The following is a 49,761-nucleotide window of genomic DNA, read 5'->3' on the forward strand; positions in this document are numbered from 1 at the left end:
CCACGCGCAGGACCTGTCGCGCCGCCTCGACCCGGCCGAGGCCTGGGCGCAGTTCCGGCAGCTCGCCGTCGAACGCTGTGGTGCGGGCATGGCGCCGTACGCCGCCCTGCCGCAGGACGCCCGCGCGCTCATCAAGGCCGCGGGCCTGGACCGGGAGACCGCCGAAAGTGCCTTCGTCGGCGACCTGATCACCTCACCGAGCATCGTCCGGGCCCCCGCGTCCTTCTGGACCGCCTACCGCCCGACCCTGGTGACGCTCGCCGCCGCACGACCGGAGATCCGCACCCGTCTCCTGGAGATCATGCCGACCGGCCTCGGCAACGACCGGAAGGCCGACGAGGCCTGGCTGTCGCTGCTCGCCGAGACGGGCGCGGACACCCTGCTCACCGATGCGGAGAGCAGGGACGGTGTCGACCCCGCGGACTGGCTCAGCCGCTGGGCCCTGCACCGCAAGCACGGCTCGTCCAGCTCGGAGCGCTGCGCGCGCACCCTCGCCCTCGTCGAGCGCATGGCCCCCCGGCTGCGCGCCGACGGCCGAACCGTCGACCTCTTCCAGGGACGCTGGCACGCGGGAGCCGACCTCGACCTGCTCGACGCCTGCGTCGCCTGGGACATCCCCGTCACCGAACCGGCGGCGGGCGCCAACGTCCACCCCCGCTGGAGCGCTGGATCGGCGACGACGCCCCGGGCCGCCGCGACCTGACGGCCCTCGCCGGCCGCCCCCGCTTGCGCCGACTGCTGTACGACGCGCTGAACGGCATGAACGGCCATCGCTCGAAGGACTCCGTACTCCCCGCGATCGCCGCCCACCCGGTGCTCGGCGCCGTACTCCACGACTGGCTGCGCGATCGCGCCGCGGAACTCACCGGCGCGGCGGGACTGCCCGGTTCGCGAGCTGCGCTCCAGCGCCTGTCGTCCTTCCGCGCGATCGCCGGCCAGGTCAACCCGCAGGCCGTCGCCGAGATCGCCGCGTACGATACGGCGCCGATCCTCGGCGCCACCCTGCGCGCCGGCGTCCTGGACGAACTGGGCTGGCCCGCCCTGGAGGAGACCTACCGGCGGCTCGACACCGACCGGGCCGACCAGAACCACTGGATGGTGGTCGCCGAGGCCTGGCCCGCCCTGGTCCTCGCCAACCGCCACACGGCCGTCGTGGTAGGCCCGGAAGGGGTGCTGCTCGAACACGAGCTGCGCCTGCCCGCCGACCTGGACCGCTGGCGGCGCCCCCGCTTCCGGTACACCGACGGCGAACTGCTGGTCATCTGGGCGCAGGACGGCAAGCAGCGCGCGTACTGGTCGAACCGCCCCGGCGACCCCTTCACCCTCGGCGGCGAGCAGCTGCCGCAGTGGTGGAACGGGCAGGACGTCGGCTCGCCGTCCCTGCCGCTTCCCGGCGGCGGCCGCGCCACCGGCGGCCGCACCCTGCACGCGGGCGACACCACCCTGCCGTCCAGCCGCCCCGTGCTGGGCGACGGCACCGGACACTGGCGCCAGGGCAAGCAGGGCCGCGACCACTGCTGGGTCGAGTACGACCCGGCGGGCGGCACCCACGGCCGTGCCTCGCTGCCCGCCTTCCTGCAGTCGGGGATCCGCGAAGGCGCCCGCCTCGTGACCGAGGAATGCGAGGTCCTGCCGCTGCTCCCGGGCCTGGAGGCCACGCCGCTGGGCACCGACGGCATCGTCCTGGGCCGCTGGGTGCGCACCGAGGGACAGGACCCCGACCGCCGCGTCACCTCCGGAACCCCCGACGGGCGGACCGTCACCCTGGCCGTACCGTCCGGCCGCCGGGTCCACCCCGTACCGCTGGGCGCCCTGCGGCTGCCGGGCGGAGCCGCGCCCCTCGCCGCACTCGTCGGCGGCAACGTCGAGTTCTATCCGGCGGGCGCCGTCACCACCGACGCGCTGGGATCGGTACCCCTCGGTGAACAGGGCGGTGAGTACGCCGCCGGCACCCGGTACGTCCCGCCGCCCGCGTTCTGGCACGCCCTGCGCCCGCGCGACGAAAGGGGCTCGGCCGCCCTGCGCACGGTCACCGACGCGCAGATCGCGACCCTCCTCGACACCGTGGGCACGGCACTGGCCGCCCGGAAGGCCGCGGTCGCCGCCGACAAGTCGTACGCCGGCCCCACCGCCGACGAGCTCATCGAGGCCGCCGTCGCCACGGAGCTCCCCGCGCTGACCGACGCCCGGCTGCTCACCGGCGTGAGCGCACTGGTCCGGACGGCCGCCCACCACCGCGCCGCCACCGCCGCGTACGCCACACCCCCGCAGGACAGCCCGCACGGCGGGAAGCGGTACGGCGACGGGATGTACGCCGACCACCGGCCCCTCCACGGAGACGACACCACCCTGACCGCCGCCGTGGACGGGATCGCCGCACGGGGCGGATACCGCTACTGGAGGCAGGAGGTGAAGTGGAGCGGACTCCAACAGATCCTCTCCGTCAACCAGGTCCTGTCCGGCAAGCCCGCCGACGGCGAGCCGCTGCCCGACCCCACCACGTTGCCGGCCCTCGGCGACGGCTGGACGAGCGAGAGCCGCACGGTCCCCGGCATCGGCCTGGGCTGGCTGCCGTTCCTGGACGCCCTGGGCCCCCTCGCCTACCGCGCAGCCGCCCCCACCACCACCGACGAACACCGGGAGGCGCTGCTGCTCCTCCTGGAAGCGGTCGCCACCGGCCCGCTCGCCAACCCCGTCGGCGCCCTGCGACAGGTCCTGCTGTGCGAGGAGGACAGTGAGGAGGACAGCGAGGGCCAGACAGGCAAGAAGCAGCGGCTCGGCCAGGTCCTGCGCCGCGGCGACCGTACGGTGGTGATCCTCGGCCGGGAGCACACCCGCCGCGACGACCGCGTCCACTGGCTGGCCCTCGACCACGACCCGGAAGGGGCGTTCGGCCAGATCGCCGGCTTCACCCACCACGAGGACCAGCGGTACACCCCCGCCCTCCCGCACGAGCGCCTGCTCCCGCTGATCCGCCTCGTCCGCGAGCGCGGCGCCGCGCCGTGGCGGCCCGAGGCGCCCCTCGCACTCGACGCCGCCACCGGCATCGGGCCCGCACAGGCGACCCTGCTGGTCGCGGCGGGCACCGGTGAACCGCACGCGGCCGCACTGGCCCTGGCGGGCCTCAAGGCCCGGCAGGCCGAACGGGCCGACGCCAGGCTGAGCGCGCTCGGCGTCACCAACCGGCTGGCGCTGCTGGACGCGCTGCTGCCCGCCGACCCCGCCGACCTGTGGGAGACCGGCCCCGACATCGCGGCGGCCGCCAAGACCTGGGCGGAGCGCCTGGGATCGCTGGTCCGGCTGCCGGAGGACCTGGGAGACGTCCTGGCCGGTGTCTCCATCGCGTCGGCCGAAGCCGTCCTCAACCCCGGCACCACCGAGTGGCTCAGCCGTACCACCCCGATGCGGCTCGACAAGGACGGCAACCTCGTCGCGGAGGACCCGGCCGCCGTCCCCGGGCGCGGCCACCTCACGAGCGCCGTGGCCGCGCTCAGCGGGCTCGCCTACGGACTGCCGTACGGCCATCCGCTGCGCGCCCACCTGCCGGCCGGACTCGCCGCGCTGCGCCGGCGCCTGGCCGACCCCGGCCTCATCCTCGACCTGGACGTGGAGTGGACGGAGAAGGGCACCGCGACCGCGGTCCCGCTACGCACCGCGTACGGCCTGCCCGCGACCGGAGGAGCGGGAGCCGACGGCCTCACCCGCCTCGGGGACGCCGTCGTACTGCGCCCCTGGTACGGCGACACGGAGATGGCATTGGTGCGTACGGCCGGACTCACCGGCGCGGACGACCCCGTCTTCGGGCTGCTCGAAGGGCTGGTCGGCCCGGGCCGCTGCCACTCCCTGGCCGCCGTACGGGCCCTGCTCGGCGACGACCTCGAACAGGCCGTCCTGGCCGGGGCGGCTCCCGGCGGCTTCACCGGCTACGCCCAGGACCCCACCCGCTCGGTACCGGAGCTCGTCGCCGAGGTGGCCGCGACCCACGGGCTGGGCGACGACGCGGCCGCGCTCTACCTCCAGCTCCTCGCCCTGCCCGACCCGACCGACCGCGACCGCGCCCGGTGGACCGGCTGGACCCCGGGCCGGTCGAAGAAGGCCAGGACCGAACTGGCCGCCACCGGCCTGGTCCTGGAGGCCAAGCGGTCCCGCGCGGGCCGGACCCTGTTCCTGCCCTGCGGCTGGCACGACTTCAAGGCCCCCGCCCTGCCGGTGGAGACCTGGAAGGAACCCCTCTACCCGCTCCGCGGCCACACCCGGGCCGTGCCGCACCTGCCGGTACCCGCCCTGTTCGCCCGCGCATGGGGCCGGGTCAAGGACGGCGACGCCCCCGCCTTCGAAGAACTCACCACCCGTGCCACCCGGAAGGGCCGCCGCCGATGACCACCGACACCACCTTCTCCGCACCCCCGTCCGAGCCCCCGCCCGCCCGGCAGGTCAGCCCGCCCGAGGACCGCCACGCCACCGAACTGGCCTTCCTCGCCGCCTACGACAACGGCCCCCGCCCGCCCGCCTGGCTGCTGAGCCCGCGCGCCGTCGTCACCTTCGTGATGGGCAGCGGAGGCGAGGCCCTGCGGCTGCCCGAGGGCGCCGCGGCGCCCGACGGCGTCCCGCGCAAACTGGTCGTCGAGCAGAAGTTCGTCGGCGACCGCGCCCTGGTGGAACGCTGCGTCGTCACCCTCGCCGGAGAACGCGGGCTGCTGCTCGTCGGCGAGCCCGGTACCGCCAAGTCGATGCTCTCCGAGCTGCTGTCCGCCGCCGTGTGCGGCACCAGCGGCCTGGTGGTGCAGGGCACCGCCGGCACCACCGAGGACCAGCTCAAGTACGGCTGGAACTACGCGCTGCTCCTGGCCCAGGGCCCCACCCGGCAGGCCATGGTGCCCTCCCCGGTCCTCACCGCCATGACCCGTGGCGCGGTGGCCCGCGTCGAGGAGATCACCCGCTGCCTGCCCGAGGTCCAGGACGCCCTGGTCTCGCTGCTGTCCGAACGGCGCATCTCCGTCCCGGAGCTCGCAGGCAGCGCCGACGCCCTCGCCCACGCCGCCCCCGGCTTCACCCTCATCGCGACCGCCAACCTCCGCGACAGGGGCGTCTCCGAGATGTCCGCGGCCCTCAAGCGCCGCTTCAACTTCGAGACCGTCGGCCCCATCGGCGACCTGGACGCCGAGACCGCCCTGGTACGCCGCCAGGCCCACGCGGCCGTCACCCGGGCCGGTGCCCCCTTCCAGGTGGACGACGCGATCCTCGAAGCACTCGTGACCGCCTTCCGCGACCTGCGGGACGGGCGGTCGGCCGAAGGCTGGGACGTCGAACGCCCCTCCACGGTGATGAGCACCGCGGAGGCGGTGTCCGTGGCCGGTTCGCTGGCCCTGGCCGCCGCGTACTTCCCCGGCGACCGGGACGTGCTGTCCCTGCTCCCCGGCCACCTGCTGGGCGTGGTCCGCAAGGACGACCCGGCCGACGCCGCGCGGCTGCTGGGCTACTGGGACGGCGCGGTGCGCCGCCGCGCCGAGCAGGGTTCGGCGACCTGGCGCACCCTGTGGGACCTGCGACCGGCCCTGGAGAGCTGACGCCATGACCGTTCCGACCCCGGCCCCCGCCACTGCGGCGGGAACCGCCACCGCGCTACCCGACTCCGCCGCGCTACCCGACTCCACCGTCCTACCCGACTCCACTGCCCTACCGGCCTCCACCGCCCCGGCCATGACTCCGGACGAGGCGGTGGAGGCCCTGACCGACCCCACCGCCCCGTACCTCATCGGCGTGCGCCACCACGCGCCGTCGCTCGCCGCCGTCATGCCGGACCTACTGGACGCGGCGAAGCCCGAGGTACTGCTCGTAGAACTCCCCGCGGATCTGCAGGAGTGGCTGCCCTGGCTCGCCCACGCCGACACCCGGGCCCCCGTCGCCCTGGCCGCCGTCCCCGCCGGCTCCGGCTGGGACGGCGCCGGGGACGGGCGCGGGCCCGCCTTCTACCCGTTCGCCGATTTCTCTCCCGAACTCGTCGCCCTGCGCTGGGCCGCCCGCCACAACGTCCCCGTGATCGCCTGCGACCTGCCGCTCTCCGACCCGGCCCGGCACGAGCCCCGACGCCCGGCCGGGGAGGGCCACGAAAGACCCGGGCTGCGCGAGGCGCTCACCGCCCGCCTCACCGGCCGTCCCGGCGAGGACCTGTGGGACCGCCTGGTGGAAACCGCCGCCCCCGGCTCCCCGCCCGAGGCCCTGCGCCGCGCCGCCCTGCTCACGGGCTGGGCCCTGCGGCACGACGCCGAACGGGCCGGAGCGGTAGCCGAGTCGGACCTGACCCGCGAGCGCTGGATGCGCGCCCGGATCGACGAGGCCACGGCCGCCGGCCGCCGGGCCGCCGTGGTCGTGGGCGCCTTCCACACCCCGGCGCTGCTGGACCCCGGGCCCGGCCCGCTGCCGCCCGAGGACGCGCCCCCCAGCGGTCCGGCCTGGACCGTCTCCCTCATCCCGTACACCTACCCGCTGCTCGACGAGCGGTCCGGCTACCCGGCGGGCATCCGCGATCCCGAATGGCAGCACCTCGTCCTGGAGGCGGCGGGCCGTCCGGCCGCCATCGACGAGGCACTGCTCACCACGGCCGTGCGGATCTGCGGCGAACTGCGCGCGCAGGACCACCCCTCGGGGCCCGCGGACGCCCGCGAGATCGTCCGGCTGGCGGGCGACCTCGCCCGGCTGCGCGGCCTGCCCGCGCCCGGCCGCGGCGAACTCATCGAGGCCGTGCAGACCGTACTGGCCCAGGGCGAACCGCTCGGCCGGGGGCGCGCCGTCGCCCGGTCGCTGGAACGGGTCCTGGTCGGCACCCGCTCCGGCCGGCCCGCGCCCGCCGCCCCGCGCAGCGGCCTGGCACCGGCCGTGGAGGAGGAGGTCGCGGCCCTGGGCCTGCCCGGTCCCGCCGACACCGGTCCCGCCGCCCGCGACCTGCGGCTCGACCCCTTGCGCTCGGAACTCGACCGCCGCCGCGAACTCCTGCTGCGCCGCCTGACGGTCTGCGGCGTCCCCTACGCCACGTCGACGCCCGTCACGGGCGCGGGCGCCGGCGAGGCCGTGACCACCCGGTGGGAGGTGCGCTGGACCCCGGCCACCGCCGCCGTGCTCACCGCTGCCGCAATCCGCGGCGTCACCCCCGCCCAGGCAGCCGAAGGCCTGCTGCGCGAACGGCGCCGCGCCGAACAGGAAGACGGCGGGCCCACCGCCGCCCAGAGCATCGGCGGCCTCGCGGAAGCCGCCGCCTGCGGACTGCCCACACTGACCGACGAACGGCTCACGGAACTGGGCGATGTCGTCCCGGCCACCGGAACGCTGCCCCAACTGCTGGCCTCCCTCGGCCTGCTGGACCGCATCCGGGCCGGCCACGTCGCCGGACTCGGCCCGGACCCGGACCGCGCCGCGCGGTCGGCGGCGGCCGGCGAACTGCTCACCTCGGCCGCCGTCCGCCAGGTCGACGGCCTCACCGGCTCCGACGACCCCGAAGACGCTCGCGCACTGCTCGAACTCGCACACCGCGCGGACGTCTTCGGCGGGATCCGGCTCACCGACGCCCTCACCCGGCTGGCCGCCGACGGCTCGCCGCTGATGTCCGCCGCGGCCGGAGCCGTCCGCGTCCTGCTCGGCCACGAGGACGCCCACGCCTTCGGCACCCGTACCGCGTCCTGGGTGGACGCGGCCACCGACACCGCCACCCGGAGCGCGCTGACCGCCCGACTCACCGGCCTGCTCACCGCGGCCGGCCCGCTCCTGGAGACCATGGCCCCTGTCCTCGACCCGGTGCTGGACCGCGTCACCGACCTCGCGGACAACGCCTTCCTGGACCGCCTGCCCGCACTGCGCGGCGGCTTCGACACCCTCAGCCCCGCCTCCCGCGACCGGCTGCTCGCGGCGGTGGAAGACCGGCTCGGCGACGCGGTCGGCCTGGTCACCGACACGGACGGCATCGACCCGGCCGCACTGGCGCAGTGGACCCGCGCCGACCTGGCCGCCCGCGAGACCCTGGCCCGGCTGGGCCTGCTGCCCCCCGCCGACCGGCCACCGGCCCCGGACGCCGCCGCGACCGGTGGCACCGCGACCGGTGGCACCGCCGGCCGCGCGGCCGCGCAGCGGGGCGGCCTGCCGCCCGCAGCCTTCCCGGCGGTGCCCGCCGTAGCCGGGGGAGCGGCCGGGAAGGCCGCACCCGCGGGGGAGCGCTTCCTGGCCCCCGCCGACCGCTGGCGACTGGTCCTCGGCCGCCGCACCGACCAACTGCCCACATCGGCAGCACCATTGGCCACCGCGCTGGACGAGCTGTACGGCAACGGCCGCGGCGAAGGCTCCCGCGGCGATCTCGGCGCGGGCAACCGCGGCGGCCGCCAGGCCCCCTACCCCGGCGTCCGCGAATGGTCCGAAGAACTGTCCGCCCTGTTCGGCCCCGGCATCCGTGAGGAAGTCCTCGCCGCAGCCGCCGCCTCCGGCCGCCGCGATGTCCTGAGCGAACTCGACCCCGCCGCCGTCCGCCCCTCAGTCGACCTGCTGCGCACGGTCCTCCAGCACGCGGGCGGTCTCCCCGAGGCCCGGCTCGGCGCACTGCGCCCCCTGGTCCGCCGGCTCGTCGACGAACTCACCCGGCAGCTGGCCACCCGGCTGCGCCCCGCCCTGACCGGTATGGCGCTGCCCCGCCCGAGCCGCCGCCCCGGCGGACAGCTCGACCTGGCCCGCACCCTGCGCGCCAACCTCGCCACCGCACGCAGGACCCCCGACGGCAGCATCCAGGTCATCCCCGAGCACCCGGTGTTCCGCTCCCGAGCCCGGCGCGCCGCGGACTGGCGGCTGATCCTGGTCACCGACGTCTCTGGTTCCATGGAGGCCTCCACCATCTGGTCGGCCCTCACCGCCGCCGTCATGGCCGGGGTACCCACCGTCTCCACCCACTTCCTCGCCTTCTCCACCGAGGTCATCGACCTCACCGACCACGTGCACGACCCGCTGTCCCTGCTGCTGGAGGTCCGGGTCGGCGGCGGCACCCACATCGCCGCCGGGCTGCGCCACGCCCGCACTCTGGTGACCGTGCCGTCCCGCACCCTGGTCGTCGTGATCAGCGACTTCGAGGAGGGCTATCCGGTCGGTGGGCTCCTCTCCGAGGTGCGCACCCTCGTCGGAGCCGGGTGCCACGTACTCGGCTGCGCGAGCCTGGACGACGCCGGCCGCCCCCGGTACTCGACCGGCGTCGCCGGGCAGCTCGTCGCTGCAGGAATGCCGGTAGCAGCCCTCAGCCCGCTCGAACTCGCCCGCTGGGTAGGGGAGAAGATCGCATGAGCCAGGACAGCCGACACCTGCCCGCCGTCGCGCCCGCCGTGACCGCCGAGATCGTCGGCGCGCTCTCGCCCAGGCTGCGCAAACGGCTCGACGCCGCCATCACCAAGATCGCCGACCGGCCCGTCACCCGCGACGGCGACACCGTACGGATCGCGGTCGACGACGAGACCGGCCTGGAACTCCACGCCCCCGCCGGGGTGGTGAGCACGGCGGACGCCATCCGCTGCGGCTGCCTGCTCGCCCCGGACTGCCTGCACCGGGCGGCGATCGCGTCCGCCGCGCCGGTGGCCGACCCGGTGGCCGATCCGGTGGCCGATCCGTCCGCTGATCCGTCCCCCGACCCGTCCTCCGACCCGGATGCCGGGCAACCGTCCCCCGCCGAGGACGCCGGACCCCCGCAGCCGCCGGAGGCCGAGGAGAGCACGGCCACCCCCGAACAGCGTGCCGCGGCAGGCCACCTCTGGGCAGCGGGCGCCGCCCTCCTCGACACAGGCATCGAGGGCGCCGGAGCCGTCCTGCAGTCCGAACTGCTGCGGGCGGCCCACACCGCCAAGCTCGGCGGCCTGCCCCGCCCGGCCGCGGCCGCCGTCTCCGTCGTCACCGCGCTGCGCTCCGCCCGCTCCGCCGACCCCGCGCACCGCCTCGCCGACCTCACGGCAGCCGTCCGCGAACTGCTCGGCGCCGTCCACCGGCTGCCCGACGCCACCGGCCCCGAACTGGCCGCCCTGCGCGGCACCGCCCGGCAGACCTACGTACCGAACGGATCCCTGCGCCTGTACGGCCTGTTCACCGAACCCCTGATCACCGCCGGCGGCTACGCGGGCGCCATCACCTGGACCGCCGCCGCCGACGGCCGCCTCTACACCGTCTCGGACATCGCCCCGGGCGGCCCCGGCCGTGCCACGGCGGCAGCCGGGCGCACCGTACGCCTGGGCGATACCGCGCTCACCCACCGCCAGTTGTCCCACGCCGGGCTCGCCCTGTCGGGGGCCACCGTCTCGCCCACCGGCCGTCTCGGCGCGGGCGCCGGGAGCAAGGCGGTCCAGGCGGCGGGCGCGGCCTGGACGGACGAACCCATCGCCGCCCTGTGGGCCCCGCCGGCCGCCGGACAGGCCGCGCGCGCCCTGCACTCCGAGGCTCCCGGCGGCGACCTGCTCTTCCTCGACGTGACGATCCTGGGCCCCGCCCGCGAGACCGGCGGCGACTGTCTCCTCGCCGTGTGCGAGGACCTGACGCTCCGCCTCACCGCGGCCCACGACCATCCCGCGCTGGCGTACCGCGACAACCTCCGGATGCTGGCCGCCCTGCCCGGCACGCGCCTGCGCGTCATCGGCCGCCTCGTCCCGGACGCCCGGCCCACCCTCCAACTCCTGGCGTCCGCCCATCCATCGGATCCCGCCCGGCGCGTCGACCTGGGCCTGGACCGGCTGCAACGGGCCGACCTCCCCGCCTCCCCGCCACCGCCCGTCGCGCAGGCCCCCACCGGCCCGGGGACGGACCCGGCCCCCCTCCACCTGCTGCGCCGCCGCCTCGAACAGGCCGTCGCCGCCGGACGCCCCTTCCTGTCCGTCCCCGGATCACTGTCGGCCGACACCGGACAACTGCGCCGCTCGGCCCTCCCCACCGCCGCCGACCTCCTGGCCGAACTGCAACGCACCGCCACCCGGCGTGCCCGCGACCCCTTCGGCCGCCTACTCCCCGCCGACCCGACCGACTTCGCCCGCGCCTGGCTGGGCGCGGCCCTGTACGCCGAGGCGGCCGAGACCTCACTGTGTGCGGCGGCCTGGCAGCCGGACCGGTCTGCTCGCACCTGACGAGTATCCGCGCCCGCATCTTCCCCGGTCCGATGCGGGCCGGGGAGGGGGCTGGGGTACTTGCTATAATCCACCAATCGGCCTTCGGCGCCCCGAGTTGGGTGCGCGCGAAGGCTTTTTTCATGCCTTCTGACACATCTGCCTACGGCACTCCTCCCACCACCTACCGACACCTGCTGCGCAACCGTGAATTCTTCGGCCTGTACGCCGGCTTCACGCTGACGGTCGCCGCCAGCACCTTGTCGGGCTTCGCGCTCGGCACACTGGTCAACCAGCAGACCAAGTCCCCGTTCCTGACCGCTGTGAGCATGTACGGCGCCACCTTCGCGACGGTATTCGGTGCGCTGACGCTGATGTCGGTCGCGGACGGAAGCCGTCCCCGCCGGACCCTCGTCGCCCTCCAGTGCGTCTCGCTCGCAGGTGTCGCCGCACAGGTGGTTCCAGGGCTGCCGCTCGCCGCCCGGTTCGGTCTGCTCCTTGTCCTGGGGTTCTTCCAGTCCCTGGGAACGGGCGCACGGATGGGGCTGCTCGCCGAGGTGGTGCCGGCCTCCACCTATGCACTCGCACGTTCGCTGATGAACATCACCTCGGGAGGCATGGCCATGCTCGGCTACGCCATCGGCGCCGTACTGCAGCGGTACCTGAGCCCGCAGGAGGTCTTCGCCGTCGCGACAGCCCTGACCGGCGGCGGATTGATCCTTGTGGCGGTGACGGTCCGGGAACGTTCGATCCGGCTGACCCGTCGTCCTGGACTGCGCCAGACCTGGACGACGAACATCGAGCTCTTCTCCCACTCCGGCCAGCGCGCCCTGCTGCTGAACCTGTGGGTCCCCAACGGTCTAATCGTCGGCTGCGAGGCCCTGTTCATCTCCTACGCCCCCCAACACGCCGGCGTCTTCCTGGCCGCCGGATCGGCAGGCATGCTCTTCGGTGACCTTGCGGTCGGACGGCTGATCACCGCCGAGCAGCGGCGCCGCTACGCATTCACCCTGCGACTGCTGCTCGCCGCCCCCTACCTGCTGTTTGCCGCCCACCCGCCCGTGCTGCTGGCGACAGCCGCCGTGTTCATCGCCAGTGTCGGCTTCTCTGCCACGCTGCCGCTTCAGGAACAACTCCTGGAGTTGACCCCTGATCCGGTCCGTGGCCAGGTCCAGGGCGTCGAGTCCGCCGGCCGGATGACGTGGCAAGGCATCGGAGCCGCGATCGCCGGCGGCATTGCCCAGCACTTCACTTCTGGCACGGCCATCACCTTCGTGGCCGCCGTCTCCATCGCCATCACCGCCTTCTCCCGGCCCTACGTGGTCCGCGCCCGAGCCGTCCGCGTCCAGGCGGCCCATACATAGAGTTCCCACCACGGTGCGAGCGGCGGGCGCGGCCAGAGGCGCCCGCCGCGTCTTGCTACGCGTCGACAGCATCCGGGGTACGAATGGGCCGCCGGGCAGGTCGGGGGAGCTGGCGGGTGTTGCACGTTGCGGCAGGTCGGGGCGGTGGCCATAGCTGACCACGGCTCCGCCAGTCGCTGCGGACCGCGTAACGGATCTTGAGATCCATGAGCAACTCATGGCAGGCTCGTGTCACATGATCGATGACTTCGCGAAAGACAACCTTCACAAGAGACTGCGGCGGGACCGTGAGGCGCTGCTCTGGAAGCTCGACGGCCTGTCCGAATACGATGCGCGCCGGCCTCTGACAGCGACCGGGACCAACCTCCTCGGCCTGGTGAAACACGTGGCCACGGTCGAGGCCAGGTACTTCGGTGAGGTCTTCCACCGCCCTTCGCCGGAACCGCTGTGCCGGTGGCAGGACTCCGATGGAAGCGATCAATGGGCGGCCGAGAACGAGACGCGCGATCAGATCGTCGGGTTCTATCGGCGCACGTGGGAACACTCGGACGCCACGATCAACGAGCTTGCCCTCGATGCCCCCGGCCACGTGCCCTGGTGGCCGGAGCCCCATACGGACACGAACCTGTTCGCCATCATGGTCCATGTCCTCGGAGAGACCATCCGGCATGCCGGGCACGCCGACATCCTGCGCGAGGGCGTCGACGGCCGGACCGGGTTGCGCGCCGAGAGCGAGCAGCCGATCGACGAGGAAACCCGTTCAGCCCACTTCGCGAAGATCCAGCGGACCGCCAGGACGGCCGCACCGACCGAGGCCTAGAAGGCCGTCCCACGACGTCACGTCACGTGACGTTCGAGCGGCACGCCATCGCCACGGGGCGGTACGTCCCCGCTGCCTCCCCTTGACGACACGTTCGCTTCCGTACCAGGCAGAGGCGTCGTCAACGCTGTGCGGTTCGGCCATTGTCTGATCATTCCATGTGCTTGTGGTGCACTAGGAGCCTGAATCGACTGACCAACCCCAGACCAACCTCGAGGATATCGCCGCAGTGGCCTGGGACATGCGTCGCCTGTTGTTCATGGACGGCGACCGCCAAGGCCCCACCCACATGCTGAGCGGCTGCTGAGGGCGATCAGTCAAAGAGGCCGATGACGGCTGCTCGGGGAACTGTCGGAGTTCGAGCGGGTTCGCCGCCTGCTGGCTGTCGGCAGCCGGGCGTCGATAGGCGGGGCGGAGCGGTACGTGGCCTTTCGGGTCAGCGGCGTCCGCGCAGGCGGTTCAGCAGCCGTCCGGCCTGTGCGCGCTTGCGGGGGTCGGCAGCGGCCCGCCGGGCGGAGGCAGTCACCTGCTGCCCTTGCGGGCTGCGCGCGAACTGCTTGATACGGGCCAACAACGTGGACATGGCGCCTCCTTGGGGTGGTGTCACCTCGTGTACCCCGAGGGGGCAGCCATACGCACCTCAGGCGAGACCTGTCGGTGAGACCGCGGGCGAGGGCGGCGGTGCAGCGCACAGCAGCATCTCGGAGAGAGACTGATCGGATGGTTGATTCACGCCCGATGAGGACAGGGGCGGGTGGACGACGGAGCGGCGCCCCCGGTACGTCAACGACCTCGGCTCGGATGCGAACCTGGTCGGTGGCACGGACCGTTCGAACCGGCAGAGGTCCGATCAGGATTCGGAATCGGTCTGGACAGCCCCGTTCACGCGAGAGCCAGGACCCAAAGCGGCCACATGTTCCCCTCAGCTACCTCCGATGTGGGCATGCCGTCGTCTGGGATCGCTCCGGAAAGCCGTCGCGAGGTAAGAGGAGCGACCGGCCTGGCGCCTGCACGAGCGGATCGGATCCATCAGAGCACTGTCGTGGTGGTGGGCGTCTGCGCCCCTCCTTCTGTTCGCCCCGGCTATCGCGTATGCGTTGGGGTTGCCGGACGTACGGCGGGAGATCGGCTGGGTGTGCGGCCTGTTGGCGCTGCTCACTGCCGTGCTCGCGCCGACAGCGGGCTTGCTGGTGGCTCAGGTCGGGGACCGGCGAGAGGCGCGCGGACGATTCGTGATCATGGCCGCGGTGTCCAGTGTGCCGATTCTCTTCTTCTTGTTCTTCGGAGTGCTGTTCCCTGAGTGCCCGGATGGGTACCACTGCTGAGGACTGCTCTTTCACTGCCGGCCACAGCTGAGACGACCTTGCCGTGTCTGGTGTGATCACGGCGTCAAAGTGGTCCTGGAGATCCCTGTTCACCGGTCTGAGCCCGCCAGCCCGCGCTGCTTCTGGAAGCTCGTGACCGCGAGTCCGTGTGCGGGTGGTATGGGGCGGGTCAGGCGGTGTCGCGGTCGATCCGGTACGGCGGCGGCGTGGTGCTCAGTGGATGAAGAGGCTCTTGCGGGCGAGCTGTTCGGCTTCCATGGCCCTGATGGCATCACGGCAGGCGTTGGTGAACTTCCAGAAGTCCGTATTGGTGGTGGTGGCGCGGTTGGCCGCGCCGGAGAAGTTCCCGAAGAGGCTTTGGCGGAGTTCGGTGGTGATCTCCAGCTGGCCGCCGCCTTCACCCGTCAGGGTGCGGTTGCAGATGTTGTCGGGCAGGTCGCCGTTGAGGTCCTCCGGGTTACCGCCCAGCACCTGGAAGCCTGCGCCGCTCAGCTTCGTGGAGAGATGCTGACGGAAGCGGGCGTTGAGGCCGCCGACCACGACCGCCTTGGGCTGACCCGTGGCTGCGCCGGCCTGAGCCGCGGTGCAGCCGTGCAGGCTCAGCACGTTGGCACTGCCGGCGGCCATGGACCGTGCGATCGGGTCGTCGCAGTGCGAGGCGGTGACGTGCAGGTCCCCGTTGTTGGAACCGCGCACGCCTTCGAACATCCAGTAGTCGTGTACCAGGGCATTCTGAGCGAGGGGTGCGAGTCCGTCGGGGTGGTAGCCGGCTATGGCCAGGCAGAGCTCGGAGGTACCCATCTCGATGCCACCGCCGTGGATGGCCAGCACACTGGTCAGGCGGGGAGGAGGAGTCGTGGCCTTGTCGTTGTCGAAGACATCGTGCCGCTTGAACCGGCGCGCGAAGTCCTGACCCTCGATCGCCGTTGCGTAGAGGTCGGAGTTCGAGCTGTAGAGGTCGCCGCCGGCAGCGGCGGCCGGAGTCGTGGCGAGCCCTGTCAGGATCGGACCACCCGCTACTGCGGCCACCAGAGAGGCGAGGACGGTCCTGCGGCTGGCGCGAATCTGGGACATGCTTTGTTCCTTCGGTGTTGTGTGGGCTGGGTGGCCAATGGGCGGCGCCCGGCGAGGAGTTTCTCGGTTGGGCGGTGCCGATGGTGCTGTGCGGCCCTCCCGGTGAACACCATCCTGGCCGCCTGCGGGCACCCCCGGAAGGGCTGCCGACTGGCACCAAGGTGCAGGCACTTTGATGCCACCCCGTGGTACCGATCCTGCGAATTCCCGTCTCCGGCGGAGGCAGCTGTCGCGGCCTTCCCGAAGGTTCTGAGGCCCGCTCGTCCGGAGCCGATGACCGCCTGGGCGGTGCCGCCGGAGTCGGCTGGCCGAAGGGACCAGCTCTAGCTCGGCGGCGTGTTGCACCGGCGCGGAAGGCGCGCGTCGCCGGTCGAAGGGCCACTGTCCGTGGGGGTACGACCCTTCAGAGTGGCTGGCTGTAGGGCATCGCGAGGTGGCCTTCCAGAGTTACCTGGAGCCGGGGTCGATCTCGGGCATCGCTTCTCGTGAGCACCGACACCACCGACGAGACGATCCGCTATACCCGCCAATGTTGTCCTGGTAACCGGCGCCTGCCTCGGGCCACCCAGCCCGTACAAGGCCGTGCGCGTGACCAGGCCGCCCCGCCCTGGACGTTCGGGGGTGGGGGCGGGTTCGCGCGTGGGCGGTCGTCGACTGCCTGGCCGGGCTCAGCCCGAGGTCTTCCATTCGCCGTGGAGGAGGCCGAGTACCACCTGGTCCGCGAAGGTTCCGTATTCCCACGCGGAAAGCCGGAGTCTTCCCTCCACGACGAATCCAGCCCTTTCCGCCACCTTGATCATCCCGGCGTTGTCCCCGGAAGTCTCGATCTGCAGCCGGTGAAGACCCCGCACCGCGAAGCCGTATTCGCACAGTGTCCCGAGAACGTCGAGTCCGTACCCTCGGGAGCGGAATGCGGGGAGCAGCGAGATGCCGATGTGCGCCCTCCGGTTGTAGGTGTCGATCCCCCAGAGCAGTGCCTCACCTGCTAGTTCCTGGGTGGCCAGATCGACGACCGAAAAGTACGCGATGTCGTCCGACCCCTGTCCGACGGCGTACGGAGAGTCCTTCGACCCGGGGGAAATTGGACGCCAGGGTACGGAGTCGGCACTCGCCTGGGTCTTCACGTCGTCGTACAGCTCGGACTGCAGAACCGGGATGTCCTCTTCGTGCCGGGCCCGTAGCCCGGTTTTATTTCCTCGTATCACTTGAACATTGGTATCCGATGGCGGCGGGCGGGACAACCCTTCCGTATGATCTTCGCCAATTTCCCTTTCATGCCATGAGGCGGTCCCCCAGAACGCTGCGGGAGTAGAGGATGGCATGCCCTTGCCGCGCCCGGTCCAGGAGTCCGGCGCGGTGCAGGATGCCCAGGTGCTGGCTCACCGCGCCCTGGCTGAGGCCGAGGCGGCGGGCGAGTTCCGTCGTGCTCAGGGGTTCGCCGAGCGCTTCCAGGAGTTGCGCCCGGGTCTTGCCGACCAGGTCGGCCACGCGGCGTCCGGCCACGGGGTTGGCGCCCCAGGCGGTGCCCCTGCCTCGTGCCGGGTAGAAGAGGCGGGGTGGCTGCAGGTGGTCGACCAGGCTCACGGCCCGGTTGCAGAACAGCGACGGAGTGAAGGTCAGGCCCCTGCCCCGGACGGCGATGTCGGCCTCCAGCCCGGGCTCGTCCAGGCTGAGCGCCCCGTTGCCCCAGCTCAGTCCGCGGTCGATGTCGCGGAACAGGCCTTGGGCGCCCTCGTCCGCCAGCTTGCTGGCCCGGTAGCGGACGTCCCCTTCGAGGATGGCGAGAAGTCGTGGCCAGTGCGGGGCCAGGACCCGGTCCCAGTAGACACGCAGGGCCTCGGTGATCTCATCGAGCAGCCCCAAAGGGTCCTGGTGGACGGATTCGAGGCGAGGGTGGAGCCGGCGGCCGTTCGCCGCGCTGGTGAGGTCCCGAATCACTACATTGTGGTCCATCGCGCGCACGGCCGCGAGTTCGTCGTGGATATCCGGGCGGGGGACCATTGGATACGGAGTGATAAAGTCCGGAATGAAGCCTCCGGGTCCGACGAGTGCTTGTAGCAGGCCCCAGTCCAGCAAAGTCAGACGATGGGCTGACAACTGGACCATTGGCTGGTGAATGACGTATTTAACCGGATTCTGCCAGACCCAGAGACTCATGACGGCTTCCTGCAGGGGTGAGCAGGCGAACCTGACGGATGCGAGATCGTCGACATCGAAGCGCAGGTGCAACATTCGGCCCAGGCTAAATGTTTAGCGCAGCAGGCGGAACTGTCTTTGGATACAGAACATGGCTTCCCGCTCAGCCGACGACACCTCGGCGCTTCCCTTGCGAATACGGACGGTCGGCGCATACTCGGCGCCTGCTGCCGCGCGGCCCACCAGGCCGGACCAGCCTCCGCTCTCCTCCGCTCAGCGTGCCCTGTGGCTCCTCGACCAGCTCCATCCGGCCAGCTCCCTCTACAACGTGCCCGTGGCCGTGAAGCTCACCGGCCACCTCGACGTAACCGCCCTGACACGGGCGCTGGCCCTCGTGGTCGAGCGGCACGAGGTGCTCCGCACCGTCTTCCCGCGGCGTGCGGGCGGCGAACCGTACCAGCGGGTCCTTCCGGCCGCCGACGTACCGATGGACGTACTGGACCTGCGGGCGGGCGCGTCCCCGGCCCCCGGCGAAGCGGCCCATGACGAGACGGCCCGTGACGAGACGGCCTGGCAGGCGGTCCGGGCCCTCGTGGAGGAGCCCTTCGACCTGGCGGCGGGTCCGCTGCTGCGGGCCGTGCTGGTGCGGCTCACGGACGAGGAGAGCATCCTCGGGATCTCCCTGCACCACATGGTCTGCGACGGCCCGTCCCTGCACATCCTCTTCGAGGAGCTCTCCGCGTACTACGAGGGCCCCGGAGCCGTTCTTCCCGCGCTGACCGCCCAGTTCGTCGACCACGTGCTGGAGCGGCAGGCATCGGCCGACGGACCGGAGGCGCTGGGTTGGTGGCGCGAGCAGCTCGCGGGTGCTCCCACCGTCCTCGCCCTGCCGACGGACCGGCCCCGGCCCGCGGTACGCAGAGGTCGCGGAGCCACGTACACGCTCCGGCTGTCCGGTGGCCTCGTCGCGGCCGCCGGAGCGCTCGCGCGTCACGAACGGGCCACCCCTTTCATGGTGATGACCGCGGTGTACTCGGCCCTGCTCGGCCGGCTCTCCGGTTCGCGCGACCTCCTGATCGGTACGCCGGTCGCGGGCCGCGACCGTGCCGAACTGGAGTCGCTGATCGGCTTCTTCGTCAACACCGTCCCGTTACGCATCAGCCTCGACGGCGACCCTCCCTTCACCGAACTCCTCAGACGGGTGCGGACCTCCACCTTCGGAGCCATGGCCCATGCGGACGTCCCCTTCGACGCCCTGGTGGAGAACCTGCGCATCGACCGGGATCCCGGTACGACCCCCCTGGTACAGACCGTCCTCACGTTCGAATCCTCGCCCCTGGCCCGGCCCCGGTTCGCCGGCCTCGGGGCCAGGCTGCTGCCGATCCTCCCGGACGCCGCGAAGTTCGACCTCGACGTCATGATCCTGCAGGCTCCCGACGGCAGCGGCGACTTCGACTTCTGCGTCACCTACGACACGGACCTGTTCGAGCCGCAGACCGTCACCCGGCTCGCCGAGCGGTTCCGCGCGATGCTCGCGGCCGTGGTCGCCGACCCTGCTCTGCCCATGCACCGGCTGCCCCTGCTCACCGACGACGAGACGCGCCAGGCCACGGAGGTCTGGAACCCCGCCGGAGACGAACACCGGGCGATACCGGGACCGCTGGTCCACGAGTGGGTGGAGCGCCAGGCCCGGGCCAGGCCGGCCGATCCCGCGCTCAGCCTCGACGGCCGCGAGGTCAGCTACGCCGAACTCGACGCGCGGGCCGGGGCCCTGGCCCGCCGCCTGACAGCGGCGGACGTGGCACCGGGTGACGTGGTCGGCATCCTGCTGCCCCGCGGCACCGAGCTCCCCACGGCGATGCTCGGCATCCTCAAGTGCGGCGCGGCCTACCTCCCGCTGGACCTCGCGCACCCGGCCGCGCACCTCGCCAGGATCCTCCGCTCGGCCGGCGCGGCCCATGTCGTCACGAGCGCGGAGTCGGCGCCCCGCCTGGAGTCCCTCGGCGTACGGACCGTTCCGGTCGAGGGGCTCTCCGGAACCGCACACGCAGCGCCCGCAGAGCGGGACGAGCCGGGTGAGCCTGCCGGTCAGGGCGAGCCGCGTGGGCAGGGCGGGCCGCGCGGGCAAGGCGAGCCGCACCGGGTCCACCCCGAGGATCTCGCGTACGTCATCTTCACCTCCGGATCGACGGGTGAGCCCAAGGGCGTGGGTGTGCCGCACAGTGCCCTGGCCAACCACGCCCGGGCCGTCGACGAGCGGTTCGGACTGCGATCGGGCGACCGGGTACTGCAGTTCGCGAACGCCGCCTTCGACGTGGCCGCCGAGGAACTCTTCCCCACCTGGGCGGCCGGCGCCTGCGCGGTGCTGTGCACCGATCCTCCGCCCGCCGAGCGGATGTCCGCCCAGCTGGACTCCCTCGGCATCACGGTGGCCAACCTGCCCGCCAGCTACTGGCAGCGGTGGGTCGCGACGCTGCCGGACGGTGACGGGCGGGTGCCCGGAACACTGCGTCTCCTGGTCGTCGGCAGCGAACCCGTGGATCCCGTGGCGCTGGCCGCCTGGGCCCGTCGTACGCCGGTGCCCGTCGTCAACGCCTACGGGCTGACCGAGACCACCATCACCGCGCTGACGCACGACACGGGCCTGGGGTCCGGCGGCGCGCTCGTACCGGTCGGCGTCCCGCTGCGCGGGGTGCGGGCGTACGTCCTCGACGAAGACCTCCAACAGCTTCCGCCCGGTGTGCCCGGAGAGCTCTTCATCGGTGGCGCAGGACTGGCCCGCGGCTACCTCGGACGCCCCGGCCTGACCGCGGAGCGCTTCCTGCCCGACCCCTTCGTCCCCGGTGCCCGGATGCACCGCACCGGAGACCGTGCACGGCGGCGCCCGGACGGTGCCGTCGAGGTGCTCGGCCGGATCGACGAACAGCTCAAGGTGCGCGGCTACCGCATCGAGCCCGGCGAGGTGGAAGCGGCCCTGTGCACGCACCCCGAGGTGGTCCAGGCCGCCGTCGCGGCCCGGACCGGCGCCGACGGGACGCCCCGGCTGGCCGGGTACGTCGTCACGCGCACCGGGGGAGTACCGGACGATCTGCGCGCCCACCTGACGGCGCTGCTGCCCGCCCACCTCGTGCCCGGCGTGCTCGTCCCGCTGGCCGCGCTGCCGCTGTCAGGGAGCGGCAAGGTCGACCGTTCGGCCCTGCCAGAGCCGCGGCCGGCCGCCCCCGCCCTCCCGGATCCTCCCGCCGGGGAGCCTGCGGAAAGCGATATGGAACGGATGCTCTCCCTCATCTGGCAGGACGTCCTGGACATCGGCCGGGTGGGTGTCCGCGACAACTTCTTCGACCTGGGCGGGACTTCGTTCACCCTCACCACGGTCCACGCCAGACTGAACGAGCGGCTGGGCCGGCGGCTGCCGCTGGTCACCCTCTACGAGCACCCGACGATTGCGGCACTGGCCGGACACCTCTGTAACGAGGACCGGCCCTCCGGACCCACCCTGCCCGCGGACCCGCAGGCGGAGAACCGGCTACGGGCCGGGCGCGCCCGGCTGAACCAGCGGCGGCGCACCGCTCTCTGAACGGCTCACCGAACGGCTCTGCGAACACTCGCCGTCCCTCGCGCAGACCTGCCCGCTCGCCACCCCTCCCGCCGACCCGCGCGGCCGCTCGCCGACGCGGAAGAGGCTCACCACGCCCGCGCCCACGCCCGCGCCCCGAAGCGCACCGCTCCCCGAAGCACACCGCGCCGCTCCACGACCGTCCCCACCGATGCACCAGAAAGGGCTTCACGTGCCCAGCCCCACCACAGAACGACGTTTCACCGTCGTCCGAAACGACGAAGAGCAGTACTCGATCTGGCCGGCCGACCGCGCCCTGCCCAGCGGGTGGTACGACCAGGGAGTCACCGGATCCAAGGAATCGTGCCTCGCCTTCATCGGCCGGGAATGGACCGACCTGCGGCCCCGGACGCTCCGCGAGATGGCGGGGAACTGACGTGAAGCAGAAGCAGAGCCTGTGGCGGGCGGCCGATTTCCGCAACCTCTGGCTGTCCCACTCCGTGAGCCTGGTCGGCACGCACATCAGCGTGCTGGCCTTCCCCCTGGTCGCCCTCGTGATCCTGGGCGCCTCCGCCACCGAGGTGAGCATGCTCGCCGCGGTGGAGTTCCTGCCGTCGCTGCTGCTCGGCCTGCCGGCCGGAGCCTGGGTCGAGCGGCTGCCGCGCAAGGCCGTACTGGTCGTCTCGGACCTGGCCCGCGCCGTCGCCATGGCCGCCGTTCCGGTCGCCTACGCATTCGACGTACTGACCCTCGGACTGCTGTTCGTGGTCGCCTTCATCATCGGACTCGGCACGCTCTTCTTCGACGTGGCCCAGCAGTCCTACCTTCCCGCACTCGTCCAGGAGGAGGAGCTCGCCGACGGCAACGCCAAGCTGGAGGGCTCCCGTTCGGTGGCCCAGCTCGCCGGTCCCGGTGTCGGCGGCTTCCTCGTACAGATCTTCGCCGCCCCGGTGGCCATCGCGGTCGACTCGCTCACCTATGTGGCCTCCGCCGTCATGGTCTGGAGGATCCGCGGGAACAGCGCTCCTCCGGAGCCCATCGAGCAGATGGGACTGCGCAAGGAGGTGGCCGCGGGCCTCCGCTTCGTGTTCACCCACCCGCTGGTCCGCCCCCTGGCGCTGTGCGCCCTGGCCGCTGACCTCGCCTTCGCCGCCGTACTCGCCCTCCAGGTCCCCTACGCCGCGCAGACCCTCGACCTCAGCTCGGGCGTCATCGGGCTCGCTCTCGGCATCGGCAGTGCGGGCGGCCTGCTCGGAGCCGTGATCTGCGGCCCGGTCGCCGAACGCATCGGCTCCGGCCGCACCGTGGTGCTGAGCATCGTGGTGTTCAGCGCCGGCGCCGCGATGCTTCCGCTGGCCACGGGCGCGATCGGCTTCACCGCCGGACTGTTCGTCGTCTACCTCGGCGTGGTCGTCTTCAACGTGCTGCAGGTGACGATCTGCCAGAAGGCCACTCCGGCACACCTGTTGAGCCGGATGTACGCGACCCTGCGCTTCGTCTCGTGGGGATCGGTTCCCCTGGGCGCCGCGCTGGGCGGTCTGCTCATCACCCCCCTGGGTCTGCGCGGTGTGCTGTGGGCGGCGGCCGCCGTGTGCGCCCTGTCCGTCGTACCCGCCCTCTTCTCCCCGGTCCGCGGGCTGCGTGACGAGCCCGGGGCCTCCGAGGACGACACCGACGCCGACGCGGCGGAGACGGAGAGCATCGCATGACGGCCACAGCAGCGGACCCCGGCCCGCAGAGACCGAAGGACATGCAGAACCCGCAGAGCCCGAAGGACATGCAGAACCCGCAGAGCCCGAAGGGCATGCAGAGCCCGCAGGACCCGGACCGGTCGCCGGTGGACGACGCGGAGACGGACGCCGGTGACATCTGCGGACTGCTCGCCGTCATCGGCATGGCGGGTCGCTTTCCCGGATCGGCGGACCTCGCCGGGTTCTGGCGGGGCGTGTCCAGGGGCGAGGAGTCGGTCACCCGGACCAACGTCGATCCGGACACCGGCAACGCCTCGGCGTACGGGGTGGTGGCCGGCGGGGACGAGTTCGACGCCTCCTTCTTCGGCTACTCGCCCCGCGAGGCACTGCTCATAGACCCGCAGCACCGGGTGTTCCTGGAGTGCGCCTGGGAAGCCATGGAGCACGGAGGGTACGACCCCGCACGCTACCCGGGGGTGGTCGGCGTCTACGGGGGGTCCGGCGACACCGGGCACTTCTCCGCCCTGCTGGCGAACCGCTCCATGTTCCCAGGGGTCGGCGAGTGGCAGCTGCGCCTGGGCAGCGGGGCGGACTTCCTCACCAGCAGGGTCGCGTACAAGCTCGGGCTCACGGGCCCGGCCCTGACCGTGCAGACCGCCTGCTCGACCTCGCTCGTGGCCGTTCACATCGCCGGGCAGGGGCTGCTTGCGGGGGAGTGCGACCTCGCTCTCGCGGGCGGTGTCACCCTGCGGGTGCCGCACCCGGTGGACGAGGACCTCGGTGACGGACTGCTGGCCCGGGACGGCCACTGCCGGTCCTTTGACGCCGCCTCTTCCGGCACGGTCTCCAGCGACGGGGCCGGGATCGTCCTCCTCAAGCGGCTGGAGGACGCCCTGCGCGACGGGGACGAGATCCACGCCCTCATCCGCGGCTCGGCCGTGAACAACGACGGTTCACGGAAGGCCGGATTCACCACGCCCAGCATCGACGGCCAGGCCGCCGCGGTCGAGGCGGCGCTGCTCGTCGCCGGGGTCGAGCCGGAGAGCATCGGCTACGTCGAGGCGCACGGCACGGGAACACCGGTGGGCGACCCCATCGAAGTCAGGGCACTGGCCAAGGCCTTCGGCTCCGGACTCCCGGCGGGGAGCGTCGTCCTCGGGTCGGTGAAGAGCAACATCGGTCACACCGACGCCGCTTCGGGGGTCATCGGCCTCATCAAGACCGTCCTCGCACTGCGCCGGGAACTCCTCCCGGGAACCGTCCACTTCACGGAGCCCAATCCCGAACTGCAGCTGGAGCGGACCCCGTTCGAGATCAGCGCCACCGCCCGGCCCTGGCCGCGGGGACCGCACCCGCGGCGGGCGGGCGTGAACTCCCTGGGTCTGGGCGGGACCAACGCCCACGTCGTCCTGGAGGAGGCTCCCCGACCGCCGGCGCACCACCCCGGACGTCCGTACCAGCTGCTGCCGCTCTCGGCCCGCAGCGCGACGGCGCTCAAGGCGTCGGCCGGCCGCCTGGGCGAGGCGCTGGAGGGTGACGCGCCCCTCGACGACACCGCCTGGACCCTGCAGACCGGGCGCGCCCAGTTCCCGCACCGCGGCTTCGTGGTGGCCTCGGACCGCGGGGCCGCCCGGCAGGCCCTGCTCTCGGCCGATCCTGGGAGCTTCCCCACCGGTCAGGTCCAGGACCAGCCGGCCCGGGTGGCCTTCCTCTTCCCCGGGCAGGGCGGCCAGCACGTCGGCATGGCCCGGGAGCTCTACCTCAACGAGCCGGTGTTCCGGCGTGCGTTGGACCAGTGCGCCGCCCTGGCCGGGCACACCCTCGGCGAGGACATCCGCTCGGTGCTGTACCCGCCCGAGGGGCAGGAGGCCGCGGCCGCCGAGCGGCTCACGGGAATGCAGCTCAGCCAGGCCGTGCTGTTCTCCGTCCAGTACGCGCTGGCCCAGCAGTGGCAGGCGTGGGGCGTGACCCCGCGCGTCGTGCTGGGTCACAGCCTGGGCGCGTACGCCGCGGCCACGGTGGCCGGGGTGTTCGATCTGCCGGACGCGGTGCGGCTGGTCCTGGAACGCAGCCGGATCCTCGACGCGCTGCCCAGCGGCTCGATGCTCGCCGTTCCCCTGTCCGAGGCGGACCTGGCACCGCGGCTGGCCGACGGGGTGTCGATCGCGGCGGTCAACGGACCGCAGCAGTGCGTGGTGACGGGAACGGCCGCCGGGGTGGAGGAGGTGCGCCGGCGCCTGACGGGAGAGGGCATCGACGCACGGCTCCTGCACATCAGCGCCGCCGCGCACTCCGCCCTGGTGGATCCGGCGCTCCCCGCCTTCGAGAAGTACGTGGCCTCGGTGACCCTGAGGCCTCCCACGGTCCCCTGGATCTCGGACCGTACGGGACGCCTCGTCACCGCGGAGGAGGCGTGCTCCCCCTCCTACTGGGCGCAGCACCTGCGCCACACCGTCCGGTTCGACGAAGCCCTGCGGACGCTGTTCTCCCTCGGCGAGGACATCCTGCTGGAGGTCGGGCCCGGCCGTACGCTCGGTACGCTCGCCCGACGTCACCCGGCCTGCGCCACAGGGCGTCCCATCGCGCCGAGCCTGCCGCACGCGATCGACGCCACGGACAGCGGAACCTCCATGCTCACCGCCCTGGGCCGGATCTGGCAGGCCGGCGCCGTCATCGACTGGGACGCGGTCCACTCCGGCGAACGCCGCCGCAGAGTCCCCCTGCCGACGTACCCCTTCGAGAGACAGCGCTTCCGTCTCGCCGTCAACCCGTACGCGTGGGAGGCCGCGTACGCGGGTCCGCTCGTGGCCGAGCCGACAGCCGCGGCCGACCTGGGGGTCCCGGCCGGTACGGGGATCCCGGCCGGTACCGGGACTGCGGACGCCGCCGGGACCGCCGATGACGCCGGGACCGCGGCCGTCGGCCCGCCCGGATTCGCCCGCCCGGAGCTGGGCGAGCAGTACGAGGCGCCCGCCGATGTCACGGAGGAGAGCCTCACCACGGCGTTCGCGCAGGTCCTCGGCCTGGACCGGGTCGGGCGGCACGACAACTTCTTCGAGTACGGCGGTGATTCGCTCGTCGCCAGCCAGTACTGCGCCCTCGTCCGCGCCTCCACGGGCGCGCAGATCACCGTACGCATGGTGTTCCAGGCACCGACCGTTTCCGCACTCGCCGCGCTCGTGAACCAGCAGCTGGAGAAGGCATCGTGACCGCACCCCGACCGCGTTGGGCCCTGTGCCGGGCCCGCGACGAGTCCGCCGCCCTGAGGATGTACTGCTTCCCGCACAGCGGCGGTTCGCCCGGCGAGTACATGCGCTGGTCGGACCGGCTGCCCGGCACCGAAGTGTGGGGCGTCCAGCTCCCCGGACGCGGCAGCAGGCTCGCCGAACCCCCGTTCACGGACATGGCGGACCTGGTGGAGGCCGTGGTGGCCGGGCTCGACTTCGCGGGCCCGTACGTCCTGTTCGGGCACAGTCTGGGGGCGCTGGTCGCCTTCGAGACCGCCCACGCCCTGCGCGAACGGGGGCTGCCGGGGCCGCGGGCGCTGCTGCTCTCCGGCAGCGCCGCGCCCCATGTGCTGCGGCCCTTCCCCTCCCTGAGCGACCTGGAGGGCGAGGAACTCGTCGCCGCCGTGGAGAAGGTCTACGGGCCCGTCCCGCCCGAGATCCATCAGGACGCGGAGCTGCGGGACATGCTGCTCGACGGACTCCGCGCCGACCTGCGGATCGTCGGCCGGTACACCCATCGGGAGCGGCCGGCCCTGAACGTCCCGATCACCGTCTTCGCCGGTTCCGGGGACGACGAGACGCCCGGGGAACTCGCGGCATGGCAGGCGTGCACCACCGCCGCCCACGAGGTCCGGATGTTTTCGGGCGACCACTTCTACTTCCGGGAGAACCCCGATGCCTTCTTCACCTCCCTCACCGCCGCTCTCGCCGAGTCCGCCGCTCTCAACGAGTCCGCCGCTCCCGCCGAGCCCGCTGCACGAGATCTACCGGGGACGGATCCCCTGGCAGCGGCTCCGTCGGTTCCCTGAGCCCTCGGGGGCGGGACGGCTCCGAGGGGACACGGCCGTGTCGGCCCTCTCCGCCCTGCTGCGCGAACGGGTCGATCCGGAGGCCGTGGAGCGCTCGGGGAAGCTGCCCGGGGGGCTGATGGACGATCTGCGCGAGGGCGGCTTCCTCCAGCTGCTGGCCGGGCGGGACACGGGCGGCCTGGGCCTCTCCCCGTACCACGCCTTCCGTGTCATCGAGGCGGCGGCGAGCTGGTGCACGCCGGTGGCGTTCAGTCTGGCGATCACCAATGGCTTCGGCTCGGGTTCGTACCTGCCGCTGCTGCCCGAAGGGCCGCTCAAGGACATGATCGCGGAGCGGTCGGCGCGGGGGATCGTCTCCGCGGGCGCCGACGCCGAGACCATCGGCACCGCCAACCACCGCCGGGCGACCAGGGCGGTACCGGTCGACGGCGGGGCGTTCTACGAGATCACCGGCGAGAAGGTCTTCATCGGCAACGGACCCGTCGCCGACCTCATGGACGTGTCGGCCACCCTGCGGGGACCGGACGGCAAGGACGAGGTCCGGCTGTTCTTCGTCGACTCCACCGCTCCGGGCTTCCGCGTCGCGGCACGCCACGAGTTCATGGGACTGCGGGGTGCCGAGATCGGAGCACTGCACCTGGACCGGGTGAAGGTCCCCGCCTTCCACTTGATGGACGAGTCCGAGGACGGCTGGCGGATGCGGCCGGGCGACCGGACCTCGCCGTCCGGCGAACGCGCACCCGGGGACGGTGCCGGTCCCGGCGGCAGGGTGGAGGAGCAGGAAGAGGAGGCGTTCCACCCCGCTGATTTCGGGCAGCTCGCGGCACTGGGCAGGATCCTGGTGATCGCACCCTCCTCCCTGGCGATCACCAAGCTCTGCCTGCAGTGGTCCAGGGAGTTCGTCGGCCGGCGCAACGTCGATGGCAAGGGCCTCGGAGAGTACGACGAGATCCAGCGGCACGTGGCGGAGACGGCCGCGGAGGTCTTCACCGCGGACACCGTCCTGACCTGGGCGCTGAACAGCCACCTCACGGGTGACAACCAGCCCGAGCTCACCGCGGCCAAGAACCTGGTGTCGATGGCCTGCTGGCGCACGGTCGACCGGACCGTGTCGCTCCTGGGCGCCGAGGGGTACGAAACGGCCGCCAGCAAGGCCGGGCGGGGCGCGCAGCCGCTTCCGGTGGAGCGGTTCTTCCGCGACGCGCGCGCCCTGCGCGTCGCGGGAGGCGTCGACTTCATGGTGGACCGGTGGGCGGCGGAAGCGGCTCTGACGTCCTGCCACTTCACGGCGGAGACCCTGCCCCCGGCCGGGGGCGATCCCCACACGGGCGCAGGCGCAGGCGCCGGCGGCGACGACGACGGCTTCGGCGCGTCCCCGGCCTGCCGTGAGCACTGGCTCTTCCTCCTCGGGCACGCGAAGCGGTTCGCGCGGACCTGCACGGAGCTGACCTACGGGACCACGCCCGAGGCACTGTTCCGGCGCCAGCGGACCGTCGCCGTCGTGGGGCGCATCGGCGGCGAACTGCTCAGCATGTCCCTGGTCCTGGCGCGCGCCGCCTCACTCGCGGCCGGCGGGGACCCGCGTTACCTCCCGCTCGCCGACCTGTCCTGCGCCGCGTCGCGCCACCGGCTGTCGGGGCTCTGGCACCAGCTGGACGAACCCATAGACGGCCCCCGGTACGAGGCCACCGCCCAAGCCTGGCTGAACGGCACGACGCTCGACTTCCTCCTGGAGGACGTCATCACCGACGTCCCCCGGCCCCGTCCCTGAACCCTCGGCACATCAGAAAGGACCCCTTCAGATGCACCACGGTTCCGCCCGGCCGGACGGCCAGTCGCTCTGCGTCGAGGCCCGCGTGCACGAACTGTTCACCCGGCACGCCCTCCTGACCCCGGACCGGGTGGCCCTGACCACCCCGGACGGCGATCTGACCTACGGCGAGGTCAACGCGCTCGCCGACCGGCTCGCCGACCGGCTGATCGCGGCGGGCGCCGGCCACAACGCGGCCGTCGGCGTCCTGCTGGAACGCTCGGCCGAGTTCGTGATCGCGGTGCTCGGCGTGCTGAAGGCCGGATGCTGTTACGTGCCCCTCGACCCGGACTACCCGGCGGCGCGGTTGAGCCTCATGCTCGACGCGGCCGCTGTCCGGCTCCTCGTCTCCCGCGGCGCGCTGGCGGCGCGGATCCCCGGGTGCGCCGCGCCCGTGCTCGACATCGACGAGCCGCCCGCCCCGGACGGGCCGGGCGACGGAATGCCGGGCCCGGTGCTCCGCGTACACCCGGACGATCTGGCGTACGTCATGTTCACCTCGGGCTCCACCGGTACGCCCAAGGCCGTGGCCGTCCCGCACGCAGGCCTCGTCCGCCTCGTGGACCGCCCCGGATACGTCGACCTGGGCGCGGACGAGGTCCTGGCGGCCGTGTCCTCGCCCTCCTTCGACGCCTCCACGTTCGAGATCTGGGGCGCCCTGGCCAACGGCGCCCGCCTGGTGGTGGGCCCGCCCGGACCGCTCTCCGCCTCGGACGTGGGCGCCCTGCTCCGCAAGGAAGGGGTGACCTGCGCCTGGCTGACGGCCGGGCTGTTCAACGTCATGGTGGACGACTGCCCGGACGACCTGGCCGGCCTGCGGCAACTGCTCTCCGGCGGCGACATCATGTCGCCGGGCCAGGCCCGGCGCTTCCTGGAGGCGGTGCCCCACTGCCGGCTCGTCAACGGCTACGGCCCCACCGAGAACACCACCTTCACCACCTGTCACACCGTCACGCTCGCGGACACCCGGAGCCCCCGGATCCCGGTCGGGAAGCCCATCGACGGCACCTGGACGGTCATCCTCGACGAGGACCTCGAACCGGTGCCGGCCGGCACGCCCGGCACCCTGTACGCGGCGGGCCTCGGCCTGGCGCGCGGATACCTCGGCGACCCGCAGCTCACGGCGGAGCGGTTCGTCCCGGACCCGACGGGGCATGGCGGCCGGCTCTACGACACCGGGGACCTGGCGCTGCGTCGCCCCGACGGAACGATCGAGTTCCTGGGCCGGGCGGACCAGCAGATCAAGAAGCGCGGATTCAGGGTGGAGCCGCTGGAGATCGAGGAGGCGCTGCGGCAGGATCCGCTGCTGCGGGACGCCGCCGTCGTCCTCGAAGGCGCCCGCAGTGACGATTCCGCCCTGGTGGCCCACCTGGTGCTGGATCCCGGGACGGGGGCACCCGCCGCCGACGTGCGCGAAATCATCACCGCCGTACGTGCGCGCCTGCGCGAGCGGCTCCCCGCGTACATGGTGCCCGACCGGTTCGCCGTCACGGACGCGCTCCCGCTCAACCCGAACGGCAAGGTGGACCGCCGCGCCCTGTCGACGGCTGCCACCGTACCCGCCACAGCCGCCACAGCCGCCACAGCCGCCACAGCCGCCGCACCGGCCGACGCCGCTGACGCGCTCACGGAGACGGAGGCCGCCCTCGTCGCCATCTGGACCGAGATCCTGGAGGCGCAAGGCATCGGCCGGGACAGCGACTTCTTCGAACTGGGCGGCCAGTCGTTCCAGGCCAGCCGCATGACCGCCCGCATGCGCACCCGGCTCGGCGTCGACGTCCCCCTGGCGGCCGTCTTCGAGTACCCGACGCCCGCACTGCTCGCCGAGGTGATCGACCGGGCGACGTGAGCCAGCCCCGCCGTTCCCATTCGAGCCGGCGCCCGACGGCCTCGCCGTGCCGGTGCAGTTCGGGGCGACGTCCCGGGTACGGGGCGCACACGGTTGGTGGGGACGTCGATCCTGCGGTGGGGCCCAGGTGGGCTCGGGTACACGATCCGTGGCGTGCACTTTGCGCTGCACCGCATGGAGCACAGCCCGATGACGGACACCATCGTGTCCGTCATCAACGAAACGGACGACGACGAAGCAGCCATCGACATCCTGCTCGATGCGCTGGGCATCGGCCGTGAGGCGCTGACGTTCAGGGGAGATTTCCGACGCGGTGATGATCTCGGTGCGGTTGGGCGCTCTCGTCGCTTATGGACGGGGAACCTCTGCGGACATGAGCCGGTTCCGCCGGGAGGCCAGATCCCCCCACCTGCGGAGGCCGTGGAGTTCGGCGGCGTCGGGGGCTGCGGGTCTGAAGTAGGTCAGAATCTGTCCTATCTGGCCTCTAGCCTGCGGTTCATGCAGAAAAACGAGGACGGCGTCGAGATTCTTGTCCCCGCGAGCCCGGCCGAGCTGGAGGCATGGCTCGACGAGCATCACGGGGAGCGGACCGCGCTCTGGGTGAAGATCGCCAAGAAACATACCGGCATCCCATCGATCACCTGGGAAGAGATGGTCGACACGGTGCTCTGCTTCGGCTGGATCGACGGTCTGCGGCGCGGCTTCGACGACACGTACTTCCTGCAGCGCACGACACCCCGCCGCCCCCGCTCACCCTGGTCGCAGGTGAACGTCGACAAGGCCGAGACCCTGATCGCCGAGGGACGGATGCGCCCCCGCGGCCTCGCCGAGGTCGACGCGGCGCGGGCGGACGGCCGCTGGGCGACGGCATACGCCTCGCAGAAGAACGCCACCGCACCGCCGGATCTCGTCGAGGCGCTCGACGCGGACCCGACGGCGCGGGCGTTCTACGAGACGCTCGGCAAGTCCGACCGGTTCGCCCTGTATCTCAGCCTGGTCACCGCCCGCACCGAGAAGACCCGGCTGGCCCGTCTGGAGCGGATGGTGGCGACGATGGCGAGGTCGGAACGGCCATCATGATCAACCGTACGGCGGGTTTGGCGGGCCCGACCCCGCCCCGAAAGGCCTTCGGCGGACGACTCACCCGCCTGGGCGGCCGGATTCACCGGACGCTCCCGCGCCGGGGCTGCCGTCCTCGGTGCGGGCCAAGGTGGACCAGGAGCAGTCGATGCGACTACTGAGGGCGATGGAAAATCGCGGCGGGAAGCACGTGGCGGGGCCCGGTGGGGCCCGGTGCGGCTGTCGGCGCGGGATGTCGTCGAGAGCCGTGCGTAGATGACCGACGAGGACGTGGTCGCCGAAGCGGCGAGCGCCGGCGACGACGGCCGCCAGCCGGTCCGGGCCGCCGCCGAGCGTGAGTGCGGGCGCCGCGCCAAGCACCCCCCGTAAGACCAGTCGTCAGTGCACTCCGCCCTTCGACGGCCTGGTCGCGGTGTCGTCGCTGCCGCTCTGCGGCGGGGTGAAGCCGAGTTCTTCGAGGGACAGGGCGAACATGGAGTGCAAATCCTCCGGGCCTGCCGGTTGAGTCAACCAGGCTTCGAGGACTCCCACCAGCGCACCTGCCGGACATTGACGCCGGCGTCCTCGCCGAGCAGCGATGCGTGAGCGATGTACGCGGTGGCGACGTCGCTCTGGCTGTGCCGGCCCCGCTCCAGACGCGCGGCACGGAAAGCGGGATTGCCCGGGCTCTGGGACATCGCGACTCCCATAACGGCTCGGCGGACGGAACAGCGCGCCCGCCCGGGCGGAAGCAGTGACCCACGACGGTACTCCCTCGAGACGTCCTCGGGTGTGTCCTCGTTGTATCCCGCACCTGCCTCTACGGTCCGAAGCAAGGGTTCTGACTGGAGATCAGCAGGGCCGCCCCAGGCCCGGGAACAAGGGAGGGAACGTGACCGTACTCGTGGAGGCCCATCCGTTTCAGGTGGTGAGCGAAGCCAACGCCGAGCTTGGACTGCCGCTCGACACCGTGGTGATCAGCGAGAGCGTCTCGATCATCCTCGAACCGCGCGAGGTCTTACCGTCCGCCGACCTGCGGGATCTGTGGATGAGCTGGCTCAGCGGCCACTTCGCCCTTCTCCTGCCTCCCCTCACCGCACCCTCCAGCCGGTCTCCCGCGAGCAGGGAGGACCGGCTGATGGCGGACACCACCGCCTTCGTCCGTGGGGCGTTCGAGCGGGGGCTGCCCGACGAAGCCGAAGCCGCCTACGTACAACTCCAGGAGCTCGCCCGCACCTGCCGCTTCCTCCTCGGGCGCGCCAACGACCTCCTCCAGGACAACCAGTGATCGATCCGCGGCGAACAGCCTTCGCTCGCCCAACTCCGGGCCGTTGTCCTCTTCGCGATGCTCCGCGGCGGAACCTTTTACGAACCCCAGCCGGCAAGCTGTGCCGACACTACCCACGCCCGGCAGTTAGGCCTGGTCAAACACCTGACTGGCAGCCCGGTGACCGTGGAGATCCTCGCCGACCCTGGCCACCAGGGCCTGGGCGCCCAGCCCGGCGGCCGCGTCGTGACACCACCGCACCGCAGTTCAAGAAGGACCCGCCGAACCGGACTGGTACGAGGAGATCTGTGAGCGCCAGCGCAAGGCGCACTCCTCACTTCGGATCTGGGTCGAGCGCGGCATCGCACACCTCAAGAACTGGCGAGGTCGCGGTCGGAGCCCGCCGTCAGAGCTTGCCGAAGGCGATGCCGCGCCAGGTCCATCCGGCACCGAGGACGGCATCCCGCAGTGGATCCTTCATGTCCGCGGGATCGAAGCGGAACGTCTCCGTCTTCTCCAGTTTGCCGTCGGCTCCCCGCCGGATCTCCCATTGGCGCGAGACCGCGGTCACCTGTCCGCGGGAGTATTCGCGCGAGGCAGCCAGCCTGGGGGTGCCCCCGACCCAGGTGATCTCCCACTGTTCGTCGACGGTGCGCACCTCGTGGCTCCCGGGTACCAGGCGCATCCGGGTCTTGAGCGTCCGGTCCAGCTGGGTCCTGGCGAAGAAGGTGCGCCAAGCCGGCTCCAGAATCCGCCACTCGGCCACCAGGTCGGCGCGCTCCGCGGGGGTGGCGGCGCGCACCAGGTACGGCACGTCCGGCCCGTTGAGCGAGAGCAGCGCCTCCCGAACCTCTTGCGCGGAACGCGGTGCGACACCGCTGTCGGGGTACCGGGTGCCGGTCAGTCTGTCGAAGAGGCCCATCGGGGCAGCCTGCCTTCCGTGTCGGCGTGACGCACCAGGACGCCGTCCCGGTGGTGTCCGGGCGGTGTGCGGGCGGACCGTGCGGAGGAAGTCCTGCAAAATCGCCCAGGACATGGTCGTGCTGGTTCGCGGTGGCGGTCAGGACCAACCGGATCACCGCATGCCTGTGCCGGTCCGCCAGGCACGTCGGCGGCGGCCACCTCGTCCAGGGGCGCGGGGTGCCGGCGCTCCGGGAGGCCGAACTCGATCGGGACCGGCAGTGTCGTGGGCACCTCGGGCCTTCCTTCCAGGGGGTCGTGCATCAGTCGAACCAGCCGCCGACAGTGCCCTTGACGGAGCCGGCGAAGGCGCCGACCGCGTCGCCGACGGCATCCACAAACTTGTCGGGATCGACGGTGAACTCAAACACCCCGGAGCCGCCTTTGCCGGAGGAGAGGCCGACCTCGCCGCCGAAGTGGTATGTGCCGTTGCCGCCGTCCTCCTTGCCGAAGGTCAGTTCCGCCTCGGCACCCGGACCGTACCAGCCCTCCGCCGTCGAGCCGAAGCCGATCCCGCCGACCTCCGCTCCTCCGGCGACCGAGCCCTTCGCTCCGGCAAGCGCCTGCGCGTTGGGGGTGACCCCGTCCTTGCCCGCGCGGGCCCCGGGCCCCGAGCTGAGCCTCGGCGCCGGCGAATCCGTCGGCCCGGCCGTAGGCGCCGACAGGCCCGTAGTCGACGAGTCCCTCGACCAGGGCACGTGCTCTCACGAAGGCCTCCGCACACGGAAAGGGGTGCCCGGGGCTGTCTGTGGGGTGTGCAGTGTCGCTTCGCCGGTGAACTGGTCTGCCCAGACGGGTGAAGCCTTCTTCGCAGGCCTGCCACTGACGGTGTTGCAGCAGATACAACGGGCCCATGACGATCAAGAAGTGGGCTACGGCTGCGGCCGTCGCAGCCCTCATGCTGTCCCTGCCCGTCACCATTACACAGGCCACTGAGACGAGGACTGCGGCCGGGCCGCACATCGCGCCGACCGGTGTCCCGGTATCCGCGCCCCAGCCTGCCGCAGGTCCCGCCCCGGACGACGACGCTGAGCTGCTGGTCCTGTCGAACGAGGAGTACACCAGGCGCTTCGGGAACCCGACCGCGCGGACGGCCGGTGTGCCAGTGCCTGCCGGTCCGCTCGCACCCGCCGCCACTGTGCTCCAGGATCCCCAGCAGCCTTGACACAAGGTCGACTGGTCCGTCCGCGACAGGGATGGAAACGATATTCCGACCCGATACGGCACCCACCACGGACTTCGGTCGGTAACAGCCATATGTTCACAGCCTTGAGGGCACGCCGCCCGTCATGCGGTACCGGCACGGTGCCCGGTTCTAAGCGGCCGGTGCCGCCAGACGGAAGCCTACGCCGATCGCTTCAAGGTCCGGTTCGTAGGCGCCGTGCCGGCGGGCGCACCGGGCCAGGTCCCGGTCGTGGCGGAACGCGCCGCCTCGGGTGACGTGCCGGTCGAAGGCCCAGTCCTCGGTGTTCGGCACCTCGGTGGGCGCGCCCGGGTAGGGAGCATAGAGGGTGGAGGTCCACTCGTCGGCGTTACCCGCCAAGTCCACCACTCCGAAAGGGCTGGCGCCCTTGGTGAACGAACCGACTGGCGTCGTGGTGCCGATACCGAGATCCACCAGATTGGCCAGGCCGGTGCGGTACTCCTCACCCCACGGAAACTCCCGGCCGTCGTCGCCCCGAGCGGCGCGTTCCCACTCGTCCTCCGTGGGCAGCCGCACACCGAGGTCGAGTCGTTCCCCGAGCCACCGGCAGTAGGCGGTCGCCGCCTCCCAGGCGACCCCGATGACCGGGTGGTCCGCCGGCGCCTGTGGGGCCGGACGGCCGGCGGCCGCCGCGTAGAGGCTCCATTGGCCGACCGTGACCGGGGTGCGGGCGATCCGGAACGCCGGGACGTGGATCTCCGCACGTGGGGCTTCCTTCATGTACCACTCCACCGGCACCCCGGTACCTGCATAGCGGCGGGCCACTGCCACCACCTCGTCGACCGGCGTACCCCGCCGCAGCAACCCGGCAGGTACCTCGACCCAGTTCACCTGCTCCACCCGCATGGCTCCTCTCCTCCTTGGCTCGAACGGATTCCCCTCATGATCACCGCGCTGGTCGGAGCGGGCATCGGCCGATGGACCCATCTCCGCAGCGACCTTGGAACCAGGACATCGGTCCACGGACCGGCTGGGGTCTGCCGCACGATCGGGAGACGGCCATGGAAACCGGCGGGCGGAGCGGTCGGAGGCCGGCTGGAATGCATGGACCCTATCGACGGCAGTGGCCGGCGAGCCGTGTGCCTGTGGTGTGACAAGGGCAGTCAAGGCACAGTTGATGGTCACCGACCCGGACCTACCTGCCCGGGCCGACTCCCTGCCCCGCGAGCTGCGCGCGGTACTGATCCACCCGGAGCACGACGCGAAACGACAGCGGATGGCTGGTCAGGCCGCTGCGATCAGGGCCCGGAGTGCGTGGATCTCACCTATGCGCAGGTGTTCTGGGTGGAGGTGGCGCTCGCATGCGGCCAGTGCTCGTAGGAGTTCTTCCTTCGCCTCCTCGTGCCGGCCCAGGCCGTGGAGGGCGGCGGCCGTGACGAGTTCGAGCTCGCCGGCTGCCCAAGGAAGCGGCTCGTGGAAGGGTTTGCGGGACTCGGCCAGAGCCTCTTCATGACGTCCTTGTCCGGACAGGCTGCGTATCAGCAGGCGGTTCAGGGCGCTCGCCATCTGTCCGTCGGCTCGCGGTAGATGCCAGCGGGCGATCCTCTCCGCCTCGTCGTGCTGATCGTGGACGCACAAGGCGTCCCCCAGCAGGTGCAGGGCGCGTAGTTCGAGGTGTCGCACGTCGCACAGGTGCTCAATCCGTGTCAGCGCCCGCAGGATCGACCTTGCCTCGGCTTCCGCCTCAATCGGCCGTCCGTCGTCGATGAGCAGCCACGCTCGATTCACGCGCGCGTTCAGCAGGAACTCTCGCTCAGCGCCGGACAGCTGGCCCAGTTCCCCGATCAAGGTATCCAGCTCAGCCAGTACGGTGGGCCCTCGCCCGTGTGCGATGGCCGCGGCGATGGCGTAGTACCTCCCCGACCAGACGGTGAAGGGGCGGCGGTCCCGGCCCCGAATGCCTTCGCGAGCGGCGATGACAGCACGTGCTCGCGCCTCGCCGGCCTCGAACAGGCCTTCACGCATCAGGTCAACGGCTTCCACGAGGGCTGCCTCGTGCCATGGTGCCGCAGCGCCCCTTGCCCATTGGATCCAGGCGGCTGCGCTCCACACTCGACTTGGCGATCTCACGGTCTGCGAGACTACGTGTTCGATTCTGAGGGTCGAGGTTGGGGTGGCGAACACCCTCCGGCTGTGACCGAGCGATTGGGGGCACGGAGACAAGCTCCCACACCTTCAGTGCCGGGCCACGCGGGCCGCTCTCGCCGTTTCGTCGGCGCTGGCGGACGTGCTGGCTGGCTGTAGGAGGTCGGATGCTCAGGATGTTCCTTGGTGTGCGACGACACGGTGGACACGAAGAGCCGACACGCGAAGGGGCGACTACGTCTCGGGCCGTACCCACCGCTTGATGATGTGCGGCGCGGAGAATAGAGCTGGCCAGGCTTGCAGCCGAAGCTGCTCGGCGGTCTCGGGTGACTCGGACGAGTCGACGTCCGCATCGACGGCAGCAGCGAGGTTCCGCCGAGAAGCTCGTACGCGAATCCAGTCGGCGGGCATGTCGAAGCGTGCTGCGTCGGGGAGGTAATCGGTGCAGCCCATCACGACGAGGCGTCCCGAAGCCAGGTGGAGACTGGCCTCGACGACGTGGTCGAAGTCCTCCGTGTCATCGTCGGGCTGTTCTGCGAGGACATGGACGATGACCGCAACGGTGACGTTGACGGCGGTGCCGATGGCCACGGCGCCGTCGGTGACGGCGAGCCCGTCCAGCACGGTTTGCGGGGTGGGCTTGTCTTCCGGCGGGCCGCCGACGGGGCGATCCGACCATGAATGCGGGCCTGCCTGGAGAGATTCCGGCTGATTGCCGCAGGGCGTGCCAGTTCACAGCAGCCGCGTTTTCTCCTGGCCGTCGGTGCGAAACCGCGGGTGATTCTCACTGGGGTGCCGCGGTAGTTGTCGTCCGTGTGCGTTGTTGCTGGCCAGCGGCATGCGGTGTCTATGGGGTGTTACCTGCATCAGTGGTCGTGGCTTTGTCCGGGCTCGCCGCCCCGCACCAGGGGCGAAGCTGCAGGTTTCTCTCCTTCATGGCCGGCCCGAGATGCGCTGCGATGCCGTACCCGGGTTCTCCCTCGTAGGGGAGGTCGTAGAGGAACGAGGTCACGATGACCTCGATCGCCCCGGGCACGCGACGCCGCGTCTGTTCCTCCAGGAAGTCAAGGACCCCGCGCCAGTCGGGACCGTCCGGGGCATCCTGCGCCAGGTACGAGTGCACGGTGTCCTGCACGACGTCCCAGAAGAACACGTGCGGAAGCACTCCGTGCTCGTTGAAGACGTGGCTCTCGTAGGCGCCCTCGAACCCGGGCACCTGAACAACGAGGTCCTCCACAAGCCATACGCCGGCAGCATTCACCTCGGCAGTCCCGTCCGTCTCGCGCTCTTCGTTCTCGCCGACCGCCATGTGCCGGGACGCTACCCCTTGGCGTCAGCAAGGACCGGACACCCGCACAATGGAGTCCTCAATAGGCCGGACCGAGCTTCCCGGACCGGTGCTGCCGCCGGACGCCCATCGCGAGACTGACTGACCGCCATGGCGGTGCCTGTTTTACACGGGTGCGCGGTCGCGCTGCCCGGGAACCGCGCCGACGGCGGCTCGCGCCCGGTCTGGTTCTCCGGCGGCTCCCTCGCGTACGACCTGTCGCTGCCGCGGGTCTGCGACCGCTTCGACATCCGGTCGGCGCGAACGCCTGGGCGCTCGCGGACGCCCGTATCCGGGAGGCGGCCGGTCTGCTGGGCCGGGCCGGGGCCGGGCAGGCGGAGGGCCCGGGGGACGTGGCCGCGCTCGGCGCCCTCCTGGTCGCCGCCGCCGTACACGCTGCCGCCCGGGCACGTGTCCAGGCAGCGGCGGATGTCTTCGAGCAGCCGGCAGCCGGCAGCCGGCCGCGCACCGGGCGAGCGGGTGCCGCCGGGGCGGGCCCGGGCCGGGTAGCGGACCTCGGTGCGCGCTTTGGAGAGCGCGCCGCGTACGGCCCCGGGCGGCGGCGCCGAGGTCGTCAATGACGCTGTTGCTCGCGCTGGTGGAAGCGGTGGAGGCCGCGCGCTTGTGGCATGAGGCGAAGGAGCATCGGGCGCAGGCGCAGGCGAAGGCAGCGGCCGACGCCGGGCTGCTGTTGCGTGAGGCGGTCACGACGACGGGCGCCCCGGCCCCCGGAACAGGCCGTACGAAGCCTTCGCGTACGCGGGGCGCGGGCCGTGCCCCGGCACCGTCCGCACGCGCTGGCCCGGTGGCACCGCGCACGCCGCCCGGCCCGGATCGTCCGGGCCCATCCCGGTCCCGCCGACCTTCTGCCCGCGCCCCGAGGAGCCCCTGATGGCCACCCCCGCCCCGCTGCCCGTAGGCGAGCCGTTATCCGAAGCCGTCGCCGAGGCCGCGCAGTCCGCCACGATCGCGATGCGCCTCTTCTTCACCATCGCCGACGCCGTCCGCCGCGCCGCCCAGAAGGCCCGCCAGGGCAAGGAGGACGAGCTCGGCGAGGACGCTGCGAAGCTCGCGCCGGGCTGGGCCGGGGCACAGCTGCGCCCGGTCCTGGACGCGGGCGTGCTCGGTGACCTGATGGCGGGGGCGGACTGGCCGCAGATGGCCCGCCAGCTCGTATCGCTGCAGCAGGCCGGCGTCGGCGTGACCGCCTTCCTGCCCCAGCTCGGCACGGTCGCCACCACCGTCCAGCAGGCTGTCGAGGAGAACTGGGCGACCATCAAGGCCGCGGGCACCGACCGGTGGGCCGATCAGCTCCGGGCGACGATGCCCGAAGGGATGGTCCACGACGCGATCCTCGCCTCCCCGGCCTGCCCGACATGGCCGCCGCCAAGGACCGCCTGCACGGACAGGGCGTCAACGTGACCCGCTTCCTCACCGACGCACGCAAGGCGGGCGTCGGCATCGATGAGGCGGTGGTGGCCACCGTCCCCGCCGCCGCCCGCTCCCGCCGCCGCCCCACTGCGAATCCATCAGCACCCCACCATCCCTACGCGCGGCCGGAACTCCGCCGACGGCGATGGATTGGGTAGCGGCAAGCCAGATCGTGCCGTCTGTCACGACGGCCATCCTGGTGTGTCCCGCTGGCAACCGCTGGTGTCGATGGACGCGAGAACGTCATCGGGTTGGTCAGGGGAGGTATCCAGTAGCCGCCCCATGCCGCCCGGCATCACAGAGCACTGTCAGCGGCGGATGGCAGCATCGGGCGCATGACGCATACGACAGCGTTCGACTGGCGGCCGTTCCTGCTCAGGTGGAGCGGGGAGTGGTCGGATTCCCGGCCCGGTGGCGAGACGCTGGGCGAGGAGGATGAAGCCGTCCGGCGTGCTCGGTGGTTGGGGTTCCCGCCTGCGTCCGAGGAGCGAATCACAGCCATGGAGGCACGCCTCGGCCGACGGATGCCCCCGTCCTACCGGGAATTCCTCAAGGTCAGCGACGGGTGGCAGCACGCCGGCCAGTTCATCTGGTCGCTGGCGGGGACCACGGACACGCGCTGGCACAACAACGAGTCCGGCCTCGCTGACATATTCGGGGAGTACCTGGACGACGACGCCGGACCCGCCGAGCGGCGGGGTGCGGACCTCTGGCGGCGCGGGCTCCAGCTCGACGTCGAGTCCGACGCCACCTATGTCCTCTTGGATCCCGAGGACGTGGACGAGGAAGGTGAATGGGCCGTGTATACGTGGGCGAGCTGGCTGGCCAAGCCCCCCGAGCGGTACGCGAACTTCATCGAGTTCATGCGGGACATGCACCGGCAGTTTCACAGGCTTCAAGCACGCCCGGCCGACGGGGAGCCGGACTTCACCAACGACACCACGCGAGAGCTCGACGTCCTGGTGGAGCAGGCCCGGCTGGAGGCATTGCGCGGCAATTGGGAACGGGCCGGGCAGGCGCTGGACGAGGCGAAGGAGTACGGCAGACCGTGCGCCGCCGGGCTGGGTGACCAGATTCGCCGCCTGCTCGGACAGACCTACATGGTCTATTTCGAGGATTTGGTGACCGATCCGCAGTACGCGACCGAGCTGCTGCCGGCCCTCGTCGCCGAGCACGCGGCGCACTCGTCCACGGACGACTCGATGTTGATGTTCCACCTCAAGGGAGCCGGAGACGACGTGGTGTCCCTGGCCTGCGAGACGCTGGAGCTGGTACGCAACGGCACCTACCGGTACACGGCGACCGGCCCGTTCGGGGAAGCGGTCGAACGGGCCCGGGAGCTGGCACGGTGGGGCGACACCGACGGGGCATGGCAAGCGCTGGTCGACGCCCTGCCGATGTGGCAGCCGCTGGGCCCCGACCACCTGGCTCCGCTGGGGTGGGTGGCCGACCCCCTTCTCGGATCCCTGCTGACCCCGGAACGGGGCCGCGAGCTGCTGTCCACCCCCAGGGGCGGGCAGGCGGGTGAGACACCGAGCCCCACGGCCGGCCTCGACCCGAACAACCTGGCGTGGCTTGCACACCCGGACGCCAACGACAACCTCACGTCGTACCGGTTCGTCCTGGTCGAAGGCGTGAAACCGGAGGACTTGCCCGGACTCCTCGCGGACGGGAACGAGGCAGCGCTCGGTGATCCTGCCGCCTCCTACGAAGCCCGCCGCAGATTGTTCCGCGGACAGAAGGACTCCTCGTCCTACGACGACAAGGCCCTCATGGCAGTCGGCCGGGCCGGCACGCGTTGGAGCTTCGCCTTCGACTGCGACCCGGCGGGTTTCGACCCGCAGCGGTTCGTCTCCCCAGCCGCGGCCGCCAGCGAGGGTACCCGCGCAGTGGTCGTGTGGAGCGGTTTGAGGACCCCGCGAGGGGAACCCTTCTTCCATCTTTCCGTAGCGCAAGACGGTACAGAGCAGTACGCCTTCACCTACGCAGGCGGAGAGATACGCCGAACGGGGGAAGTCCCACGGGCGCTGGACCCGGACCGGTTCCTCGGCTCTCACAGGGAGGGCGACGAGGCGGAACGATTGCTACTGGAGGCCATGACCGCTGAGTTCGGCGTCCAACTGCCGCGCCACGCGATCACCGGCGGACGGCTGCACACGTTCACCACCCGCTCATGGACACGGCCACCGAGAAACGGGGAGACGCACACCGTGGTCACCATCAGCTGAGATACCGCGCGCTGACGGATATGCCGTGCGCCTCGTCGCACACGGCCACAGCCCGGGACAGGGTGGAACGGCCTACACGGAGGTGCGCGGCGATGGCGGTCACAGACTCCGCCGCGTCGCAGCGCCACGGGGCGATGCTGCGCGAAGTAGCCATCCGCACCTGCATTCCCGTCGAGCTGCGAGCTCCGTGGCGTTTGTGCGGCGGAGACAGCGGCATCAACCAGGGAGGCTGCCTGCCCGGCAACGAGGCTCTGCTGCCCCTGGATCAGGTCGTTGAGATCTATGGACATCGAGGTCGTCACCCCTCCGTGGACAGCTCGTGGGAGCCTTCGCCGAGTGAGACAGCGGAGCCGGCTGGCCGGGCTCGCCTCGGTGCGGTGGACGTGAAGGGCGATCCGAGTGTCACGGACAGGGTCCGGGGGTCGTTCTGCCGGGGCCGCTCCGGGTCATGGTTGCCAGTAGTTGCGCTGAGGCAGTTCGACCCATACATCTGGGGGTCCCGCGACGGCGCGTGCATCGGTTAGCCGCAGACCGGTAAAGCCGCACGCGTACGCTGCCGCGTTGTGCTGGTAAAGGTAGGAGGCCAGGACTTCTTCGGGACTGTCGCCGGGCGCGGGCGACCCGCCCGGGTGAAGGTCCGCCCCTTCAAGGTTGCCGTCACGGGCGGTTCTTCCCTGGTCGCCGCTTTTGGGGTTGGCGTAGAGCCCGTAGCAGAGCGTTCCGGCGGACAGACGGGTTACAACGCCGGGTGTCGAGGCGATGTAGCCCCACGGTTGGGTGATGACGCAACCACCGCGCACGGTGGTCACGCCCACGATCTGCAGGTTCGGGTCGAAGCCGTACGCCCAGGGCTCTTCGTGGTGCTGCTTCAGTTCTTCGGCGTCCGCTGGGGCCGCCTCCAGGCGGCGTATTGCTTCCTCGGTATTGATCCCGGCCACGCACGCCAGACTCGTGCCCTCGTAATGGAGGCCTGCCAGTGCGGCGACAAGCCCTGCGGCTGCCCGCGCGGCCGTTTGTTCCACCAGGCTCAAGTTGCACATTCTTTCAGGCACTTCGAACAGGTCGGGTGTTGGTCCGGCCAGGCTGAGCCGCCCCGGTGACCAGCCCCCGAGCAGTGGTCTCCAGGGATCCGCGCCAGCAGCGGCCAGCGCCCGCGCGTTATCCGGCCGGTCGGACCAGACGGCTTCCCACAACGCGGTTGTCCCGTCCTGCAGTGCGTCCACGTCCACGACATGCCGAGCCAGCTCGGCAACCACGCGCGGCGTCCCCCAGACCGCCGCCCGGTGCAGGGGCCGCCCTCCGCTCCACGCTTCCGGATCGGCACCCTCATCAAGGCGCCGCGCCACATCGGCGTGGTCTGCCCAGCCCTCCCAGCCCATCCCAGCCCAGACATCCTTGCGACCCGTCACCGGTCCCTCTCCCATGCAAATCGGGCCGGCTCCTGCCACCACCCCGTCCGCGCAGCATCTCAGGCGGGTCTGACAGACAGCCGAGGATCATCTGAAGGCCGGGGCTGATGAGGTGCTGTGCCGGGACTCGGATGAGTGGACCGCGGCAGGGTGTCCTGGACCCCGGCAGCATCCGGCTCACCGGGTCAGGCGGGAGCCGAGTACGGGCAGCAGCCGGTCGGTCAGTATGCGGCGGGCCGGTTCGGAGGACAGCCACAGAAGCTTGTGGTGGGTGCCGTCCGTCATCGTCACGGTAAGGCCGGACGTGGTGAGACCGCGGTGCAGACGGGCGTGCGCGATGCCGTCGAAGGGGATGACCTTGTTGGTGCGGTGCCCCGCCAGGACGGCCGCCGGGTCGTAGCCGATCACAGTGGTGGCCTTGTGTTCCGGCACGCCGGGGCTGATGGAGTGCACGACGGAGTCGACGAATCCGCCACGGATGCGGACCAGGGAATCCGGCAGCAGCCACAACTCGCCGTGCAACCAGTCGAACCAGCCCGTCGTGCAACTGGCGGCGAGCAACTGAGCGTGCTGCACCTTCAGGCCGTAGCCGCGCTGGACGGCGTCGTCCAGCAGGGCGTCCCACGCTTCGAGGGAGCGGACACGCATGCGCTCCTCCACCCACCCGAGGGTTGAGTGGTACGCCAGACCTGCCGTCCCGTCGGGCTGCAGCTCGACGGACAGGACCACACCCCAGTCCGGTCCTGTGATCTGTACGGCAAGGCCATCGGGGGCCGTGACCGGCCCGTGCTCGGCCGGTGCATAGGAACCCGTTTGATGCCGCCACAGAGCAGGAGATACGTCCAATCCCTCCGCGAGCCACCGCTCCCTGCGGAGGCCCAGACGTGCGCCGGCCAGATGCAGGTCTATTCGGTGCCTCATCCCCACGGAGTCGCCTCGTCGAGAGGAATCACGAGTCCGACGCCGTCGGCCGCAACGGCGATCGCGAAGTCGAAGTGCTGGATGACCAACGCCCACCCGGTGTTCTCGTTGTCAGTACCGTTCGCCCCCGAAAGAACCATGGCCAAACGGTACCTGTCCGTCGTTGCAATCCCGTCCGTATCCCTCCTCGTTGTGCGATGTGCCGGTTCCGTCTCAGTGGGGTGTTGTCAGCGAAATGCCGGAGGGTTTTGGCGTCGGTACACCCGGCTGGGTGGGTCGAGTGCTCCGAGTCGCGATGCATGCTGCCGCCCGCGTCTTTGAGGCCGGCTGGGGCCTGACCTCGATGCCTCCCGGCGACCGGACCGCGCGCCGGGCGCCGGCCACGGGGGAGATGGCGAAGGCGGAGCGCCAGGGCCTGGTGGAGACGGCCCGGGAGTCGCTGCAGCGCACGGTGCGTCAGGCCGTCGCGCTCGCCGCGGGGGACACCGATGTCCCGGAGCGGCTGCGCGACTGCGGTCTTCGTGTGCGTGAGCGCCGCGACGATGAGGGCGCGCTCGTCGGGTACCCGGTGGTGCTGCCCCGGGACCGCGGGGAGAGTGGGAGCCGGCCGGTCTGTTCGGGCGGGCCGGGTAGTCGGAGGGCGCGGGGGATGTGGCCGCGCTCGGCGACCTCCTGCCGACGCCGTCCATGCCCCCCGCCCTGGTACGGACACGTCTGCAGGCGGCGGCGGAGGCCGTCGAGCAGGCCGGCCGCGCACCGGGCGAGCGGTCCCTGGCCGGGCAGGCGCGGGCGGAACAGCGGTCCTCCGCACGTGTGTTGGAGCGCGCCCCGCGTACGGTACGCGGCGGCGGCGCGGCCGTGGTCGTGCCGCTGCTCCTCGTGCTGGTGGAGGCGGTGGAGCCAGCCCGGTTGTGGCATGAGGCGAAGGAGCGCCAGGCGCAGGCGAAGGCTGCGGCCGCCGCCGGACTGCTGCCCTGCGAGGCCGCGAAGTGGCGGGCGCGGCGGCTGCCCGTACGGCCGTACGGCTCTTTCGCGTACACGGGGCTCGGGCCGTGGCCCGGCACCGTCCGCATGCGTTAGCCCGGTAGTGCCGCGTACGCCGGCCGGTCCGGACCGGCCGGGCCCGGCCCGGTCCCGCTGACCACGCACCCGCCAAGATCCGTGGAGCCTCCCGCTGATGGCCACCCCCGCGGACTCGGCCAGGCCGGGGCGAGGTGCGAAGGATGACCCCGGCGAGCTTCACGCCACCCTGTCCGTGGCCGACCCCAGAGTAGGGATCCGGATCGGATCGGTCTTGTAGAAATCGGCGGATCGGCGAATGCGTCGTGCGAGTCGTGAGACCTGGGATCTGCGACCGATCCTGCCGGTCACGGGCGCCATCCGGAACGGGTATTCAGCTCATCCACCCCTGTCAGGGCCTCGACGGGTGATTTTTCGGCCATCCTGGCCGTCCGCCGCGCAGCCCCCCGCGCAGCCCGAACGCCGATGACCGACGGTAAGGTCCAGACCATTTGTGCTGGTTGTGGACTAGACCATTTCAGCTCGGTGAGTCGAACCGAGAGGCCTTGCACGGATCTGGCACCTTCGCCGAGAACGCATACGCCGCGCCCCGTACGTGCGCATTCGTACTCCTCGCGGCCAGAACCAGCCAACGCCGCCACATCATTGACCGCCGTGGCCGGCCGCCGCTTTGATCACCCCTGCCCGGCGACCGGCGGGCGGCCCCCCTGGGCCGTACTCCGGCACCGGCTGCCCGGCTCCTGCCGGGAACCGCACCCAACGGGAGGAAACCCATGAAGTTCCGTCAGCACCTGGCCGCCCTGGTCACCACCACCGCGTTGCTCACCGGCCTCGGCGCTGTTGCTGCCACCGGCACGGCGAGCGCGGCCACCACCGCCACCTGCCACAAGTACTCGGGCTCCGACAAGTCCACCGCGACTGGCAAGCTCAAGGGCACCTACAACCTGAAGAACGGAGTGGGAGCCGACTGCGGCAACATCCAGTCCGTCTCCTCCAGCGTCACGCTCAACATCGGCTGCTACAAGCAGAACCCCGACAGCGGCGTCTGGTGGATCTACGTCAAGGCCGGCTCCAACTGGGGCTGGATCTCCAGCGACAACTTCGCCTCCTTCACCGGTGGTTCCGGTTCGGCGGGTCCGAACTGCTGACGTCCGACACCTGAAAGCGCTGGTGGGCGGGTTGGCACGGCCGCCCCGCCCACCGCGTCACCGTGCGTTCATGCGCGATCTCGTTCACCTGGGCCTCCCTCCGTGGTGCCAGCGCAGCGGCGGAATCCGCGCGCCGCAGGAGAGGGGGGCGGGCGGCCCCCAGCCTGGAACAACAGGAAGTCGGTGGGCTGCGCTGTCGGTTTGAACCGCCCTTCCTGAGGCGTCCTCGGCGCGACCGCCATACGCACCCGAACCCCAGCGCCTGCAGGGCGACCTCCGCCTACCCCGCCGATCCGGCAGGCGCTCGATCTGTCCGCCGCAGTGAAGGGCATGTCCCCGTACTGGTCCTCGTCGGCGAGTACGACTTCTCAGGGGGCTTCGCGGTCTGTTCCGGACTCGAGGGGGCGACGCACGGGGCGAGCGGCGCAGCCGCCGGGGCCGAGGGTGCTCGGCGGTGCTACGGACTCGGCCCGGCTCAGGGATTCAGGATCAGGATCTGAACCCTCGCGTACGCCGATTCCGCCGTGGTCCGCCTGCTCAAGCCCCGTCGATGCGGTCGAGGAGCGCCTTGGGTAGGCACGAGGGTGCCGTCCACGATGAGCACGGTGTACATGGCGAACCGCTTGCGCGGCTGGAGCGCGAGCATCGGCCCCAGATGATCGATGATGCGGTCCGCTGCCGACTTGGAGACATCAAAGACCGGGCCGAGTTGGCGCATTGTGAGGTTCGTGCGCCAGTAGGCGGCGACCAGCAGCGCCCTGTCTTCAAGTGGCAGGCTCCATGGCCTGCCACTGCGATTCGCTTCTGCCCCTCGCGTTGCCGCACCGTCACCAGTTTTCGGAACAGCCTCGGGCTCAGCCCGGTGGACGGGCCTGTCCAGGACGGCTCCGACGCCGTGATCACACCAGCCACGCCGAGATCATCACACCGCGGTCAGGCGGAGGTCCCCAGCCCGGCTCTCACAACGGACTCGACCGGTGGGAAATGAGAGCTCCAGGGCGATGCGCCCGGTGTTCGGCTCGTGGTCCTCCCGCACCGCGAGAACGCTCTCCCCGAGATGGTCTGCGAACGGCGTGCTGTCGCCCATCGCGCCCACGGTGATGAGGCCCGATTCGCCCATGTCATGGCCGGCGTGCGGCTCCGACACCTCAACGATCAGACACCAATCCGATCCCGTCGTGATGTGTACGGCGGCCTCCTGGCCATCGAGCAGCCACACATCGAGCGGGCCCGCGGGGTCGTCTCTGCCGTACAAGTGCCACGATCCGACGACACCTGCGAGCCGACGCCCCAGCAGGCTCTGCGCGCCCGCGCCAGCGCCATGAAGTGGGCACTCCTTCGACTTCTCAGACTCCATCGGACGACCGTAGCGCCAGCCGAACTTCCAGCTCACAGCCCTATACGGGACAACCCTTAGCCAGGTCCAATATATCGGTCCAATATCTGACAGCAGGGCAGCGAGGAGATACTCGTGCCAGGTGTTCATCCCTCTTTGTTTCGGAGGAAGCGTTCCCTCCTTCCCGGCCCGGCGAGTAGGAAACAAATAAGATCGAAGTGCATGCTTCGAAGGGAGGCGGGCATGAGTGGCTTCGGAGGTTGATAACTATGGTTCCCCTGCTTCTTGTTCTTCTGCTGATTCTGGTTCTTGTCGGTGCGGGTTTCGCGCTCAAGGTTCTCTGGTGGGTCGCGATCGCGGTCCTGGTGTTGTGGCTGATCGGGTTCGTCGCCCGCCCGAAGGGCGGGAGCGGACGCTGGTACCGCTGGTAGGTACCCGAAGTAATCACAGCTCAGGCAGTATGCAGCGATGGCCCGCTGCTCCCGGACGGGGGCGGTGGGCCATCGTCATGCCCGCACACGGAACTGGTCTTTCAGTAACGGATGAAATCGGATATCGCGGGTATCTGGGCGGGTGGTCGGGATGGTCGCCGTGACGTAGCAGGCGACCTGCTCACCTCCAGGATCGACGGCCATCCCGGCCTTGTGGTCGATCCGGGTGTGTAGGGAAGCGAAAGCGGGGCATGTGCGGTTCAGGCGGAAAGCAGAAACCGCCGCGCACGGCATACGATTCAAAATGAGGGTATGGAGATTACTTTCTCTTCATGTCCTTGATTTATCGAAGGAGTTGTTTTGCGTGACTGAGCATGTGTGGAGTTACACGTCCACCTCGGGCCACCTGGCCGGCACCGACCTGACCGGTTACAAGGTCGAGGCGGCTGACGGCAGTATCGGCAAGGTGGACAAGCACTCCGACGAGGTCGGTGACGCCTATCTGGTCGTGGACACCGGCGTCTGGATCTTCGGCAAGGAGGTCCTCCTGCCGGCGAGCACGGTGACTCGCGTCGACCCGCAGGAGAAGAAGCTCTACGTCGACCGGACGAAGGAGCAGATCAAGAGTGCTCCCGAGTTCCACCGCGACCAGCACCTCGGCAACGCCGGCTATCACGAGGAGCTGGGCACCTACTACGGCTCCGGCGCGCCCTTCGGCGGTCGCCCCGCCTGATTGACCCTTCGCGTGTGGGGCCCGAACTCACAGAGTTCGGGCCCCACACGCGTTTGGTCGCAAGGAACCGGCCACGCCGGCCACACCGCTCATCCCGACCGGTGGCTCCGCCTGCGTCGGTGGGCCAAGCCCTCCAGGTTCGGGCCGCTACTCGAACACCCGCTGGGACACCGGCGCCGTCCTCACCGTCGTCGCCCGCTGCGCCGGCCCCGACCTCCTTGCCCGCATCCCGCGCCGCCTCCCCGGCGGCTGCGCACTGTTCTTCGGCCGGGCCAAGCCAGGCCGAACTGCGCCGGCGCCAGCCCACCGCCGCCTGCCCCAGCCGCTCTGGGCCGCGGGCAGCCAGGGCATACGTCGGGGCCGGGGCCCCGCGGCGGGGCCCGCCCCCCCCGGGGGGGGGGGCGTGGGTGGTGGGGGGCGGGATAGTTTTCGTGGGGGC

General features: G+C 71.5%; 38 protein-coding genes and 1 pseudogene (1 of these 39 running past the window's edge). 23 read left to right on the top strand and 16 right to left on the bottom strand.

Annotated elements, in window-relative coordinates; translation table 11 throughout:
- The 7 genes from ACFWNV_RS06225 to ACFWNV_RS06255 form a co-directional block, all read left to right on the top strand.
- A protein-coding gene (locus tag ACFWNV_RS06225) for a hypothetical protein (protein ID WP_383941289.1) crosses the window boundary here: on the top strand, positions 1–703 show its 3' portion. The gene continues 614 nt to the left of window position 1, outside the view; the window shows 703 of its 1,317 coding nt (coding positions 615–1,317); its start codon lies off the left edge, out of view; it ends in the stop codon at positions 701–703.
- Positions 704–726: 23 nt separating this feature from the next.
- Positions 727–4,380 (top strand): hypothetical protein, encoded by a 3,654-nt coding sequence (locus ACFWNV_RS06230; RefSeq protein WP_383941292.1) that lies wholly within the window; start codon positions 727–729, stop codon positions 4,378–4,380.
- Entirely contained in the window at positions 4,377–5,567 is a 1,191-nt protein-coding gene (locus ACFWNV_RS06235; protein WP_383941295.1) for an AAA family ATPase, read from the top strand. The genes ACFWNV_RS06230 and ACFWNV_RS06235 overlap by 4 nt, the downstream gene beginning before the upstream one ends.
- 133 nt (positions 5,568–5,700) lie before the next feature.
- Positions 5,701–9,309 (top strand): DUF5682 family protein, encoded by a 3,609-nt coding sequence (locus tag ACFWNV_RS06240; protein ID WP_383941397.1) that lies wholly within the window; start codon positions 5,701–5,703, stop codon positions 9,307–9,309.
- Positions 9,306–11,123 (top strand): hypothetical protein, encoded by a 1,818-nt coding sequence (locus ACFWNV_RS06245; protein WP_383941298.1) that lies wholly within the window; start codon positions 9,306–9,308, stop codon positions 11,121–11,123. Before ACFWNV_RS06240 ends, ACFWNV_RS06245 begins: the two co-directional genes overlap by 4 nt.
- 122 nt (positions 11,124–11,245) lie before the next feature.
- Positions 11,246–12,466, top strand: a complete 1,221-nt coding sequence (locus ACFWNV_RS06250) for an MFS transporter (RefSeq protein WP_383941301.1) — start codon at positions 11,246–11,248, stop codon at positions 12,464–12,466.
- Between the two features lie 235 nt (positions 12,467–12,701).
- The gene (locus ACFWNV_RS06255) at positions 12,702–13,286 is read left to right on the top strand and encodes a DinB family protein (RefSeq protein WP_383941304.1); all 585 of its coding nucleotides are present in this window, start codon (positions 12,702–12,704) and stop codon (positions 13,284–13,286) included.
- Between the two features lie 436 nt (positions 13,287–13,722).
- Here ACFWNV_RS06255 and ACFWNV_RS06260 read toward each other — a convergent pair whose 3' ends face one another.
- From ACFWNV_RS06260 to ACFWNV_RS06275, 4 genes are all read right to left on the bottom strand, one after another.
- Positions 13,723–13,869, bottom strand: coding sequence for a hypothetical protein (locus tag ACFWNV_RS06260; RefSeq protein ID WP_383941307.1), 147 nt, complete (start codon positions 13,867–13,869; stop codon positions 13,723–13,725).
- 955 nt (positions 13,870–14,824) lie between these two features.
- A complete protein-coding gene (locus ACFWNV_RS06265; RefSeq protein ID WP_383941309.1) occupies positions 14,825–15,685 on the bottom strand; it encodes a poly-gamma-glutamate hydrolase family protein in 861 nt (286 codons plus the stop codon).
- Between the two features lie 668 nt (positions 15,686–16,353).
- Complete coding sequence (locus ACFWNV_RS06270; RefSeq protein WP_383941312.1) at positions 16,354–16,890, bottom strand: GNAT family N-acetyltransferase; 537 nt, start codon at positions 16,888–16,890, stop codon at positions 16,354–16,356.
- 67 nt (positions 16,891–16,957) lie between these two features.
- Positions 16,958–17,638: an ArsR/SmtB family transcription factor gene (locus ACFWNV_RS06275; protein ID WP_383941315.1), complete on the bottom strand. Its 681-nt coding sequence runs from the start codon at positions 17,636–17,638 to the stop codon at positions 16,958–16,960.
- Positions 17,639–17,972: 334 nt separating this feature from the next.
- Here ACFWNV_RS06275 and ACFWNV_RS06280 point away from each other — a divergent pair, with 334 nt between their 5' ends.
- From ACFWNV_RS06280 to ACFWNV_RS06315, 8 genes are all read left to right on the top strand, one after another.
- Positions 17,973–21,398 carry an amino acid adenylation domain-containing protein gene (locus ACFWNV_RS06280; protein ID WP_383941318.1) on the top strand — a complete coding sequence of 1,142 codons (3,426 nt, stop codon included), beginning with the start codon at positions 17,973–17,975 and terminating at the stop codon, positions 21,396–21,398.
- Positions 21,399–21,588: 190 nt separating this feature from the next.
- The gene (locus tag ACFWNV_RS06285) at positions 21,589–21,813 is read left to right on the top strand and encodes an MbtH family protein (protein ID WP_383941321.1); all 225 of its coding nucleotides are present in this window, start codon (positions 21,589–21,591) and stop codon (positions 21,811–21,813) included.
- Between the two features lies 1 nt (position 21,814).
- Positions 21,815–23,086 (top strand): MFS transporter, encoded by a 1,272-nt coding sequence (locus tag ACFWNV_RS06290; protein ID WP_383941324.1) that lies wholly within the window; start codon positions 21,815–21,817, stop codon positions 23,084–23,086.
- Positions 23,083–26,277 carry a type I polyketide synthase gene (locus ACFWNV_RS06295; RefSeq protein ID WP_383941327.1) on the top strand — a complete coding sequence of 1,065 codons (3,195 nt, stop codon included), beginning with the start codon at positions 23,083–23,085 and terminating at the stop codon, positions 26,275–26,277. Before ACFWNV_RS06290 ends, ACFWNV_RS06295 begins: the two co-directional genes overlap by 4 nt.
- Complete coding sequence (locus ACFWNV_RS06300; protein WP_383941330.1) at positions 26,274–27,104, top strand: thioesterase II family protein; 831 nt, start codon at positions 26,274–26,276, stop codon at positions 27,102–27,104. Before ACFWNV_RS06295 ends, ACFWNV_RS06300 begins: the two co-directional genes overlap by 4 nt.
- A gap of 37 nt (positions 27,105–27,141) precedes the next feature.
- Positions 27,142–28,875 carry an acyl-CoA dehydrogenase family protein gene (locus ACFWNV_RS06305; RefSeq protein ID WP_383941333.1) on the top strand — a complete coding sequence of 578 codons (1,734 nt, stop codon included), beginning with the start codon at positions 27,142–27,144 and terminating at the stop codon, positions 28,873–28,875.
- A 31-nt stretch (positions 28,876–28,906) separates the two neighbouring features.
- On the top strand, positions 28,907–30,763 hold the full coding sequence (locus ACFWNV_RS06310; protein WP_383941336.1) for an amino acid adenylation domain-containing protein: 1,857 nt from the start codon (positions 28,907–28,909) through the stop codon (positions 30,761–30,763).
- A gap of 153 nt (positions 30,764–30,916) precedes the next feature.
- On the top strand, positions 30,917–31,843 hold the full coding sequence (locus tag ACFWNV_RS06315; RefSeq protein WP_383941338.1) for a YdeI family protein: 927 nt from the start codon (positions 30,917–30,919) through the stop codon (positions 31,841–31,843).
- Between the two features lie 506 nt (positions 31,844–32,349).
- Here ACFWNV_RS06315 and ACFWNV_RS06320 read toward each other — a convergent pair.
- On the bottom strand, positions 32,350–32,520 hold the full coding sequence (locus tag ACFWNV_RS06320; protein WP_383941340.1) for a hypothetical protein: 171 nt from the start codon (positions 32,518–32,520) through the stop codon (positions 32,350–32,352).
- 194 nt (positions 32,521–32,714) lie between these two features.
- On the opposite strand from ACFWNV_RS06320, the gene ACFWNV_RS06325 reads away from it, so the two are divergent.
- A complete protein-coding gene (locus ACFWNV_RS06325; protein ID WP_383941343.1) occupies positions 32,715–33,110 on the top strand; it encodes a DUF6415 family natural product biosynthesis protein in 396 nt (131 codons plus the stop codon).
- Between the two features lie 385 nt (positions 33,111–33,495).
- On the opposite strand, the gene ACFWNV_RS06330 is transcribed toward ACFWNV_RS06325, so the two are convergent.
- Positions 33,496–34,011: a hypothetical protein gene (locus ACFWNV_RS06330; RefSeq protein ID WP_383941345.1), complete on the bottom strand. Its 516-nt coding sequence runs from the start codon at positions 34,009–34,011 to the stop codon at positions 33,496–33,498.
- A 301-nt stretch (positions 34,012–34,312) separates the two neighbouring features.
- Positions 34,313–34,747 (bottom strand): hypothetical protein, encoded by a 435-nt coding sequence (locus ACFWNV_RS06335; RefSeq protein WP_383941348.1) that lies wholly within the window; start codon positions 34,745–34,747, stop codon positions 34,313–34,315.
- Positions 34,748–34,902: 155 nt separating this feature from the next.
- On the opposite strand from ACFWNV_RS06335, the gene ACFWNV_RS06340 reads away from it, so the two are divergent.
- The gene (locus ACFWNV_RS06340; protein ID WP_383941350.1) at positions 34,903–35,214 is read left to right on the top strand and encodes a hypothetical protein; all 312 of its coding nucleotides are present in this window, start codon (positions 34,903–34,905) and stop codon (positions 35,212–35,214) included.
- A 150-nt stretch (positions 35,215–35,364) separates the two neighbouring features.
- Here the strand turns inward: ACFWNV_RS06340 and ACFWNV_RS06345 are convergent, their stop codons facing one another.
- From ACFWNV_RS06345 to ACFWNV_RS06360, 4 genes are all read right to left on the bottom strand, one after another.
- A complete protein-coding gene (locus ACFWNV_RS06345) occupies positions 35,365–36,099 on the bottom strand; it encodes a formylglycine-generating enzyme family protein (protein ID WP_383941353.1) in 735 nt (244 codons plus the stop codon).
- A gap of 378 nt (positions 36,100–36,477) precedes the next feature.
- The gene (locus tag ACFWNV_RS06350; protein ID WP_383941356.1) at positions 36,478–37,236 is read right to left on the bottom strand and encodes a hypothetical protein; all 759 of its coding nucleotides are present in this window, start codon (positions 37,234–37,236) and stop codon (positions 36,478–36,480) included.
- 336 nt (positions 37,237–37,572) lie between these two features.
- Positions 37,573–37,962 (bottom strand): hypothetical protein, encoded by a 390-nt coding sequence (locus ACFWNV_RS06355; RefSeq protein ID WP_383941359.1) that lies wholly within the window; start codon positions 37,960–37,962, stop codon positions 37,573–37,575.
- Positions 37,963–38,185: 223 nt separating this feature from the next.
- The gene (locus ACFWNV_RS06360) at positions 38,186–38,647 is read right to left on the bottom strand and encodes a hypothetical protein (RefSeq protein ID WP_383941362.1); all 462 of its coding nucleotides are present in this window, start codon (positions 38,645–38,647) and stop codon (positions 38,186–38,188) included.
- A gap of 909 nt (positions 38,648–39,556) precedes the next feature.
- On the opposite strand from ACFWNV_RS06360, the gene ACFWNV_RS06365 reads away from it, so the two are divergent.
- Positions 39,557–40,087: a hypothetical protein gene (locus ACFWNV_RS06365; protein ID WP_383941365.1), complete on the top strand. Its 531-nt coding sequence runs from the start codon at positions 39,557–39,559 to the stop codon at positions 40,085–40,087.
- Between the two features lie 344 nt (positions 40,088–40,431).
- Entirely contained in the window at positions 40,432–42,324 is a 1,893-nt protein-coding gene (locus ACFWNV_RS06370) for an SMI1/KNR4 family protein (RefSeq protein WP_383941369.1), read from the top strand.
- Positions 42,325–42,770: 446 nt separating this feature from the next.
- Here the strand turns inward: ACFWNV_RS06370 and ACFWNV_RS06375 are convergent, their stop codons facing one another.
- The 3 genes from ACFWNV_RS06375 to ACFWNV_RS06385 all read right to left on the bottom strand — a co-directional run bounded on the left by ACFWNV_RS06375 (position 42,771) and on the right by ACFWNV_RS06385 (position 44,794).
- Positions 42,771–43,733 (bottom strand): DUF6461 domain-containing protein, encoded by a 963-nt coding sequence (locus ACFWNV_RS06375; protein ID WP_383941372.1) that lies wholly within the window; start codon positions 43,731–43,733, stop codon positions 42,771–42,773.
- Positions 43,734–43,910: 177 nt separating this feature from the next.
- On the bottom strand, positions 43,911–44,381 hold the full coding sequence (locus tag ACFWNV_RS06380; RefSeq protein ID WP_383941374.1) for a hypothetical protein: 471 nt from the start codon (positions 44,379–44,381) through the stop codon (positions 43,911–43,913).
- Positions 44,382–44,650: 269 nt separating this feature from the next.
- Positions 44,651–44,794, bottom strand: coding sequence for a hypothetical protein (locus tag ACFWNV_RS06385; RefSeq protein ID WP_383941377.1), 144 nt, complete (start codon positions 44,792–44,794; stop codon positions 44,651–44,653).
- Positions 44,795–45,305: 511 nt separating this feature from the next.
- On the opposite strand from ACFWNV_RS06385, the gene ACFWNV_RS06390 reads away from it, so the two are divergent.
- A complete protein-coding gene (locus ACFWNV_RS06390; protein WP_383941380.1) occupies positions 45,306–45,734 on the top strand; it encodes a hypothetical protein in 429 nt (142 codons plus the stop codon).
- Positions 45,735–46,447: 713 nt separating this feature from the next.
- Entirely contained in the window at positions 46,448–46,822 is a 375-nt protein-coding gene (locus ACFWNV_RS06395) for a hypothetical protein (RefSeq protein ID WP_383941382.1), read from the top strand.
- A gap of 568 nt (positions 46,823–47,390) precedes the next feature.
- Here the strand turns inward: ACFWNV_RS06395 and ACFWNV_RS06400 are convergent.
- A pseudogene (locus ACFWNV_RS06400) lies at positions 47,391–47,734 on the bottom strand (transposase family protein); the annotation flags it as partial.
- 10 nt (positions 47,735–47,744) lie between these two features.
- Positions 47,745–48,308: a hypothetical protein gene (locus tag ACFWNV_RS06405; RefSeq protein WP_383941385.1), complete on the bottom strand. Its 564-nt coding sequence runs from the start codon at positions 48,306–48,308 to the stop codon at positions 47,745–47,747.
- Between the two features lie 119 nt (positions 48,309–48,427).
- Here ACFWNV_RS06405 and ACFWNV_RS06410 point away from each other — a divergent pair, with 119 nt between their 5' ends.
- Both ACFWNV_RS06410 and ACFWNV_RS06415 read left to right on the top strand, forming a co-directional pair.
- The gene (locus ACFWNV_RS06410; protein ID WP_383941388.1) at positions 48,428–48,589 is read left to right on the top strand and encodes a hydrophobic protein; all 162 of its coding nucleotides are present in this window, start codon (positions 48,428–48,430) and stop codon (positions 48,587–48,589) included.
- A 364-nt stretch (positions 48,590–48,953) separates the two neighbouring features.
- Entirely contained in the window at positions 48,954–49,322 is a 369-nt protein-coding gene (locus ACFWNV_RS06415; RefSeq protein WP_383941391.1) for a PRC-barrel domain-containing protein, read from the top strand.
- The last annotated feature ends 439 nt before the right edge of the window (positions 49,323–49,761 follow it).

Origin of the sequence: Streptomyces sp. NPDC058401, from assembly GCF_042722885.1 — a bacterium.
Classification (GTDB): Bacteria; Actinomycetota; Actinomycetes; order Streptomycetales; family Streptomycetaceae; genus Streptomyces.

Excerpts from the sequence above, each read along its gene's own strand:
- ACFWNV_RS06235 (WP_383941295.1), top strand. The coding sequence starts at position 4,377 with ATGACCACCGACACCACCTTCTCCGCACCCCCGTCCGAGCCCCCGCCC.
- ACFWNV_RS06240 (WP_383941397.1), top strand. The coding sequence starts at position 5,701 with ATGACTCCGGACGAGGCGGTGGAGGCCCTGACCGACCCCACCGCCCCG.
- ACFWNV_RS06245 (WP_383941298.1), top strand. The coding sequence starts at position 9,306 with ATGAGCCAGGACAGCCGACACCTGCCCGCCGTCGCGCCCGCCGTGACC.
- ACFWNV_RS06250 (WP_383941301.1), top strand. The coding sequence starts at position 11,246 with ATGCCTTCTGACACATCTGCCTACGGCACTCCTCCCACCACCTACCGA.
- ACFWNV_RS06255 (WP_383941304.1), top strand. The coding sequence starts at position 12,702 with ATGATCGATGACTTCGCGAAAGACAACCTTCACAAGAGACTGCGGCGG.
- ACFWNV_RS06260 (WP_383941307.1), bottom strand. The coding sequence starts at position 13,869 with ATGTCCACGTTGTTGGCCCGTATCAAGCAGTTCGCGCGCAGCCCGCAA.
- ACFWNV_RS06265 (WP_383941309.1), bottom strand. The coding sequence starts at position 15,685 with ATGTCCCAGATTCGCGCCAGCCGCAGGACCGTCCTCGCCTCTCTGGTG.
- ACFWNV_RS06275 (WP_383941315.1), bottom strand. The coding sequence starts at position 17,638 with ATGGACCACAATGTAGTGATTCGGGACCTCACCAGCGCGGCGAACGGC.
- ACFWNV_RS06280 (WP_383941318.1), top strand. The coding sequence starts at position 17,973 with ATGGCTTCCCGCTCAGCCGACGACACCTCGGCGCTTCCCTTGCGAATA.
- ACFWNV_RS06285 (WP_383941321.1), top strand. The coding sequence starts at position 21,589 with ATGCACCAGAAAGGGCTTCACGTGCCCAGCCCCACCACAGAACGACGT.
- ACFWNV_RS06295 (WP_383941327.1), top strand. The coding sequence starts at position 23,083 with ATGACGGCCACAGCAGCGGACCCCGGCCCGCAGAGACCGAAGGACATG.
- ACFWNV_RS06310 (WP_383941336.1), top strand. The coding sequence starts at position 28,907 with ATGCACCACGGTTCCGCCCGGCCGGACGGCCAGTCGCTCTGCGTCGAG.
- ACFWNV_RS06320 (WP_383941340.1), bottom strand. The coding sequence starts at position 32,520 with ATGTCCCAGAGCCCGGGCAATCCCGCTTTCCGTGCCGCGCGTCTGGAG.
- ACFWNV_RS06330 (WP_383941345.1), bottom strand. The coding sequence starts at position 34,011 with ATGGGCCTCTTCGACAGACTGACCGGCACCCGGTACCCCGACAGCGGT.
- ACFWNV_RS06340 (WP_383941350.1), top strand. The coding sequence starts at position 34,903 with ATGACGATCAAGAAGTGGGCTACGGCTGCGGCCGTCGCAGCCCTCATG.
- ACFWNV_RS06345 (WP_383941353.1), bottom strand. The coding sequence starts at position 36,099 with ATGCGGGTGGAGCAGGTGAACTGGGTCGAGGTACCTGCCGGGTTGCTG.
- ACFWNV_RS06360 (WP_383941362.1), bottom strand. The coding sequence starts at position 38,647 with ATGGCGGTCGGCGAGAACGAAGAGCGCGAGACGGACGGGACTGCCGAG.
- ACFWNV_RS06365 (WP_383941365.1), top strand. The coding sequence starts at position 39,557 with ATGGCCACCCCCGCCCCGCTGCCCGTAGGCGAGCCGTTATCCGAAGCC.
- ACFWNV_RS06370 (WP_383941369.1), top strand. The coding sequence starts at position 40,432 with ATGACGCATACGACAGCGTTCGACTGGCGGCCGTTCCTGCTCAGGTGG.
- ACFWNV_RS06380 (WP_383941374.1), bottom strand. The coding sequence starts at position 44,381 with ATGCGTGTCCGCTCCCTCGAAGCGTGGGACGCCCTGCTGGACGACGCC.
- ACFWNV_RS06385 (WP_383941377.1), bottom strand. The coding sequence starts at position 44,794 with ATGGTTCTTTCGGGGGCGAACGGTACTGACAACGAGAACACCGGGTGG.
- ACFWNV_RS06395 (WP_383941382.1), top strand. The coding sequence starts at position 46,448 with ATGAAGTTCCGTCAGCACCTGGCCGCCCTGGTCACCACCACCGCGTTG.
- ACFWNV_RS06405 (WP_383941385.1), bottom strand. The coding sequence starts at position 48,308 with ATGAACACCTGGCACGAGTATCTCCTCGCTGCCCTGCTGTCAGATATT.
- ACFWNV_RS06410 (WP_383941388.1), top strand. The coding sequence starts at position 48,428 with ATGGTTCCCCTGCTTCTTGTTCTTCTGCTGATTCTGGTTCTTGTCGGT.